Source organism: Sphingomonas kyungheensis (genome assembly GCF_037120395.1).
In the GTDB taxonomy this organism is placed as follows: domain Bacteria; phylum Pseudomonadota; class Alphaproteobacteria; order Sphingomonadales; family Sphingomonadaceae; genus Sphingomonas; species Sphingomonas kyungheensis.
In genome coordinates this window covers 455,056-510,676 of sequence record NZ_JBBBDM010000003.1, presented here as the reverse complement: position 1 = coordinate 510,676, position 55,621 = coordinate 455,056, and the positions used below count along the sequence as shown (strand labels likewise).

The 55,621-nt window shown below is 68.7% G+C and carries 57 protein-coding genes and 2 tRNA genes (2 of these 59 running past the window's edge); 35 read left to right on the top strand and 24 right to left on the bottom strand.

Annotation, left to right across the window (positions count from 1 at the left end; genetic code table 11):
- The 7 genes from V8201_RS10185 to V8201_RS10155 form a co-directional block, all read left to right on the top strand.
- Positions 1-523: the 3' portion of a methyl-accepting chemotaxis protein gene (locus V8201_RS10185; RefSeq protein ID WP_336545201.1), read on the top strand. Its footprint begins 1,298 nt before the window's first position; 523 of the gene's 1,821 nt are visible here — the last part of the coding sequence; its start codon lies off the left edge, out of view; the stop codon is at positions 521-523.
- Positions 524-770: 247 nt separating this feature from the next.
- Positions 771-1,157 (top strand): MerC domain-containing protein, encoded by a 387-nt coding sequence (locus V8201_RS10180; protein ID WP_037534345.1) that lies wholly within the window; start codon positions 771-773, stop codon positions 1,155-1,157.
- Between the two features lie 41 nt (positions 1,158-1,198).
- The gene (locus V8201_RS10175; protein ID WP_037534344.1) at positions 1,199-1,666 is read left to right on the top strand and encodes a Fur family transcriptional regulator; all 468 of its coding nucleotides are present in this window, start codon (positions 1,199-1,201) and stop codon (positions 1,664-1,666) included.
- Between the two features lie 54 nt (positions 1,667-1,720).
- Positions 1,721-3,646 carry a 1-deoxy-D-xylulose-5-phosphate synthase gene (gene dxs / locus V8201_RS10170; RefSeq protein ID WP_037534342.1) on the top strand — a complete coding sequence of 642 codons (1,926 nt, stop codon included), beginning with the start codon at positions 1,721-1,723 and terminating at the stop codon, positions 3,644-3,646.
- Positions 3,643-3,792, top strand: coding sequence for a hypothetical protein (locus tag V8201_RS10165; RefSeq protein WP_271298904.1), 150 nt, complete (start codon positions 3,643-3,645; stop codon positions 3,790-3,792). Before dxs ends, V8201_RS10165 begins: the two co-directional genes overlap by 4 nt.
- A 17-nt stretch (positions 3,793-3,809) precedes the next feature.
- Positions 3,810-4,037: a hypothetical protein gene (locus V8201_RS10160; RefSeq protein ID WP_336545200.1), complete on the top strand. Its 228-nt coding sequence runs from the start codon at positions 3,810-3,812 to the stop codon at positions 4,035-4,037.
- Entirely contained in the window at positions 4,037-4,438 is a 402-nt protein-coding gene (locus V8201_RS10155) for a PIN domain-containing protein (RefSeq protein ID WP_336545199.1), read from the top strand. The genes V8201_RS10160 and V8201_RS10155 overlap by 1 nt, the downstream gene beginning before the upstream one ends.
- Before the next feature lie 6 nt (positions 4,439-4,444).
- On the opposite strand, the gene V8201_RS10150 is transcribed toward V8201_RS10155, so the two are convergent.
- Positions 4,445-5,116, bottom strand: a complete 672-nt coding sequence (locus tag V8201_RS10150) for an RBBP9/YdeN family alpha/beta hydrolase (RefSeq protein WP_037534336.1) — start codon at positions 5,114-5,116, stop codon at positions 4,445-4,447.
- Positions 5,117-5,314: 198 nt separating this feature from the next.
- On the opposite strand from V8201_RS10150, the gene V8201_RS10145 reads away from it, so the two are divergent.
- From V8201_RS10145 to V8201_RS10125, 5 genes are all read left to right on the top strand, one after another.
- Entirely contained in the window at positions 5,315-6,049 is a 735-nt protein-coding gene (locus V8201_RS10145) for a TlyA family RNA methyltransferase (RefSeq protein ID WP_037534333.1), read from the top strand.
- 89 nt (positions 6,050-6,138) lie between these two features.
- Positions 6,139-6,690 (top strand): TspO/MBR family protein, encoded by a 552-nt coding sequence (locus V8201_RS10140; RefSeq protein ID WP_200870402.1) that lies wholly within the window; start codon positions 6,139-6,141, stop codon positions 6,688-6,690.
- A 28-nt stretch (positions 6,691-6,718) separates the two neighbouring features.
- Entirely contained in the window at positions 6,719-7,003 is a 285-nt protein-coding gene (locus V8201_RS10135; RefSeq protein ID WP_336545198.1) for an accessory factor UbiK family protein, read from the top strand.
- A 97-nt stretch (positions 7,004-7,100) separates the two neighbouring features.
- Positions 7,101-7,604, top strand: a complete 504-nt coding sequence (locus tag V8201_RS10130; RefSeq protein WP_037534330.1) for a type III secretion system chaperone family protein — start codon at positions 7,101-7,103, stop codon at positions 7,602-7,604.
- A gap of 11 nt (positions 7,605-7,615) precedes the next feature.
- The gene (locus tag V8201_RS10125) at positions 7,616-8,401 is read left to right on the top strand and encodes a pyrroline-5-carboxylate reductase family protein (protein WP_336545303.1); all 786 of its coding nucleotides are present in this window, start codon (positions 7,616-7,618) and stop codon (positions 8,399-8,401) included.
- On the opposite strand, the gene V8201_RS10120 is transcribed toward V8201_RS10125, so the two are convergent.
- The gene (locus tag V8201_RS10120) at positions 8,398-8,886 is read right to left on the bottom strand and encodes a MarR family transcriptional regulator (protein ID WP_037534329.1); all 489 of its coding nucleotides are present in this window, start codon (positions 8,884-8,886) and stop codon (positions 8,398-8,400) included. The genes V8201_RS10125 and V8201_RS10120 overlap by 4 nt on opposite strands.
- Positions 8,887-8,946: 60 nt before the next feature.
- Between V8201_RS10120 and V8201_RS10115 the strand changes: the two genes are divergently transcribed.
- Both V8201_RS10115 and V8201_RS10110 read left to right on the top strand, forming a co-directional pair.
- Positions 8,947-10,053 carry a branched-chain amino acid aminotransferase gene (locus V8201_RS10115; protein WP_037534327.1) on the top strand — a complete coding sequence of 369 codons (1,107 nt, stop codon included), beginning with the start codon at positions 8,947-8,949 and terminating at the stop codon, positions 10,051-10,053.
- 78 nt (positions 10,054-10,131) lie between these two features.
- Positions 10,132-10,206, top strand: a tRNA-Gln gene (locus tag V8201_RS10110).
- 51 nt (positions 10,207-10,257) lie between these two features.
- Here V8201_RS10110 and V8201_RS10105 read toward each other — a convergent pair.
- Positions 10,258-11,820, bottom strand: a complete 1,563-nt coding sequence (locus V8201_RS10105) for a family 43 glycosylhydrolase (RefSeq protein WP_336545197.1) — start codon at positions 11,818-11,820, stop codon at positions 10,258-10,260.
- A gap of 517 nt (positions 11,821-12,337) precedes the next feature.
- Positions 12,338-13,351, bottom strand: coding sequence for a zinc-dependent alcohol dehydrogenase family protein (locus V8201_RS10100; protein ID WP_336545196.1), 1,014 nt, complete (start codon positions 13,349-13,351; stop codon positions 12,338-12,340).
- A gap of 97 nt (positions 13,352-13,448) precedes the next feature.
- Here V8201_RS10100 and V8201_RS10095 point away from each other — a divergent pair, with 97 nt between their 5' ends.
- The 6 genes from V8201_RS10095 (at position 13,449) to V8201_RS10070 (ending at position 21,335) form a co-directional block, all read left to right on the top strand.
- Entirely contained in the window at positions 13,449-14,366 is a 918-nt protein-coding gene (locus tag V8201_RS10095) for a LysR family transcriptional regulator (protein ID WP_037534322.1), read from the top strand.
- 47 nt (positions 14,367-14,413) lie between these two features.
- Positions 14,414-15,091, top strand: coding sequence for a response regulator transcription factor (locus V8201_RS10090; protein WP_271298896.1), 678 nt, complete (start codon positions 14,414-14,416; stop codon positions 15,089-15,091).
- A complete protein-coding gene (locus V8201_RS10085; protein WP_271298895.1) occupies positions 15,081-16,433 on the top strand; it encodes a sensor histidine kinase in 1,353 nt (450 codons plus the stop codon). The genes V8201_RS10090 and V8201_RS10085 overlap by 11 nt, the downstream gene beginning before the upstream one ends.
- A gap of 94 nt (positions 16,434-16,527) precedes the next feature.
- Positions 16,528-17,175 carry a Dps family protein gene (locus V8201_RS10080; protein WP_037534317.1) on the top strand — a complete coding sequence of 216 codons (648 nt, stop codon included), beginning with the start codon at positions 16,528-16,530 and terminating at the stop codon, positions 17,173-17,175.
- Positions 17,176-17,229: 54 nt separating this feature from the next.
- Positions 17,230-17,928 (top strand): VIT1/CCC1 transporter family protein, encoded by a 699-nt coding sequence (locus V8201_RS10075; protein ID WP_336545195.1) that lies wholly within the window; start codon positions 17,230-17,232, stop codon positions 17,926-17,928.
- Between the two features lie 278 nt (positions 17,929-18,206).
- A complete protein-coding gene (locus V8201_RS10070; RefSeq protein WP_336545194.1) occupies positions 18,207-21,335 on the top strand; it encodes a TonB-dependent receptor domain-containing protein in 3,129 nt (1,042 codons plus the stop codon).
- Between the two features lie 33 nt (positions 21,336-21,368).
- Here the strand turns inward: V8201_RS10070 and V8201_RS10065 are convergent, their stop codons facing one another.
- Both V8201_RS10065 and V8201_RS10060 read right to left on the bottom strand, forming a co-directional pair.
- Positions 21,369-21,821, bottom strand: a complete 453-nt coding sequence (locus V8201_RS10065) for an SRPBCC domain-containing protein (RefSeq protein WP_336545193.1) — start codon at positions 21,819-21,821, stop codon at positions 21,369-21,371.
- A 53-nt stretch (positions 21,822-21,874) separates the two neighbouring features.
- A complete protein-coding gene (locus tag V8201_RS10060) occupies positions 21,875-22,468 on the bottom strand; it encodes an FKBP-type peptidyl-prolyl cis-trans isomerase (protein WP_336545192.1) in 594 nt (197 codons plus the stop codon).
- A gap of 77 nt (positions 22,469-22,545) precedes the next feature.
- Between V8201_RS10060 and V8201_RS10055 the strand changes: the two genes are divergently transcribed.
- Complete coding sequence (locus V8201_RS10055; protein WP_336545191.1) at positions 22,546-23,211, top strand: HAD-IA family hydrolase; 666 nt, start codon at positions 22,546-22,548, stop codon at positions 23,209-23,211.
- Here V8201_RS10055 and V8201_RS10050 read toward each other — a convergent pair.
- Positions 23,208-24,533, bottom strand: coding sequence for a PQQ-dependent sugar dehydrogenase (locus V8201_RS10050; protein ID WP_336545190.1), 1,326 nt, complete (start codon positions 24,531-24,533; stop codon positions 23,208-23,210). The two genes, V8201_RS10055 and V8201_RS10050, sit on opposite strands and share 4 nt — an antisense overlap.
- Positions 24,530-24,985, bottom strand: coding sequence for a DUF2231 domain-containing protein (locus V8201_RS10045; protein WP_037534307.1), 456 nt, complete (start codon positions 24,983-24,985; stop codon positions 24,530-24,532). The genes V8201_RS10050 and V8201_RS10045 overlap by 4 nt, the downstream gene beginning before the upstream one ends.
- 131 nt (positions 24,986-25,116) lie before the next feature.
- Here V8201_RS10045 and V8201_RS10040 point away from each other — a divergent pair, with 131 nt between their 5' ends.
- The 3 genes from V8201_RS10040 (at position 25,117) to V8201_RS10030 (ending at position 27,588) form a co-directional block, all read left to right on the top strand.
- Positions 25,117-25,989: a hypothetical protein gene (locus tag V8201_RS10040; RefSeq protein WP_336545189.1), complete on the top strand. Its 873-nt coding sequence runs from the start codon at positions 25,117-25,119 to the stop codon at positions 25,987-25,989.
- Between the two features lie 83 nt (positions 25,990-26,072).
- Positions 26,073-26,504, top strand: coding sequence for a MarR family winged helix-turn-helix transcriptional regulator (locus tag V8201_RS10035; RefSeq protein WP_336545188.1), 432 nt, complete (start codon positions 26,073-26,075; stop codon positions 26,502-26,504).
- 61 nt (positions 26,505-26,565) lie between these two features.
- On the top strand, positions 26,566-27,588 hold the full coding sequence (locus tag V8201_RS10030; protein WP_336545187.1) for an outer membrane protein assembly factor BamB family protein: 1,023 nt from the start codon (positions 26,566-26,568) through the stop codon (positions 27,586-27,588).
- A 155-nt stretch (positions 27,589-27,743) separates the two neighbouring features.
- Here the strand turns inward: V8201_RS10030 and V8201_RS10025 are convergent, their stop codons facing one another.
- From V8201_RS10025 to moaA, 4 genes are all read right to left on the bottom strand, one after another.
- Positions 27,744-27,941 carry a hypothetical protein gene (locus V8201_RS10025; RefSeq protein ID WP_037534301.1) on the bottom strand — a complete coding sequence of 66 codons (198 nt, stop codon included), beginning with the start codon at positions 27,939-27,941 and terminating at the stop codon, positions 27,744-27,746.
- A gap of 307 nt (positions 27,942-28,248) precedes the next feature.
- Positions 28,249-28,323, bottom strand: a tRNA-Asn gene (locus V8201_RS10020).
- 310 nt (positions 28,324-28,633) lie between these two features.
- On the bottom strand, positions 28,634-29,410 hold the full coding sequence (locus tag V8201_RS10015) for an NAD kinase (protein WP_271298885.1): 777 nt from the start codon (positions 29,408-29,410) through the stop codon (positions 28,634-28,636).
- Positions 29,407-30,417: a GTP 3',8-cyclase MoaA gene (gene moaA, locus V8201_RS10010; RefSeq protein ID WP_373276472.1), complete on the bottom strand. Its 1,011-nt coding sequence runs from the start codon at positions 30,415-30,417 to the stop codon at positions 29,407-29,409. The genes V8201_RS10015 and moaA overlap by 4 nt, the downstream gene beginning before the upstream one ends.
- A gap of 98 nt (positions 30,418-30,515) precedes the next feature.
- Between moaA and V8201_RS10005 the strand changes: the two genes are divergently transcribed.
- Both V8201_RS10005 and V8201_RS10000 read left to right on the top strand, forming a co-directional pair.
- A complete protein-coding gene (locus V8201_RS10005) occupies positions 30,516-32,150 on the top strand; it encodes an EAL domain-containing protein (RefSeq protein ID WP_336545185.1) in 1,635 nt (544 codons plus the stop codon).
- Positions 32,147-32,560, top strand: a complete 414-nt coding sequence (locus tag V8201_RS10000) for a YybH family protein (RefSeq protein ID WP_336545184.1) — start codon at positions 32,147-32,149, stop codon at positions 32,558-32,560. Before V8201_RS10005 ends, V8201_RS10000 begins: the two co-directional genes overlap by 4 nt.
- 120 nt (positions 32,561-32,680) lie before the next feature.
- Here the strand turns inward: V8201_RS10000 and mfd are convergent, their stop codons facing one another.
- On the bottom strand, positions 32,681-36,163 hold the full coding sequence (mfd, locus tag V8201_RS09995) for a transcription-repair coupling factor (protein WP_336545183.1): 3,483 nt from the start codon (positions 36,161-36,163) through the stop codon (positions 32,681-32,683).
- Between the two features lie 170 nt (positions 36,164-36,333).
- Complete coding sequence (locus V8201_RS09990) at positions 36,334-36,600, bottom strand: FAD assembly factor SdhE (RefSeq protein ID WP_336545182.1); 267 nt, start codon at positions 36,598-36,600, stop codon at positions 36,334-36,336.
- 72 nt (positions 36,601-36,672) lie between these two features.
- Here V8201_RS09990 and recG point away from each other — a divergent pair, with 72 nt between their 5' ends.
- On the top strand, positions 36,673-38,730 hold the full coding sequence (gene recG, locus V8201_RS09985; protein ID WP_336545181.1) for an ATP-dependent DNA helicase RecG: 2,058 nt from the start codon (positions 36,673-36,675) through the stop codon (positions 38,728-38,730).
- Between the two features lie 31 nt (positions 38,731-38,761).
- On the opposite strand, the gene V8201_RS09980 is transcribed toward recG, so the two are convergent.
- From V8201_RS09980 to serS, 4 genes are all read right to left on the bottom strand, one after another.
- Positions 38,762-39,073, bottom strand: a complete 312-nt coding sequence (locus V8201_RS09980; RefSeq protein ID WP_336545180.1) for a PilZ domain-containing protein — start codon at positions 39,071-39,073, stop codon at positions 38,762-38,764.
- 71 nt (positions 39,074-39,144) lie between these two features.
- Positions 39,145-40,374, bottom strand: a complete 1,230-nt coding sequence (tyrS, locus tag V8201_RS09975; RefSeq protein ID WP_336545179.1) for a tyrosine--tRNA ligase — start codon at positions 40,372-40,374, stop codon at positions 39,145-39,147.
- A gap of 20 nt (positions 40,375-40,394) precedes the next feature.
- Positions 40,395-41,519, bottom strand: coding sequence for a peptidoglycan DD-metalloendopeptidase family protein (locus tag V8201_RS09970; RefSeq protein ID WP_336545178.1), 1,125 nt, complete (start codon positions 41,517-41,519; stop codon positions 40,395-40,397).
- A 102-nt stretch (positions 41,520-41,621) separates the two neighbouring features.
- Complete coding sequence (serS, locus tag V8201_RS09965) at positions 41,622-42,902, bottom strand: serine--tRNA ligase (protein ID WP_336545177.1); 1,281 nt, start codon at positions 42,900-42,902, stop codon at positions 41,622-41,624.
- Between the two features lie 102 nt (positions 42,903-43,004).
- Here serS and V8201_RS09960 point away from each other — a divergent pair, with 102 nt between their 5' ends.
- On the top strand, positions 43,005-43,436 hold the full coding sequence (locus tag V8201_RS09960; protein WP_037536214.1) for a host attachment family protein: 432 nt from the start codon (positions 43,005-43,007) through the stop codon (positions 43,434-43,436).
- A gap of 72 nt (positions 43,437-43,508) precedes the next feature.
- Here V8201_RS09960 and V8201_RS09955 read toward each other — a convergent pair whose 3' ends face one another.
- A complete protein-coding gene (locus tag V8201_RS09955; RefSeq protein WP_336545176.1) occupies positions 43,509-44,438 on the bottom strand; it encodes a hypothetical protein in 930 nt (309 codons plus the stop codon).
- A gap of 489 nt (positions 44,439-44,927) precedes the next feature.
- Here V8201_RS09955 and dksA point away from each other — a divergent pair, with 489 nt between their 5' ends.
- Positions 44,928-45,356 (top strand): RNA polymerase-binding protein DksA, encoded by a 429-nt coding sequence (gene dksA, locus V8201_RS09950; protein ID WP_373276471.1) that lies wholly within the window; start codon positions 44,928-44,930, stop codon positions 45,354-45,356.
- Positions 45,357-45,435: 79 nt separating this feature from the next.
- Positions 45,436-45,774, top strand: a complete 339-nt coding sequence (locus V8201_RS09945; RefSeq protein WP_051583666.1) for a PilZ domain-containing protein — start codon at positions 45,436-45,438, stop codon at positions 45,772-45,774.
- 68 nt (positions 45,775-45,842) lie between these two features.
- On the opposite strand, the gene V8201_RS09940 is transcribed toward V8201_RS09945, so the two are convergent.
- Entirely contained in the window at positions 45,843-45,998 is a 156-nt protein-coding gene (locus V8201_RS09940) for a DUF465 domain-containing protein (protein WP_081793187.1), read from the bottom strand.
- 169 nt (positions 45,999-46,167) lie between these two features.
- On the opposite strand from V8201_RS09940, the gene V8201_RS09935 reads away from it, so the two are divergent.
- Together V8201_RS09935 and V8201_RS09930 are read left to right on the top strand one after the other, a co-directional pair.
- Positions 46,168-46,365 (top strand): DUF465 domain-containing protein, encoded by a 198-nt coding sequence (locus V8201_RS09935; protein WP_037536220.1) that lies wholly within the window; start codon positions 46,168-46,170, stop codon positions 46,363-46,365.
- A 90-nt stretch (positions 46,366-46,455) separates the two neighbouring features.
- Positions 46,456-46,914, top strand: coding sequence for a DUF1465 family protein (locus tag V8201_RS09930; protein ID WP_037536221.1), 459 nt, complete (start codon positions 46,456-46,458; stop codon positions 46,912-46,914).
- A gap of 156 nt (positions 46,915-47,070) precedes the next feature.
- Here the strand turns inward: V8201_RS09930 and V8201_RS09925 are convergent, their stop codons facing one another.
- Positions 47,071-48,027 carry an NAD(P)H-dependent flavin oxidoreductase gene (locus V8201_RS09925; protein ID WP_037536223.1) on the bottom strand — a complete coding sequence of 319 codons (957 nt, stop codon included), beginning with the start codon at positions 48,025-48,027 and terminating at the stop codon, positions 47,071-47,073.
- A gap of 123 nt (positions 48,028-48,150) precedes the next feature.
- On the opposite strand from V8201_RS09925, the gene V8201_RS09920 reads away from it, so the two are divergent.
- Entirely contained in the window at positions 48,151-50,736 is a 2,586-nt protein-coding gene (locus V8201_RS09920; RefSeq protein ID WP_336545175.1) for a M1 family metallopeptidase, read from the top strand.
- Positions 50,737-50,779: 43 nt separating this feature from the next.
- Here the strand turns inward: V8201_RS09920 and V8201_RS09915 are convergent, their stop codons facing one another.
- Complete coding sequence (locus tag V8201_RS09915; RefSeq protein WP_271298873.1) at positions 50,780-51,118, bottom strand: hypothetical protein; 339 nt, start codon at positions 51,116-51,118, stop codon at positions 50,780-50,782.
- Between the two features lie 68 nt (positions 51,119-51,186).
- Positions 51,187-51,762 (bottom strand): alpha/beta hydrolase, encoded by a 576-nt coding sequence (locus V8201_RS09910; protein ID WP_051583668.1) that lies wholly within the window; start codon positions 51,760-51,762, stop codon positions 51,187-51,189.
- A gap of 232 nt (positions 51,763-51,994) precedes the next feature.
- On the opposite strand from V8201_RS09910, the gene V8201_RS09905 reads away from it, so the two are divergent.
- Entirely contained in the window at positions 51,995-52,996 is a 1,002-nt protein-coding gene (locus V8201_RS09905; protein WP_271298872.1) for an NAD-dependent epimerase/dehydratase family protein, read from the top strand.
- Between the two features lie 118 nt (positions 52,997-53,114).
- A complete protein-coding gene (locus V8201_RS09900; RefSeq protein WP_037536228.1) occupies positions 53,115-53,813 on the top strand; it encodes a pirin family protein in 699 nt (232 codons plus the stop codon).
- 392 nt (positions 53,814-54,205) lie between these two features.
- Here V8201_RS09900 and V8201_RS09895 read toward each other — a convergent pair whose 3' ends face one another.
- On the bottom strand, positions 54,206-55,621 hold the 3' portion of the coding sequence (locus V8201_RS09895; protein WP_336545174.1) for a malate synthase G. The gene runs 657 nt beyond the window's last position; 1,416 of the gene's 2,073 nt are visible here — the last part of the coding sequence; its start codon lies beyond the right edge, outside the window — the gene reads right to left on this strand; its stop codon occupies positions 54,206-54,208.

Genomic DNA, 55,621 nt, shown 5'->3' with positions numbered 1-55,621 from the left:
GGCGGCGCGCGCCGGCGATGCGGGGCGTGGCTTTGCGGTGGTGGCGCAGGAGGTCCGCGCGCTGGCGCAACGTTCGGCGGAGGCGGCCAAGGACGTCAAGAGCCGGGTCACCGCGTCCGGAGCGCTGGTCCACGACGGCGTCGATCTCGTCACCGAGACCGGCGAGGCGCTGGAGACGATTTTCGCGCGCATCGGCGAGGTCAGCGGCCTCGTGTCGGGGATCGCCCAATCGGCGGACGAACAGGCGCGCGGCCTCAACCAGGTCAATGTCGCGGTCGGCGAGATGGATGGCGTCACCCAGCAGAATGCCGCGATGGTCGAGCAGGCGACCGCCGCCGCCCGTGCGCTCGCTGCGGAGGCGGACGCGCTGGCGCGCGACGCGGGCAGCTTCCGGCTGAGCCAGGCGGGCGCGTCCGCGATGCCGCCGCCGGTCCGCGAGCTGCGTCCGACGATGCCGCCCGCCGCGGTGGTGGCTGCGCTGGCGCGTCCCGGCAACGATAATCCGGCGCTGGCGGCGCGCTGATTCCTATGCGCGACGCGGCACCGGCGTCGCATGCGCCTGGCCGTGTCGGGCCGGCATGGACATGTCAGGTGCCGTAGCGACGGCTGGCGATCGGTTGGTGCGGATAGCCCGAAAACGGTCTCGCAAAACGCCGTCTTTCTTATGGTGAAGGGCGCCCGCGGGGGTCTCGACGTCGCGCAGGAAATCGGCCTCGGCGCGGACATGTGATATTGTAACCTGCCTGCGATCGGCCTAGATAGGCGCCGCAATGGTCGCTTCGACTCCTGTACGCCGCCTCGGCTGGGCCTGGCTCGATCGCGCCGCGATCGCACTGTCGGGACTGTGCGTCGTCCATTGCATCGCCAGTGCGGTGCTGCTCGCGATGCTGTCGGCGGCGGGCGGACTGTTGCTCAATCCGATCTTCCACGAGATCGGGTTGAGCATCGCGATCGTGCTGGGCGCGATCGCGCTCGGTCGCGGTATCCTCGATCACGGCTATGTCATGCCCGCGTCGATGGGCGCGTTCGGGCTCGGCATCATGGCCGGCGCGATGACCTTGCCGCACGACGGCGGCGGCGCCGAGACGCTGTGGACGGTGATCGGCGTCGGCCTGCTCGCCTTCGGTCACGATCTGAACCGGCGGGCGGCACATTGACCCGGCTTGTGATCGCCCCTGACGGCTCCTAAATCGCGGGAATGGCAGCTTCCGCGCATCACGATCATCACGAGCCGCAAGGCGCCGATCTCACCGCCGCGGCGCGGGCGACGCTCGAGAAATCCGGCGAACAATGGACGCAGATGCGCGCCAACGTCTTCGCCGCGCTCACCGGCTTCACCAAGCCCGCCAGTGCCTATGACATCGCCGAGGCGATGTCGAAGAGCGAGGGCCGGCGTGTCGCCGCCAACAGCATCTATCGCATCCTCGACGTCTTCGTCGCCACCAATCTGGCAAGAAAGGTCGAGAGTTCGAATGCTTACGTCGCCAACGCGCATCCCGATTGCCTGCACGACTGTATCTTTTTGGTGTGCGATTCCTGTGGGCAAACCGTGCATCTCGATGACGATTCGGTCACGCGCGGCGTCCGTAACGCAGCGCAAGCCGTTGGTTTTGCACCGATTCGTCCCGTGATCGAGGTGCGCGGCCGCTGCGCCGACTGCGCATGATCGTTACACCGGTCACCAATCGACACCTCTGATGCAAGCGCGTAGACGAAGGTGATGGCCGAACTTCCCGAAACGCCGCTGCTCGACACCGTCAACACCCCGGAAGAGCTACGAAAACTCGCACCGGAGCAATTGCGGCAGCTCGCCGACGAGCTGCGGCAGGAGACGATATCGGCGGTCGGCACCACCGGCGGCCATCTCGGCTCGGGGCTCGGCGTCGTCGAGCTGACGACGGCGATCCATTATGTCTTCGACACGCCGCGCGACCGGCTGGTGTGGGACGTCGGCCACCAATGCTATCCGCACAAGATCCTCACCGGGCGGCGGGATCGCATCCGCACCCTGCGCCAGGGCGGCGGGCTCAGCGGCTTCACCAAGCGCAGCGAGAGCGAATATGATCCGTTCGGCGCGGCGCACAGCTCGACCTCGATCTCGGCGGCGCTGGGCTTTGCCGTCGCCAACAAGCTGGCCGACACGCCGGGCCGCGGCATCGCGGTGATCGGCGACGGATCGATGTCGGCGGGCATGGCCTATGAGGCGATGAACAACGCCGAACAGGCCGGCAACCGGCTCGTCGTCATCCTCAACGACAATGACATGTCGATCGCGCCGCCGGTCGGTGGGTTGTCCGCCTATCTGTCGCGCATCGTGTCGAGCCGCGAGTTCCTCGGCATCCGCGACATCTTCAAGAAGTTCGCGCGCCGCCTGCCGCGGCCGATCCACGCCGCCGCGCGCAAGACCGACGAATTCGCCCGCGGCATGACGATGGGCGGCACCTTGTTCGAGGAGCTGGGCTTCTATTACGTCGGCCCGATCGACGGCCATAATCTCGACCACCTCATCCCGGTGCTGGAGAATGTCCGCGACGCCGAGGAGGGGCCGATCCTCGTCCATGTCGTGACCAAGAAGGGCAAGGGCTATGCCCCGGCCGAGGCGGCGGCGGACAAATATCACGGCGTGCAGAAGTTCGACGTGATCACCGGCGCGCAGGCCAAGGCGCCGCCGGGTCCGCCGCAATATCAGAACGTCTTCGGCGACGCCCTGGTCAGGGAAGGCGAGCGCGATCCGACGATCGTCGCGATCACCGCGGCGATGCCGTCGGGTACCGGCGTCGACCGTTTCGCCAAGGCCTTCCCGGACCGCGCCTTCGACGTCGGCATCGCCGAACAGCATGCGGTGACCTTTGCCGCGGGACTCGCCGCGCAGGGAATGCGGCCGTTCTGCGCGATCTACTCGACCTTTCTGCAACGCGCCTATGACCAGGTCGTCCATGACGTGGCGATCCAGAACCTGCCGGTGCGTTTCGCGATCGACCGCGCCGGGCTGGTCGGCGCAGACGGCGCGACGCATGCCGGCAGCTTCGACGTCACCTATCTGGCGACGCTGCCCAATTTCGTCGTGATGGCGGCGGCGGACGAGGCCGAGCTCGTCCATATGACGCATACCGCGGCGCTGCACGATAGCGGTCCGATCGCCTTGCGCTATCCGCGGGGCAATGGCGTCGGCATCGACCTGCCCGCCGTCCCCGAACGGCTCGAGATCGGCAAGGGCCGCGTCGTCCGCGAGGGCAAGACCGTCGCGATCCTGTCGCTCGGCACGCGGCTGGAGGAGGCGCTCAAGGCGGCCGAGGTGCTCGAGGCCAAGGGCCTGTCGACCACCGTCGCCGATCTGCGCTTCGCCAAGCCGCTCGACGAGGCGCTGATCCGTCGCCTGCTCACCACGCATGAGGTCGCGGTGACGATCGAGGAGAATGCGGTCGGCGGTTTCGGCGCGCATGTGCTGACGCTGGCGAGCGACGAAGGGCTGATCGACGGCGGGCTCAAGCTGCGCACGATGCGGCTGCCCGACGTCTTCCAGGATCAGGACAAGCCCGAGAAGCAATATGCCGAGGCGGGCCTCGACGCCGATCATATCGTCCAGACGGTCCTCAAGACGCTCCGCCACAACAGCGCCGAGGTGCCGGCGGGCGCGCGCGCGTGAAGGGCTGGACCGCGGTCGTCGTCATCACCGGCCTCGCGCTGGTGATGCTGATCGGGCTCAACGTCCGGTTGTGGCGGATGATGAAGGCGGCGACCGCGAAGGCGCGTGAGCAGCAGGCGCGCGGTGAGTCGCCGCCGCCGGTCTGAGCTGCTATCATGGCCTCATGAAGCTGACGAAGACATCGGACGGCTATGTCGTGAAGGTCCCCGACGAGGTGGTTGCCTCGCTCGGCCTGCATGACGGCGATGACGTGCAATTCGCGCGGTCTGGGGTGGTCGTCATCCCTGTGAGCGAGGAACAGCGGGAACTGGCTTTGGAAGACATGAAGCGGCTAGCGCGACCCTTCCCCGCGGATTACAAGTTCGACCGCGAGGAAGCCAACGCACGCTAATGCGGGCGTTCCTCGACTCCAATATTTTTGCCTATGCGTTCGGAGTTGATCCGCGGAGCGCCACGGCCTTCAGGCTTGTGAAAGACGGTGGCGTCATCAGCACACAATCGCTGAACGAATTGGCCAACGTTCTTCGCCGCAAGCATCGTTGGGCTTGGGACGATGTCAGACGAGCGGTTCGAGACGTCATCGTGCGTTGCCCGGCCATCATCACTCTCACCGTCGACCTCCACCACCTCGGCCTACGCCTCGCCGACCGCTACACGCTGTCCGTCTACGATGGCATGATCGCCGCCGCCGCGGTGATCGGCGGCTGCGACACGCTCTATTCGGAGGACATGCACCACGGCCTCGTCATCGACGGGCGGGTGCGGATCCTCGATCCGTTCGCGCCCGTCTGAGCCGCATCAGCGGTGCAGGTAATGCGCCTGTGCCGCGTCCGTTGCGTTGATCGCGAGGATCGAGCGCGCGTCGCCCGGCGGGCGGGCGTGGCCGCGGCCGTCGCTGCCCGCGGTGATAACGCGGTTGAGCAGTTCCTGCCCTTCCGCCCACCAGCCGATGCCGCTGGCGGCGTTGAGATGGCCCTGCGGCCCGGCATCGACGAAATGGCTGCCCCATTGTGCGGCAAGGCTGTGCGCCCGATCGATGCCGATCCACGGATCGTCGCTCGATGCGACGAGGATCGAGGGGAAGGGCAAGGGCGTCTTCGGCGTTGGCGCGAAGCCGCGCAATTCCTCCGGTGCGCCCGGTCGGTCGACGTCGGCGGGGGCGACGAGCAGCGCGCCGGCCACCGGCCAGCCATAAGGCTGCGGGCTGAGCTCCGCCCACCAGGCGACCGCCAGGCAGCCGAGGCTGTGCGCGGCAAGGATCACCGGCGCCTCGGCGCGCGCGATCGCCTGGTCGAGCTTGGTCACCCAGGCGTTGCGATGCGGCGTGTTCCACATGCCGAGCTCGACGCGCATCGTATCGGGGCGCGAATCCTCCCACAAGGTCTGCCAATGCGACGGGCCCGAGCCGCCGAGGCCGGGTACGGTCAGGATGGTCGGCTGCGCGCTGTCGAAACTGGAAAATCCGGTCATGGCTGCATCTCCCTCCGTTACGGGCGGGTGGCGGGCAGCGGCCGGAGCCGTCGCGCACTACCTCATCCCCAACGCCGAGCTTAATCCTACCGTTCCGATAGGCAATAAGCGATGCGCCCAGCCGATGGTGGCAGGCGGCGGGGCGAGGGTGCCGTCAAACGGGGTGACGATCGCGGCGCTTCGGCGCTAGGGGAGGGCATGGCAAAGACGCGTGCGGACCAGATGCTTGTCGATCGTGGCCTCGCCGAATCGAAGACGCGCGCGCAGGCGCTGATCATGGCCGGGCTGGTCTTCGCGGGGACGCGCAAGATCGACAAGCCGGGGCAGGCGCTCGCCGACGACGTGACGCTCGACGTGCGTGGGCGCGATCATCCCTGGGTGTCGCGCGGCGGCATCAAGCTCGCGCATGGCTTGGACCATTTTGGCTGGGACGTTACCGGCGCGGTGGCGATCGACGTCGGGTCGTCCACCGGCGGCTTTACCGACGTGCTGCTCCATCGCGGCGCGGCGCGCGTCTATGCGGTCGACAGCGGCACCAACCAGCTGGCGTGGAAGCTCAGGCAGGACCCGCGCGTCATCGTCCACGAACAGACCAGCGCGCGCATCCTCACCCCCGCGCATATCCCAGAGGCGATCGGCCTGATCGTCTGCGACGCGAGTTTCATCGGTCTTGCCAAAGTGTTGGAGCGGCCGATGACATTCGCGGCGCCCGCCGCGCGGCTGCTGGCGCTGATCAAGCCGCAGTTCGAGGCGGGGCGCGACGAAGTCGGCAAGGGCGGCGTCGTGCGCGATCCCGCGATACGCGCGCGTGTCTGCGCGGCGGTGGTCGACTGGCTTAGCGTTTCGGGCTGGTCGGTGGCCGGGGTCACCGAGAGTCCGATCACCGGCCCCGAAGGCAATGTGGAATATTTGGTCGCCGCAATACGTGATTGATCTACAATGGGAACGATCACCGATACGGGTGCTTTACGAAGGCTGCGCGCCGCGGCAAAGCAGGGGCGCAGATTGTTAGGGAGCATCGGGTGGGCGGTATCGCATCCAAAGGGCAGTTGCGGGTGTCGTTCCTGCGCTGGGCCGTCTTTACCGTTCCGTTGATCCTGTTGCTCGGTTTCGCCTCGGGCCGTGCGGTGCCCGCCGGTGCCGACAACAATTGGTATGTCGCCTTGCAAAAGCCGGCACTGACTCCGCCGGGCTGGGTCTTCCCGGTCGCCTGGAGCTCGCTTTACGTGCTGCTCGGACTGGCAGTGGCGATGATCCTCCACGCCCGGGGCGCACGCGGGCGCGGCGCGGCGCTCGCCGCCTTCGCGGTGCAGTTCGTGCTTAATCTCGCCTGGACGCCCCTGTTCTTCGGCATGCATCAGGTCGGAGCGGCGCTGTTCGTCATCATCGCCATCCTCGTCGTCGCGACGATCACCACCGTGCTGTTCGGGCGGATCCGGCCGGTCGCCGCCTGGCTGATGGTGCCCTATCTCGTCTGGATCAGCTTCGCCGGTGTGCTCACCTGGCGCATCGGCCAGCTCAACCCCGATGCCGAAACCCTTGTGCCGGCGGCGCATACGTCCCAGATGCTGTGACACGTTACGCTGACCGGGACCCAATCCAATGCAATCCGACAATCGCCTGTTCGATGATCTCGTTAAGCTGATGAACGGTGCCGCCGGCACGCTCGCCGGCGTCGGCCGCGAGGCCGAATCGGGGGCGCGGGCGCGGGCGCGCGAGTGGATCGGCGGGCTCGACTTCGTCAGCCGCGACGAATTCGAGGTGGTCAAGGCGATGGCGGTCGCCGCCCGCGACGAGAATGACGCGCTGCGCGCGCGGCTCGACGCGCTCGAGGCGAAGCTCGGTTCCGCCGCTACCCCCTCGGCGGACCCGCTTCCCACGGCCTGAGCGACGTTTTCCACAGCTTTATCGACAGTGTTGTCCACTATGGGGTTGCCTGGGCGTTTTTGCCTCGGCAGCCTTGTCGTGCGATAGAGGCGTAACGATGCTCGACCACGCTGAACACGAATCCGAACCCGATGCCCCGATCGACATGCTCGAGGCCTATTATGCCGCGCATGGCTGGGACCATGAGCGTCACGATGATGAGATCGTCGCCACGGTCAAGGGCAGCTGGACCAGCTACGAATTGCGCGCGCTCTGGCGCGAGGATGACAGCGTGCTGCAATTCCTCGCCTTTCCGGACATCAAAGTCACCGATGACCGGCGCGGCGCGGTGTATGAAGCGATCGGCCTCGTCAACGAACAGCTGTGGATCGGCCATTTCGAACTGTGGTCGTCGTCGGGCGTGCTGCTCTACCGCCATGCCGCGATGATCGACGGCGAGGAGGAGGGGACGATGTCGCTCGGCGCCACCGAATTGCTCGTCGAATCGGCGATCGAGGAGTGCGAGCGCTTCTACCCCGTGTTCCAGTTCGTGCTGTGGGGCGGCAAGACGCCCAAGGAGGCGCTCGCCGCCGCGCTGATCGAGACGCAGGGCGAGGCGTGACACGCCTGCTGATGGTCGGCGCCGGCCATATGGGCGGCGCGATGCTGCGCCGCTGGCTCGCCGCCGGCCTGTCGCCCGCGGAGGTCACCGTCGTCAGTCCGAGCGGCCGTCCGATGCCGGACGGCGTGCGCGTGCTGCGGGCGATCCCGGACGTGTGCGAGGGGGATTATGACCTGATCCTGCTCGCGCTGAAGCCGCAGCAGCTTGCATCCTTGCGCGACGGGCCGCTCGCCGGGCACAGGTCACGTCTGCTCGTCTCGATTCTGGCGGGGGTCGAGGTGGCGACGCTGGCGCCGCTCTGCCCGGCGGCGACAGTGGTGCGGGCGATGCCCAATCTGCCCGTCGCGATCGGCGCGGGGGTGGTCGCGCTCCATGCCGCCGATGCCGGGACCGCTGCGCGTGACGAGGTCGCCGCGCTGATGGCGCCGCTCGGTCTGGTCGAATGGATCGCCGACGAGGCGCAGTTCGACGATGTCACCGCGCTCGCCGGCTGCGGCCCCGCCTTCCTGTTCCGCTTCGCCGACGCGCTTGCCGCCGCCGGTGCGTCGCTCGGGCTGCCGCAGGATCAGGCGGCGCGGCTGGCGCTGGCGACGATCCGCGGCGCGGCGGAGATGGCGGCGCAGGCGGATGTCGGCCCCGCGGTGCTCGCCGACCGTGTCGCCAGTCCCGGCGGATCGACGCGGCAGGGGCTGGACGTGCTCGATCGCGCCGATGGCCTTGCGCCGCTGCTGCGCGAGACGCTCGCCGCGGCGGCGGCGCGCAATCGCGAGATGGCGGCGGCGGCGCGGCGCGCCTAGCTGCGCAGCGCTTCGATCAACGGCCGGTCGCCGTCGGGGATCATGCCCTCCAGCACCGCCCAATAGCCCGACACCGCATCCTGTCCGGCGATCTGATAGGCCTGCGACATCTTGACGCGCACCGCCTCGAACAGCTCGCTTTCCATCCGCGTGCCCTCTTCGGTCAGCCGCAGCAGCCGCTGGCGCCGGTCGCGCTCGCCCGGTCGGGTTTCGACCAACTTGCGATCGGTCAATTCGTTGAGTACGCGACCCAGCGACTGTTTGGTGATCGCGAGCAGCCCGAGCAATTCGCTGACCGTCAGGTCCGGTTTGCGCGCGATGAAATACAGTGCACGATGATGCGCGCGGCCCAGACCCTGGGCGGCGAGCCCCTGATCGACGGAGCGGGTGAGATGGCTATGGCCAAAATACAGCAATTCCATGCCGCGACGCAGTTCGGGCTCGCGGAGAAATTGGGCGGAAGCGGTGGGAGCTGTGGCAGCCATGTTGACCGGTCTAGCCCCCGCCCGTAGGCCTTCGCAACCCCTGATGCCTGAGAGAAATCGATGACCCTCGTTTCGCCGGCCGCCGCGCCGACCTTCCGCTTCGATCGCAGCGCGACCCCGGTCGCCGCCAACGAGCGCGCCGCGCGCCTCGTCGATCCCGGCTTCGGGCGCGTCTTCACCGATCATATGGCGGTGATCCGCTATGCGGAAGGCGAAGGCTGGCACGATGCGACGATCACCGCGCGCGCGCCGGTCACCGTCGATCCGTCGACCGCGGTGCTCCATTATGCGCAGGAGATTTTCGAAGGCCTCAAGGCCTATCGGCTCGACGATGGCGGCATGGCGCTGTTCCGGCCGGAGGCGAATGCGCGCCGCTTCAACAACAGCGCCCGCCGCCTCGCCATGCCCGAACTGCCCGAGGCGCTGTTCCTGCAATCCTGCCGCCAGCTGGTGCAGACCGAGCGCGACTGGTTCCCGCAGATCGAGGGCGGGGCGCTGTATCTGCGCCCGTTCATGTTCGCGAGCGAGGCGTTCCTCGGCGTCAAGCCGTCGTCCGAATATCTTTATATGGTGATCGCCTCCTCGGTCGGCGCCTATTGGAAGGGCGGCGCGCGCGCGGTGTCGATCTGGGTCAGCCAGGATTACACCCGCGCCGCGCCCGGCGGCACCGGCGAGGCCAAATGCGGCGGCAATTACGCCGCGAGCCTGCTCGCCCAGTCAGAGGCGATCCGCCAGGGCTGCGATCAGGTCGTCTTCCTCGATGCGGTCGAGCGCCGATGGGTCGAGGAACTGGGCGGCATGAACGTCTTCTTCGTCTTCGACGACGGCACGATGGTGACCCCGCCGCTGACCGGCACGATCCTGCCCGGCATCACGCGCGATTCGATCATCCGCATCGCGCGCGATCAGGGGATCACGGTGCGCGAGGAGAAATACGGCATCGACCAGTGGCGCGCCGATGCGGCGAGCGGCCGGCTGACCGAGGCCTTCGCCTGCGGCACCGCGGCGGTGGTGACGCCGATCGGCGAGGTGGCCGAACCCGCCGGCCGCTTCACCATCGGCAGCGGCGGCACCGGCCAGCTGACCCAGCGGATGCTCGACGCCCTGTCGGCGATCCAGCGCGGCCGCGCCGCCGACCCGCACGGCTGGCTCGACCGGCTCGGCTGATTGTCGCCGCGGCGGCGAAATAGCCGGCCGGCGGGGCTTCCCAACCGCGCCGGCCCCGCTATAAGGCCGCCTCCTCGTTGGGGCGTCGCCAAGTGGTAAGGCAGCGGCTTTTGGTGCCGCCATCCGCAGGTTCGAATCCTGCCGCCCCAGCCAGACTTCCTGTCCGGACCGTGGCAGAAACTCTCAGACCGTTTGATCCTGCGATCACCCGTCGGATCGCGTGCAACCCGGGACAATTAGCGGCTTCGTGCGCGACGGCACGGCGGCGCTCGGGGCGAGCGCTTCCCATTCCTGCACCGCGACCCCGGCGTATCGGCCGGATCGACCCGAGGCGTCGAAGAGGGCGCGCAGACAGCGTGTCGTGATCGGTGGAAAGCGGACCGCCTGCCAGGCGTCCGGATCGGTGCCATAGCCGCTGGCGCCGGACACCGGCTTCCAGCCATCGTGCCAATATTCGAGATGCCACCCGCGTGGCGGCGCGACGCCTTCATCGGCACCGGCGGGATGATCCGCCCAGAACCGGATACGGCTGCCGTCCAAGGTCACCGGCTGCGGCCAGCGGTACTCGATCCACTGCCGGGGCGGATTGTTCGGCGACCAGCTGCCCCACAGATCGGGCGGCAGCGGTGCGTCCCTGACCACGCCGTCGTTGAGCGACTTGATCCAATATTGCACCGGCACCGGCTCGTTGGAGGCGGTGGCATAGGCAGCGCTGGCGATGTTGCGCGTCGGCGCGGCGGGCGGCTGCCGGCGGCGGGTCGGGATGACGGGCCGGATCGCGGCCGGGGTGACGCTGTCGTCCCACGCCATCCGGTCGATCGCGACGCTGCGGCGGAAATGGCCGCCGCCCACCGCATCGGCGGTGTGATAGGCGAGATACCAGTGGCCCTTGAACGCGACCGCCCCCGAATGGCTGGTCGTCGAGCTGACCGGGCGCAGCACCGTGCCGCGATAGGTCCATGGCCCCAGCGGCGACGGCGCCGATCCGTAAGCGATGCAGGCGTGATAGATGGCGGGCGTGCAGGGCGAGTCCGGCCCGGCAGTGTTGGCGGCGTAGAGCATGTAATAGGTGCCGCGCCGCTTCATCAGCCACGGCGCTTCGAAGAAGCCGGTGAGAGAGGGGACGGCGATCGGTGCGCCCTTCGGCGTCAGCATGTCGCGCGCCAGCTCCATGCCGCGCAGCTGCCCGAACGTCCCCCAATAGAGATAGACCCGCCCGTCGTCGTCGATCAGCACGGTCGGATCGATATTCTGGATGGCGTTGCGCACCGGCACGCGCTGCGACACGATGGGGCCGGCGGGATGCGCGTCCCGCCACGGCCCGGTGATCCGGTCGGCGACCGCGACCCCGATCGCGAACCGGTCGCGCGCATCGCTGTTCCGCTCAAGCACCGGAGCGTACATATAATATCGCCCGTCGAAGCCTTTGACGATCTGTCCGGCATAGGCACGGCCCGGCTCCGCCCAGGCGAATACCGTCTCCGGTCGCGCGATCGCCGGATAGTGCCGCCAGCGCCCGGAGGCCGGATCACTGGTCGACAGCAATTGCCACTCGTTCATAATGAAGTCGTTGACGTTGGGCGGCGCCTCGTCACGGCCGGCAAGGATCCACAAGGTGTCGCCATCGACGAACGGCGCGGGGTCGGTCGAATAATAACGTCCGTCGGCGAGGATCGGGTTGCCGGGCGCGACGACCGGGCGTCCCTCGTCGGCGAGCAGCGCGGCAGGCAGCACCGCGAGCGAAGCGGCGGCGAGACACCGGCTCACGCCACCGCGAGCGCCGGCGGCCAGCGTCGGTTCGCCTCGACCACCGTGGGGAGATCCAACGGCACCGGTGGCGCATCGGCCGGCGGTGATGCCGTGATCCGGGCGGGAAAGCGCTTGTGCGGCATGGCGCATCTGGTGCGGCAACCAGCCGGCGGAGGCCGCAGCCGTGCTTTCTCTGATCAACGCGCAGCGCCTCATGCCCGACATCGCCTCCCGTTGCGGTTACGTCGTTCCAAACTGGTTTGATACCGTATACGATAAGGCGCAATCCTAATTCTACCTGCGATGCCCCCGGGCGAAGCTGGTCATGCCTGACACGATGCCATCCGGTTCACGCGGCTTTTCGCAGCGGTGCTTGGCTGCGCCGCGGCCGCGTGGTCTGGGCAGGCGGCACCGCCAAAGTCTTGAGGGGAGGGCGGCCGCGAACGGGACCGGCGCTCCGCAGTCGCCACACCGGCGTGGCAGCCGGGCGAGCGACCAGCCTGCGCCGCGTCCAACGATGCGGCCGCCGGTCCGGTCAGTCTAGCGTCACCACGATCTTCCCGAACGCGCCGCGATCGAGATGGTCGAGCGCAGCCGGCAGCGCGTCGAAGGCATAGCGGCGGTCGATCACCGGCTGGATGGCATTGGCGTCGATCGCGCGTACCAGATCGTCGAGCGCGCGCCGGTGGCCGACGCGGATGCCCTGCACGACCGCGTTCTTGAGCATCAGATGCCGCGCTGCGCCGGCCAGCTCGACGCCGTCGATCACCCCGATCAGCGCAATCCGTCCCTGCACCGCCACCGCCTCGAGCGACCGCGCCAGATGCGCGCCGCCGACGATGTCGAGGATATGATCGACGCCGCGATCCGCGGTGAGGCGATGCACCGTCTCGACCCAGCCGTCGCGGGCGATCGCATGATCCGCGCCGAGCGCCGCGGCCCGTTCGCGCTTCGCCGCATCGCCCGACGTGACGAAGACGGTCGCGCCATGCGCCTTGGCGATCTGCAGGCCGAACAGCGCGACGCCGCCGGTCCCCTGGACCAAGACGCTCGCCCCCGCCTTGAGGCGACCCTGTTCGACCAGGGCGAACCATGCGGTCAGTCCGGCGCAGGTCAGCGTACTCGCCGCGACGGGATCGAGGCTGTGCGGCGCGGCGACGAACCAGTCCTCGGGCATGGCGACATATTCGGCGAGCACACCGGGGTAATTGCCGCCGAGCGCAGCGCCCGGCGGGTTCGCGGCGCTGCCCGCATAGCTGCCGTCGATCCAGCCGGGGAAGAAGACCGATATCACCCGCTCGCCGACAGCGAAGCGCGTCGCCCCCGCGCCGGTCGCGACCACCGTGCCGGCAAGATCGGACCCCGGCGTGAACGGGAACGGCAAGTGCGTCCCCAATCCGTTGTCGATCACCAATTTGTCGCGATAGTTGAGCGCCACCGCCGCGACCTTGACCAGTACCTCACCCGCGCGCGGCTCGGGCCGCGGCACGCACGCCAGCCGCAGATTGGCGCGGCCATAGTCGGTCATCTCCCAACGCGTCATCGTCATCATGCGTCTCCTTTCGTCCAGACCGGGCCGATCTAGCGTTGATCGTCACGCCCCGGTGGCGATAGTCGGGACCGGCTTTGGTGCATGGGACGCGACAATGAAGCGGGCAGATGTGTTGGCGGAGGTGCCGGTGTTCGTCGCCGCGGTCGAAGCGGGCGGGTTCAGCGCCGCCGCGGCGACGCTCAACCTCACCCGGTCGGCGATCGGCCGGTCGGTCGCCCGGCTCGAACGGCGGCTCGGCGTGCGGCTGTTCCACCGGACCACGCGGCGGCTGACGCTGACCGAGGACGGGCAGGCGTTCTTCGATCATTGCCGCCGCGCGCTCGACGAGCTCAAGGCGGCGACCGCGGCATTGCAGTCGGAGCGCTGCGAGGTGGCGGGGCGGCTGCGCGTATCGATGCCGGTCTTGTTCGGGCGGCAATGCGTCGCCCCGATCCTGATCCGGCTGGTGGAGGCGCACCCGCGGCTGGAGATCGACTGCAATTTCAACGACCGGCTCGTCGACGTGATCGAGGACGGCTTCGACCTCGTCCTCCGCAACGGCCCGTTGCGCGACTGGCCGGGGCTCGCCGGGCGGCGCGTGGCGACGCAGCATATGCGCGTCTGTGCCGCTCCCGGCTATCTCGCGGAGGCGGGCAGGCCGGCGACGCTCGACGACCTCGCCCGGCACCGCGCAATGCTCTACGGCCGGCCGGGGCGGATCCGGTCGTGGCTGTTCCCGCAGCCGGGCGCCGCGCCGCGCGAGATCGTGCCGCCGAGCCGGATGCGCTTCGACGATCTCGGCACGATCCGCGACGCCGCGGTCGCCGGCCACGGCCTCGCCTGGCTGCCCTGCTGGCTGATCCGCGACGATGTCGCCGCGGGGCGACTGGCGACGGTGCTGGACGCGCTGCCGGCGCACAGTTTCACCAGCCATGCCTTATGGCCGCAGGCGCCGCGCCTGCCCCTGCGGCTGCGGCTGGCGATCGACGCGCTCGCCGCCGAACTGCCCGCCGCCACCGCGCTCAAACTCTGAATTGCATTTCATTTGACGCAGATGCGGCGCGCGGGCGATCAGGAGCGGTGGCGCATATCCTGCTCATCGAGGACGACGCGGGCACCGCCAACGAGATCGCCCTCGAACTCGTCGCGGCAGGGCATCGGCTGACCCATCACCTGACGATCGCGGCGGCGCTGGCCTGCGCGCAGGCACCGGGCGTCGACCTGCTGATCGTCGACCGGCAATTGCCCGACGGCGAGGGACTCGACCTGATCGCGCGGCTGCGCGGCGACGGCTGCCGCACCCCGGCGCTGGTGCTGAGCGCGCTCGGCAGCCTCGACGATCGCGTCCGCGGGCTGCGCGCCGGCGGCGACGATTATCTCCCCAAGCCGTTCGCGCTGGTCGAGCTGGTCGCACGCGTCGAGGCGCTGCTGCGCCGCCCCAACGAGACGCGCGACACACGGCTGATCGTCGGGCCGCTCGATCTTGATCTGCTCGCCGGCACCGCGACGCGGGCCGGCCGCCCGCTCGAACTGCTGCCGCGCGAGATGAAGCTGCTCGACTATCTCGTCCGCCGGCCGGGGCGGATCGTCACGCGATCGATGCTGTTGCAGGACGTCTGGGGTTATACGTTCGAACCCAACAGCAACGTCGTCGACGTCCATATCGGCCGGTTGCGCCGCAAGGTCGATGTCGCCGGCGAACCGCAGCTGATCCGCAACGTGCGCGGCCGCGGCTATGTCTTCGATCATGCGGGCTGATCCGCGCACCCGTGCGACGCTGCGCTGGGGCGGGGCGATCGCCGCGCTGCTCGTCGTCCAGTCGCTGGTCACCGCGGCGATCGTCTGGGCGCTGGTCAACGCCAGTCACGCGCATGCGATCGACCAGGCGCTCGCCGGCGACTGCCGCTTCTTCGCAAAGACCCCCGCCGCCGAACGCCGCGAGGAGGTGCGCGAGATGCTCACCCGCGACATCCATCGCGAACGCTTCCTCGGCCTGTTCGACGCGTCCGGCCGGTTGATCGACGGCAATGTCGCGCGTTTGCCCGATCTGCCGCCCGGCCGGGCGCGCATCGTCACCACCGCGGTGGCGCCGACCGAGCTGCCCGGCAAAACCAGCGACGTCGCCCGACTTTCGGTCTGTCCGCTGCCGGGTGGCGAGCGGCTGCTCACCGGCTTCGACCTCGACGATGCCGAGGAGGCGCTGCACCTTGCCGGGCGGGCGATGCTGCTCGGTCTGCTGCCGGCGCTCGTGCTGGCGCTCGGCTTCGGGCTCGTCGCCGGACGCCGCGCCGCGCGGCAGGTCGATACCGTACGCGCGCTGACCGCGCGGATCGTCGCGGGCGGCCTCCACGAGCGTTTGCCGGTGGAGCGCCGCCCCGACAGCTTCGGCCTGCTCGCCGAGCATATCAATGCGATGCTCGATCGCTTGCAGGTGCTGGTCGCCGACGTGCGCGGCGTCGGCGACGATATCGCGCATCAATTGCGCACGCCGCTCACCCGGCTGCGGGCGCGCGTCGAACGCGGCATGCGCGAGGCGCGCGCGCCGGCGGATTTCCAGACGGTCGCCGAGGCGGCGCTGACCGAGATCGACCAGCTGCTCGGCATCGTCGCCGCGCTGCTGCGCATCCGCGAGCTGGAGGATCATGCCCGCCGCAGCCGCTTCGCGCCGGTCGATCTCGCCCGCGTCGCCGCCGATGCCTGTGACCTCTATCGGCCGACCGCGGAGGATCGCGGCATCGACCTCGTCTGCCGGATCGACACGGCCGCGCCGATCGAGGGCGATGCCAGCCTGTTGATCGAGGCGCTGTCCAACCTGCTCGACAATGCGATCAAATTCGGTCCCGCCGGCGGCCGCGTCACGCTGACGGTCGAGCGCAGCGCCGCCGCGATCACCGTCAGCGTCGCCGACGAGGGGGCGGGGATTCCCGCCGCGGAGCGCGATCTGGTGACCCAGCGCTTCTACCGGGGCCGGCACGATTGCCAGGGCGCGGGGCTGGGGCTCAGCCTGGTCAAGGCGATCGCCGACATGCACGGGCTGAGCCTGCGTTTCGCCGAACAGGGCAGCGCCGTACTGCTGGTCATGCCGCTGCGTCGAGACTGAACACGAATTTAGACAACCGCGCCGCGCGACGTCCGTTTGATCCGCATCAACCCCGCTGCGCCCGGCGACCCGGGCGGACAACGAAAGGACGACGATGCGCTATACCCTCCTCGCCGCGACACTGTTCGCCACCGCGATCGCCAGCCCTGCCATCGCCCAGCAGGGTGCGACAGGCGGCTTTCCGACCAACAGCCTCAGCGACCGGCCGCACGGCGGCCCGCAGGGCGCCGACCAGCGCGCCTCGATCCAGGCGCTGCAACAGACGCTGACCGAGCTTCAGCAGCTTCAGCTCCAGACCAAGCAAGCGCATTGGAACGTCTCGGGCACGCTCTACTATCCGCTGCACGAACTGCTTCAGGATCATTATGAGGGCGTCGGCAAATATGCCGACGAGGTCGCCGAACGGCTGCTCGCGATCGGCGCTTCGTCGGACGGGCGCGCCAATACCATCGTCCGCACCAGCCGCATTCCCGAATATCCCGGCGGCTTCACCGACGACGCCCAGGTGATCGGCTGGTTCGCGCGCTATTACCTCACCACCAGCACCGAGATCGGCCAGGGCATCAAGGCGACCGAGGACAAGGACCCCACCACCTCCAATCTGTTGCAGGAGGTGCAGCATGCCATCGACAAATATCAGTGGCAGATGCGCGCGATGATCCAGCCGACCCCGACCGATCCCAACACGGGCGCCGACCTCAACGCGGGCCGCCCGATCATGATGCCCGGCGCCGGCGGCTGAGCGGGCTCGACAAAGGCGCTGGCACGGGCGACTAACGCCTTGAAGGGGAATGCGATGTCCGAGCCGGTCGCCGAACATCATCTGGTCCATCGCACCGGCTGGCTGCGCGCCGCGGTGCTGGGGGCCAATGACGGCATCATCTCGGTATCGAGCCTGCTGGTCGGCGTCGCCGCCGCGCCGGGTGCGACGCATGGCGGCGTGCTGCTCGCCGGCACCGCCGCTCTGGTCGGCGGCGCGCTGTCGATGGCGGCGGGCGAATATGTCTCGGTCAGCTCGCAGGCCGATACCGAACAGGCCGATCTCGCCCGCGAGCGGCTCGAACTCGCCCGCGCGCCCGAGCAGGAGCGTGCCGAACTCGCCGCGATTTACGAAGAGCGCGGCGTCACCCCCGATGTCGCGTTCGAGGTGGCGACACAGATGATGGCGCATGATGCGCTCGGCGCGCACCGGCGCGACGAACTCGGCATCTCCGACGAACTCGCCGCCCGTCCGATCCAGGCGGCGCTGTCCTCGGCGGCGGCGTTTTTTGCGGGCGCGATCCTGCCAATGCTCGTCGCCACGTTCGTGCCGCGTGCCGTCACGGGTATCGCGGTGTCGTCCTGCGCGCTGGTGATGCTGGCGATCCTCGGCGCGATCGGCGCGCGGGTCGGCGGCGCCCCGATCGGCCCGGCGATGCTCCGCGTCGTCTTCTGGGGGCTGATCGCGATGGGCGTCACCGGCGCGATCGGCCGGGCGCTGGGTACGGCGGTCTAGGCGGGGCGGGCGAAGCGGGGCGGCAGCCCTGTCGGTCCGCTTTCGATCCACGATTGCGGACCATAGGCCCAGGCCGGCCGCCTCTGTCATCGACATGTCACACGCTCGCGTCATGGTGACCTCACCGACATCTGCGCGGGGTCGATGGCCTCTGTTGCCCGGTTACAACACCGACATAATGTAACCTGTTTATGTCGGGTTTGTCATCGTCCTGTTACGATCCTGACAGGCCCACACTTTCAAATTCTTCCCCAACAAGATAGCAAACAGGGGAAAATATGCGCCATCTGCTTAGCGCCACGGCCTTGCTCGGCACGCTTGCGATGCTGCCGACCATGGCGGCTGCTCAGACCACGCCGGTTCCGTCGCAGGACAGCACCGACACCGCCGTCACCCAGGACGACACCGCCAATGCCGCCGCCGGCCGGCCCGCCGCCGACGCGGGCGGTGACATCATCGTCACCGGTTCACGCATCGCCAGCCCGAACCTGACCTCGCCCAATCCGATCACCACCGTCCAAGGCGGGGACTTCTTCAAACAGGGACAGGTGTCGATCGGCGATCAGCTCAACCAGCTGCCGCAGCTTGCCCCGACGTTCAGCCAGTCGAACTCGACGCGTTTCCTCGGTACCGCCGGGCTCAACCTGCTCGATCTGCGTAATCTCGGTACGCAGCGGACGCTGGTGCTGGTCAATGGCCGCCGCCACGTTGCCGGCGACATCCTCAATTCGGGTACGTCGGTCGATACCAATACCATCCCGACCGATCTAATCCAGAGCGTCGACATCGTCACCGGCGGTGAGTCGGCGATCTATGGCTCGGACGCGATCGCGGGTGTGGTCAATTTCGTGCTCAAGGATCATTATCAGGGCCTCGAAATGCGCGGCCAGAGCGGCGTCAGCACCTATGGTGACGGCGGCGCGAGCTTCGCCAGCCTGCTCGCTGGTCGCAACTTCAGCGACGGACGCGGCAACGTCGCGGTCAATGTCGAATATGCGCACCAGGATCAGTATTTCGCGACGACCCGGCCGTACCTCGATCAGCAGACGTCGTTCGTCCAGGTCAATCCGACCGGCAGCGCCGGCAATCCCGAGAACATCCTCTACAACGACGTGCGCAATGCGGCGTACAGTGAGACCGGCGTGATCCGCTTCGGCGGCAATTCGCTGTTCAATGCCGGCACCGGCCCGAACGGCGTCGCTTATTATGTGCCGTACCAGTTCACTCCCGACGGTAATCTCGTGCCGCTGACCGGGCAGCGGGTCGGCTATGGCCCCAATGGCTCGTTCATCGGCGGCAACGGCAGCAACTTCCGCAGCGGCACCGAATTCCAGATCCAGCCGCAGCTCAACCGCTATAACGTCAGCCTGGTCGGCCATTATACCGTTGCCGACGCCTTCGAGCCGTTCGTCGAGGCGACCTATTCGCATACCTCGGTGTTCGGCTCCGGATCGAGCGGCCCGGCGTTCATCAACGGCGGCGTGTTCAGCGACAGCCGCGAAGCGATCCGGCTCGACAACCCTTATCTGACCTCGCAGTCGCTGGCGACGATCACCACCAATCTGCTCGCCGCAAATCCGACGCGGGTGATCACCGGAGCGACCACCGTCAACGTTCGCGAGATCATGGCGGGGCTCGGCAACCGGTCCGAACAGTCGGACCGCGATACCTTCCGCGTCGTCGGCGGTATTCGTGGCGAGTTCAACGACAATTGGCATTACGAGATCGCCGGAAACTACGGTTCGTTCCGCGAGAAGACCGAGGTGCTCGGCAATCTCAACGTTCAGCGCTTCCTCCTTGCCAACGATGCGACGCGTAACGCCAACGGTCAGATCGTCTGCCGTTCGCAAATCAATCCTGCCGCGGCCGTCGGCTATGCAGGGGTGACCGATCCCAACCAGGCGGCGGTGCTCGCGCAGGACGTGGCCGCCTGCGTGCCGATCAATGTCCTCGGCGGCCAGTTCACCGACGCACAGCGCGCCTATCTGCTGCCCAACACCACTTCGACCGGCAAGATCACGCAATTCGACGTCAGCGCCTTCATCTCGGGCGACCTGCGGCAGTTGTTCTCCCTGCCCGGTGGTCCGATCGGTTTCTCGATCGGCGGCGAATATCGGCGTGAGACGAACCTGTACGCCCAGGACCCGCTCGTCTCGAACGGCTACACCTTCTACAATGCAATACCGGCGTTCAACGCGCCGGCGCTGAAGGTCAAGGAAGCCTATAGCGAGATCCGTATCCCGCTGCTCAAGGACATTCCGCTGATCAAGGAGCTGACCGTGTCGGGTGCGGCGCGCGTGTCGGACTATAACACGTCGGCGGGGACGGTCTGGTCTTATAACGGGTCGGCGATCTGGCGGCCGGTCAGTGACCTGACATTGCGTGCAAGCTATGCACGCGCCGTTCGGGCGCCCAATCTCGGCGAGTTGTTTACGCCGAACGGCACGAACTACCAGTTCATAACCGATCCCTGCTCGGCGGACAACATCACCAAGGGGTCAAATCCCGCCAACCGCCAGGCAAATTGCGCCGCCGCCGGCCGACCAACCGGCTACAACTTCCAATATTCGAACTCGCTGCTGTATCGCAGCGGCGGCAACCCGAACCTCAGTGCGGAAACGTCCGACTCCTATACCTATGGCGGCGTGTTGCAGCCGCACTGGATTCCGGGGCTGGCGATCACCGTCGATTATTACAACATCAAGGTGCGGCAGGCGATCGCCTCGGTCGATGCGCAGACCATCATCAACCAATGCTATGATCTGCCGAGCCTCAGCAACCAGTTCTGCGCCTTGTTCCAGCGAGCGGGTGCAAGCGGCGGGCCGAGCGGAGAGATCCCGTTCCAGGTATTGGAAGGATCGCTGCTGTCGTCGGGCGTCAACTTCGGCGCCTTGCGTGCCCGCGGCATCGATACGTCGGTGACCTACAATCGCCGGATCGCTGATTATGGTGAGGTATCGCTGCGGGGCAATTACACCCACGTCTTTCAGCGGGACGATTTCACCGATCCGACCCGCCCGGATTACGTCACCCGCGATCTCGACAATCTCGGTACGCCGCGCGACCGCTTTACGATCAACGCCGACTTCAAGTCCGGGCCGTTCACGCTCGGCTATCGCCTTCGTTGGTTCGGCCGCCAGTATGTCGGCGATTACAGCTATTATAACTCGCTCAACGGCAATGCACCGACCGACCCTTATTATGCGAATTACAAATATTATCCGGTCATCGCCTACCATGATCTGCGTCTCGGCATCGATGCAACGGACAAGTTCAATTTCTACCTGGGCGTGACCAACCTCGGCAACAAGCATCCGCCGCTCGACCTGACCGGCCTCGGCCAGGGCAGCGGGCAATATGATACGCTCGGCCGCTTCGTCTATGCGGGCGTGCAGGCGAAGTTCTGATGGTTGGGACGCGGGTGCCGGTCGGCACCCGCCTCAGCCGGTGACGAGCGTGTCGAGCTGGCGCAATTGCTCCGGCCAGCCGCTCGTGCTGCCCTCCGCGACCGCGGCGTCGCGTGCGGCGGCGGTCGGATAGACTTCGGTGACGGTGACGCGGGTGGCGCCGTCCTGCTCGGCGAAGGTGACGGTGGTGACCGCGCCGTCCGCCTCTTCCTCGTTGGTCCAGACGATGCGCCGGGTGTCGATCACCTCGACATAGCGGCCGTGGAAGACCAGCGGCTCGCGGCGCCCCGGCGGCACGATCGCCAGCCGGTAGTGGCCGCCGGTCTCGACCCACATTTCAAGGTCGGCCAGCATCAGCCCGGACGTTTCGGGCAGCCACCAGCGCCGGAACAGCTCGGGCCGCGCCCAGGCCGCGAACACCTGCGCGGGCGGCGCGGCGACCCGTTGCTCGACGACGAAGCTGCGGTCCGTGGGCGCCTGCGTCATCGCTTTCTCTCCTCGCTTATCCGGAAGAGATCAAAGCACAAGCACGTGGCGCGTCAAGGCTTGGGCGGCGTCGCCGGCTGCGGGGCGGGGGCGGGGGCGGGGGCGGGGGCCGGCGGTTCGGCGCGCATCTGCTCGACTTCGGCGGCGGTCTTATAGTCGAGCAACTCGACCTGGAAGACGAGGTCGCTGTTCGCCGGGATCGGCCCGGAGGCCTGCGCGCCATAGCCGAGCGTCGCGGGGATGCAGAAGCGGACGACGGCATTGCGCGCCATCATCTGCAACCCCTGCGAGAAACCGGGGATGACGCCGTCGACCGGCAGCGGCGCGCGCATGTTCTGGTCGAACACCGCGCCGGTCGCCTTGAGGTAGCCGACGTAATTGATCAGCACGACGTCGCTCTTGGCGGGCATCGTGCCGCTGCCGGCGCGCAGGACCGTATAGCCGAGGCCGGTCGGCGTCGTCGCGCTGCACAGCCGCTGGCCGGCGGGGACGATCGGGTTGAGCGGCAGCGGGATGATCGCAGTGTTGGGCGCGGCGGGCGCGGGGGCGCGCTTGCGCACGGTCGCGCCGCTGGCGGGAAGGGCGATCGCCAGCATCGGCAGGATCGCGGCGGAAAGGAGCGGCCGGAGGCGGGTGTGGCTGGACATCGCGCGCCTATACGCAGGCGATCGCCGCCGCGCTACATAGGTTGCACGGCCGGCGCTTATCCTTACGGGTGCGGCGCATGACCGATCCCGCCCCGACGCCTTATCCCGGCCGCCGCTTCGCCGCCTTCCTGTTCGACATGGACGGCACGCTGATCACCAGCATCGAATCGGCCAATCGCGCCTGGAGCGAATGGGCGCAGGGTCATGGCATCGATCCGCATCACGTGCTGTCGATCCTGCACGGCGTGCGGACGATCGAGACGATGCGGCGGCTCGGCGTCGCCGATCCCGAGAAGGAGGCGGCGGCGATCACCGCGCGCGAGATCGAGGACACCAGCGGCGTCACGGCGATCCCCGGCGCGGCGGCGTTCCTCGCCGCACTGCCGACGGAGCGCTGGGCGATCGTCACCTCCGCGTCGCGGCCGCTCGCCGAGGCGCGACTCGCCGCCGCCGGCATCCCGGTCCCGCCGGTGCTCGTCACCTCGGAAGACGTCGTCCACGGCAAGCCCGATCCCGCCTGCTTCCGGCTCGGCGCCGAGCGGCTCGGGGTCGACGTGGCGCATTGCCTGGTGTTCGAGGATACGATCGCCGGCCTCACCGCCGCCGATGCCGCCGGTGCCGCGGCGATCGCGATCACCGCGACGCACACGCACCCGATCGGCACGGCGCATCCCGCTATCCCCGATTACCGCGGCCTGACCGTCGCCACCGAGGCAGACGGTCTGACCATCGTCGCCGGTTAGCCGGCCGACACCCGCCACAGCACGTTGCCGGCATCGTCGGCGACGAGCACCGCGCCGGTGCGATCGATACCGACGCCGACCGGCCGGCCGCGCACCTGCTTGCCGTCGGGCGACAGGAAGCCCGACAGGAAATCCTGCGTCTTGCCGCTCGGCCGGGCATTGGTGAAGGGGACGAAGACGACCTTATAGCCGTTGAGCTCGTCGCGATCCCAGCTGCCGTGTTCGCCGATCAGCGCCCCGCCGCGATAGCGCGCCGGCAGGCTGGTGCCCGTGTAGAAGGTCAGCCCCAACGCAGCGACATGGCTGCTCAGCGCGTAATCGGGCGGGATCGCCCGCGCGACGAGATCCGGCCGCTGCGGCATCACGCGCGGATCGATATGCTGGCCGTAATAGCTGTAGGGCCAGCCGTAGAAGCCGCCGTCGCGCACCGAGGTCAGATAATCGGGCACGAGGTTCGGGCCGAGTTCGTCGCGCTCGTTGGCGACGACCCACAAGGTGTTGGTGCCGGGGTAGAAATTGGGGCTGTTGGGATTGCGCAAGCCGCCCGCGAAGACGCGCGCCCGGCCGGAGGCCCGGTCGATCTCCCATACCGCGGCGCGATTCTTTTCCGCCTCCATGCCGTTCTCGGTGATGTTGCTGTTCGATCCGACCGTCGCATAGAGCAGGCGGCCGTCGGGGCTCAGCGTCAGGCTCTTGGTCCAGTGATGATCGATCGGCCCGCCGGGCAGTTCGGTCAGCCGCGTCGGCGGGGCGGTGATCCGCGTCTGGCCGAGCGTGAAGGGGTAGCGCAACACCGCGTCGGTCGCGGCGACGTAGAGATGATTGTCGGCAAAGACCACGCCGAACGGCGAGTTGAGCTTGGCGAGCAGCACGGTGCGCAACTCGGGCACGCCATCGCCATTGGCGTCGCGCAATAGCGTGATCTGATTGGTCGGCCCGCTCGGCTTGGCGCCGCTCTGCCCCGTGGCGCGCTTCTGCACCCAGGAGACGATCGGGTTCTTGGGTCGGGTGATCGGATCGAGATTGGGGCCCTGCGATTCGACGACGAGCACGTCGCCATTGGGCAAGGCCAGCATGTTGCGCGGATGGTTGAGGTTCCGCGCCATCGCCTGCACGCGCAGGCCGGGCGCGGCGGTCGGCATCTCGCTGCCGTGCCAGCCGACGACTTCGGCGACGTGGATCGGCGGCACGAGATATTGCTTCGGCGCGGGCAGCACCGGATTCGGCCCGATCTGGCTGTTGCGATCGAATTTGTGCCCGCCGTCGTTGCATCCGGCGAGCGCGACGACCAATGCGCCGGCCAGCGCGACCCGCGCGCTCATGAACGCACCCCGACGCGATGCTTGTAGACCAGCGAGCCGCCGAGCCATGCGCTGACCGCGAGCAAGGCGACCGCGATCGCCGACAGCGTCAGCCCGGTCGGCACCACCGCGGTCCAGCCGTCGCGGCTGTGGACGAAGGCGTTGACGATCTCGATCACGAAGACCGAGATGTTGATGATCATATGCGCGGTCGCCGGCCGCGCCGCGCGCACCCGCTTGTCGCCGGCATAATCGATGATTCCGGTCAACGCCGCGAACCCGCCCATCACCAGCCCGCCGGTGATCAGCCAGATCGAGAAGTTGCTCCACTGCACGTTGGCCGAATTGAGATAGGCGAGATCGGTGATCAGCGCGCCGACGAACCCGACGATGGGAAAGGGCACCAGCATCGGATGCAGCGGATGGCCGAACAGCGATGCGGTCGATCGCGGATTGCCGGAAGGATGGTTCATCCTCGCATAGCGTCACCGCCGTTGTAATGTTCCAGACGGGCCGGAACGGAGGTAAGTAAAGCCCCGGCATAACATCGATCAGTGATTTTCGCTATATTGCTTTGCCGAAGTTGTTGCCATGGCCGGAGTTGATGATCGACGACAGGATATCTTGGACCCGGCGCACCGGCGCGACCATGGCGGCGGTGTTCGCCGCCGCCGCGGCCGGCGCGCAGGTGCCGACCGTCGATACCGAAGATGCGACGATCGGCAGCGACACAGCCGGCGCGGGGCGCTTTCATCTCAGCGCGGGGCTCGATGCGCGCAACGGCGATTTCGCCCGCGGCAGCTATGACGACGACCGCGCCGATCTCGACAGGCTGCCCGTCCATCTACAGCTCGGCGCGGCGCTCGACCTATGGCGGCGGGACGGTGGCGATCCGGGCGGCTGGTTCCTCCTGCGCACCAGCAACGGCTTCCACACCCCCCGCCTCGCGGAGCGAACGGCGCCACGCGGCTGGTATGAGAGCAACACGCTCGCCGCTTTGGTGCTCGCGCCGAGCAAGGCGCTGCGCACCGCCGTCATCTATACGGTCAAGGCCAGTCCCAACGGCATCGCCGGGACGACGCACGAGGCGAGCCTGTCGCTCGCGCACGATGACGCGCTGTCGCCGACCTTCGTCGTGACGATGCGGCCGAAGGGCGACGGTGGCGTCTATACGCAGGCGGGGGCGGAACCGGCGGTCTCGCTCGGTGAGGGCGATGGGGCGGCGAAGCTCAGCCTGCCGCTCGCGCTCGGCATCGGCTGGCACGGCTTCTATGGCGCGGGCAGCGGCGACCGGGTGTTCGCCAGCGCCGGCGCCGCGCTGGTCAAGCCGTTCCGGCTTGGTGCGACGCCGGGGACGATCCGCTGGGAGGCGCTCGCCTTGCATCGTGACCGCCGCCTCGCCCAGCTGAGCGGTCCGGATGGCGAGACGGCGCGGATCGTCCCGCTCGTCACCTGGTCCGTGTCGCTCGCCTATTGACGGCGCGGCGCGGCGGGTCACCCGAGCGCGCGCGTTGCCCGGCATGCGCCTGCTGCGCTATCGCCCGCCGGTGAGGAGATCCGATGGCCGATCCGCTACCGCTCGACGAACAATTGTGTTTCTCGCTCTATGCGGCGACCATTGCGATCAACCGCGCCTATAAGCCGGTGCTCGACCGGCTCGGCATCACCTATCCGCAATTCCTCGTCCTGCAGGTGCTGCACGGCGCCGCGGAAGGCCGCGCGATCGGCGAGATCGCCGAGCGGTTGGCGCTCGAGCCGAGCACGATTACCCCGCTCGCCAAGCGGCTCGAGGCGGCGGGACTGGTGACGCGGCTGCGCAACCCCGCCGACGAGCGGCAGGTGCGCGTGCGCCTGACCGACGCGGGCGAGGCCTGCTGGGCGGAGACCGGCTGCCTCGCCCCGCTGATCGTCGCGCGCAGCGGCATGGCGCCGGAACGGCTCGCCGCACTCAACCGCGAAGTCGCCGCCTTGCGCCGCGCGCTCGCCGAATAGACTGCGCCGCCGACGGGAACTCCGGCGGTGGTTCGATCCTTCACCCCATGATGAAGGAGCTATGGCATTGATCGATCGACGGCAGGGATTGTGGATGCTGGCCAGCGGCGGTGTCGCGGCGATGGCGCTCGGCGTCCGCGCCGCCGCGCAACCCGCGACCTCCGAAGCCAGCCGTCAGACGCTCGCCCTGATCGAGAAGGGGGCGGGTGGCATCGGCTTCTACGAGGTGCCGGGCGGATCGCCGGTTGCGACGCTGCACCTCGGCACGCAGCCACATGAGATCGCCGCCGATGCCGCCGGCCGCTTCGCCTATGTCGGCCATTATGGCGTCGAGAGCTGGAAGGCGCCGGGGGCGGGGGGCAGCACGATCTGGGTGATCGACCTCCACCGCCGGGCGCTGGCGCGGACGATCGACCTGTCGCCGCTCGGTCGGCTCCACGCGGTGCGACTCGACCGGCAGGGGCGTCTCTACGTGCTCGCCGAGGCGGACAGCGTCCTCGCGCGCTTCGACCACCCGGCGACCGATGACGCGCCCTCGCGGCTGATCCCGGTCGGCGGCGCGCGCAGCCACTATCTCGTGCTCCGGCGCGACGGATCGCGCGCCTATGTCGCCGATACGTTGAGCGGCGGCGTCATCGCCGTCGATCCCGAGGACATCGGCACCGCGCCGCTGCGTCGCGCTATCGGCACCGCGCCGGAGGGGATGACGCTCAGCCTCGACGAGCGCACGCTCTATGTCATCGATCGCCCCGCCGGCACGCTCCACGCGCTCGATGCGGAGACGCTGGCCGAGCGCAACCGCCGGACGATGCGCGGCGAGGCGGTGCGGATCGTCACGGCGGCGGACGGCCGGCTGATCGTCGCCAATACCGCCGACCGGAGCCTGACGCGGCTCGATCCGGTGACGCTCGCCGAGCAGGACCGGCTGCCGCTCGACGCCGCCGCCAACGGGCTCAACCTGTTCGGCGATACGCTGTTCGCCTCGCTCGACAGCGACCGGGTGGCGATCATCGACCTGCGGCGCTGGGCGATCACCGGCGGCTTCGCCACCGGTAAGTCGCCCGATGCGGCGGTGCTCGCCTGACTTCCGACAGACAAGGATCGACGATGACCGACAGCGACGAACGACCCCAGCGCGACGCACTGCCCCGCATGATGATGTTCGTCGGCGTGATCACGCTGATCGCGCTGGCGATCCTCGCGTGGTTCGCGCTCGGCAACTAGCCGCGCGCCGGGGTCTCAGGCGAGCTTGGCGATCTCCACCGCATTGAGCGTGCGGCGCAGGTTCGGCTCCGGCCCTTCGAGGACCAGATAGGCCGATGCGCGCGCTGCCGCGTCGAGCCGCTGCCAGCGGTCAAGGCATTCGCGCACCGACGCCCGCCACGGCTGATGGATCGAGGCGACGAGTTGCGCGGTGATGGGGGCCGGCGATTCCACGATGAAATCCTGTTCCAGAGAGACGGTGACGCCGCCGCTCTAGACGCAATTCGTGTCGCGTGCACTAACGCTGGCTGGTCCCGCGCGCGGGACGGCGCTTATTCCGGTCTGGTGAGCTTGCGCCGGTCGACCAGCGCGATCACCACGGGGATGCTGAGCAGGGCCACGGCGGTCGCACCGATTGCCACTTCCAGGAAGACCATCATCATCGCTCTCCAGCGGGAGCGTCTACGCCCCTCGTCTGCGGGGATGATGTCGGGGGTGGGGAACGAACGCAAGCCGGTTTTCACACGCGATCGGTGGAAAATGGCTCCCTGAGTAGGATTCGAACCTACGGCCGCTCGATTAACAGTCGAGAGCTCTACCGCTGAGCTATCAGGGAACGCTGCGTCGTGGAGGGGGTCTATAGCCGCCAAAAATTGCAGTGCAACCCCGTTGTCACGTTTTTCCACAGCTTCGTGCGCTGCCGGGGTGGGCGATCGAGAATTCGGGCGGAGACGCGGAGAAGAGGGCGCGCGTGTCGAGGTACGGAGGCTTTCGGATCAGGCAGGACCCGTCTCGCTTCGGCGGATCAGCAGAGAGGGGCGCTGCCGCGTTCGATCTTCGCGCCTTTGCAGGTGTCTGACACGGCATTGGCCGGGAGCGGGATCACTTGACGGGTTGGAGCGCCGGTGGGCCTGCACGCGCGCCGGTCAGGCGACGAATTGCTCCATCGTGATCCGGTCGTCGAGCGCGTGTTCGGGATCGAACAGCAAGGTCAGCTCGCGCGCGCGGTCCATACAGATCGAAACTTCGGCGACGTCGCGGAATTCGCGCTGGTCGGCGACGGCGGAGACCGGGCGCTTGGCGGGGTCGAGGACACGCAGCGTGATGCGCGCCTTGTCGGGCAGGATCGCGCCGCGCCAGCGCCTGGGGCGGAACGGGCTGATCGGGGTCAGCGCGAGCATGTTGGAGCCGAGCGGCAGGATCGGCCCCTGCGCCGACAGATTATAGGCCGTCGACCCGGCCGGCGTCGCCACCAGGATGCCGTCGCAGGCGAGTTCGGGCATGACGATCCGGTCGTTGACCGTCACCTCCAGCTTGGCGGTCTGCCGCGTCTCGCGGAGCAGCGACACCTCGTTGATCGCGGGTGCCTGATGGACGCGGCCGTCGATGCCGGTGATCGTCGCGGCGAGCGGCGTCACCTTGAACGACTTGGCGCGGTTCAGCCGTTCGGCGATGCCGTGCCGCCGCCATTCGTTCATCAGAAAGCCGACCGTGCCGAGGTTCATGCCGAACACCGGCACCGGCGGGCCGCGGCGATCGAGCAGGCCATGCAGCGTCTGCAACATGAAACCGTCTCCGCCGAGCGCGATCAGCACGTCGGCGTTGGCAGGATCGACCCAGTCGAGCGCGTCGGCGATCTCCGCCGCGGCGGCCTGGGCCGGCGCGGTCGGAGAGGCGACCAGCGCCCGCCGCTCGTAGCTCATCCGCCGGTGACGCTCATATGCCGCGCGACGGCCGGCGCCGCGCCGCTGGCGATGCGGAAATCATGCCGCGCCGGCTTGCGCGAGAGGCCGATGTCGATTGCGACGTCGAGTCCTTCGATCCCGCCGTCGCGCAACGCAGCCTTGAGGTCGACCTGATCGTCATGGCCGAGACAGAGATACAATTTGCCCTCGGTGGTCAACCGCACGCGGTTGCAGCCGTCGCAGAAATTGGCGGTGAGCGGCGAGATCAGCCCGAGCCGCGTCTTGCTGTCGCCGACGCGCCAATAGCGCGCCGGGCCGCCGGTGCGGTGCGAATCGCGGGCCAGCGCGAACTGCGTCTGAAGATCGGCGAGCACGCGGGTCAGCGGCACGAAACGGTCGGTGCGATCCTCGTCGATCGCGCCGAGCGGCATCGTCTCGATCAGCGACAGGTCGTGGCCCTCGTCGACACACCAGCGCAGCATCGCTGGTATCTCGTCCTCGTTGAGCCCCGCCAGCGCGACCATGTTGATCTTCACCGCCAGGCCCGCGGCGCGTGCCGCGGCGATGCCGCGCAGAACCTGGTCGAGATCGCCGTGGCGGGTGATGTAGCGGAAACGGTCGGCGTCGAGGCTGTCGAGGCTGACGTTGATCCGGCGGATGCCCGCGTCGACCATCGCGCCGGCATAGCTCTCCAGCCGCGTCGCATTGGTGGTCATCGTCAGCTCGTCGAGCCCGGTGCCGACATGGCGGCCGAGCCGGCGGACGAGATCGCCGACGTCACGGCGGACCAGCGGCTCGCCGCCCGACAGGCGGATCTTGGTGACGCCGCGCGCGATGAAGCGCTCGGCGATGATCGCGATCTCGTCGAGACTGAGCAGCGCGGCGCGCGGCAGGAAGGTCATCTGCTCGGCCATGCAATAACGGCAGCGCAGGTCGCACCGGTCGGTGACCGAGATGCGCAGATAGCGGATGGTGCGACCCTGCGGATCGACCAGCGGCTGAGCGGATTGGGGAAGGCTGGTCATCATCAGGAGCTAAGCGGTCAACCGTTAGCGGACAAGTCCGTTCCGTTTCGTACGCGGCGGCATTGCCGCTGCGCTGTCAGCAGCTTAGGCAGGCGGCAATGGTTACAGAGGCGGAGCGCGCGACGCTGTTCATCGTATCGGGCGCCCGCGGCGCGGCGGCAGCGGCCGATTGGCCGGGCTGGCGCGTCGTGCCCGACGAGGGTGGCGACGGCGTCGCGGCGCGCGCGCTCGCCAGCGCGACGGCGTTGCTCGTCGTCGACGGGCGCGACGATCCGGACGGCGGGCTCGTCGGCGTGCGCGCGCTCGGCGGCCTGGCCGCGGCGACCGGTGGTGCGCTGCTCGCCTGGGTCGACGATCTCGGGCCGCTCGAGGCACTGCACGCGGCCGGTGCAACGCATTTCCTGATCGACCGCGACGATGCGGACGAACGCTTGCAGGTCGCCCGGTTCGCCGCCCGCGCGCCGATCGACCGGCGCAATCACGGCATCGGCGAGCCGGCCGAGGCGCCCGATGCGGCGGTCTGGCTGTCCGCGCGGCGCGCGGCGGGGGATGCGGTCGGCGTGCTGCGGATCGCGCTGTCGCGGCTCGACATCCTCAACGCCGCGCGCGGGCGGGCGGTGGGCGATGCCTCGATCGCCGCGGCGCGCGCGCGCGTCACCGCGATCACCCGCGCGCTGCTCGGCCCCGCCGGCTTCGTCGCGGCGCCGGCGGGTGGCGAGATCGTCGTCGCCGCCGCCGCGTCGCCCGAGGTGATGACGACGCTCGCCGCCGCGCTCGACGCCGCGCTGGCGCAGCCGCTGCCGATCGGTCAGCGGCAGGCGGTGCTCGGCAGTCGCTGGGGCATGGCGGTGAGCGGCCCCGACGATGATGCCGTGCGCCTGCTCCGCCGCGCCGGCGAGGCGTTGCGCGACGCCAAGGCGAGCGACGGCGCGATGATCCGCATCGCCGGTCCGGAAGGCGCGGCGCCGCTCGATTCGCTGGCGATCGACCTGCACCTCGCGATCGAGCGCGGTGAGATCGACGTGCTGTTCCAGCCGCAGGCGCGGTTCGATTCGCCGCGGATCACCGGCGTCGAGGCGCTGGCGCGCTGGACGCACGGCCGGCTCGGCCCGCTCGGCGCCGACGCGCTGTTCGCCGCCGCCGACCGCGCCGATCTCGGCATCGCCTTGTCCGATCATATCCAGCGGCTGGTGCTCGCCCGCGTCGCCGCCTGGCCCGCCGCGCTCGACCATTTGCGCGTCTCGCTCAACCTCACCGCGGGCGATCTCGGCCGGCCGGGCTTCGCCGCCTTGTTCCTCGCCCGCGTGCAGGCGAGCGGCGTGCCCTTCGACCGGCTCACCGTCGAGATCACAGAGACCGGCGCGATCCGCAATCTCGAGGCGGCGGCGGCGGTCCTCGCGACGCTGCGCGACGCCGGCGTGCGCGTCGCGCTCGACGATTTCGGCACCGGCTATTCGAGCCTCGCCTATCTCACCGCGCTGCCGCTCGATTATCTCAAGCTCGACAAGGCGCTCGCCTGCGCGATCGACGGCAATGCGCGGCATCGCGGCGTGGTGCGCGCGGTGATGACGCTGGCGCGCTCATTGGACCTGCCGGTGATCGCCGAGGGCGTCGAGAGCGATGTGCAGCATGGCTTGCTGGCCGCCGAAGGCTGTACCTATCTGCAAGGCTATTGGCTCGCCGAACCGCTCGATGAGGCGGCGCTGGTCGCACGGGTGGAGGAAGGCGAATGATCGCGACGATGATGCTGGCGGCGGTGACCAGTCCGGCGGTGCCCGCCGATGCGGAGACGGCGATCGCTGCGGCCTTGACCGACAGCGCCGCCGGCTGGAGCGCGGGCGATATGCCACGCTTCCTCGCCATCTATGCAGAGGATGCGGTGTTCGTCACCAAGGCGGGGCTGGTCCGCGGCAAGGCGGCGATCGCCGCCCGCTACGACCGCAGCTATGGCAAGGATGCGGCGAAGCGCGGCCGGCTGTCGTTCCGCATCCTCGGCTCGCGCGGGATCGACGCGACGCACCGGATGTTGTGGGCGCAATGGCGGCTCGATTATCCCGGCGGGCGGCAGGATGCGGGCGTCACCTCCTTGCTGTTCGAACGGCAGCCGGCCGGTTGGCGTATCGTGTCCGACCATAGCAGCTGAGCGGCGGGGGCCCACACGCCCTTCGACAAGGTCAGACTGACGGCAACCGTGATGTCCTCCTGCCTCCATCTCCGCTGAGCTGGTCGACGCGCCGCGAAATCCCCCAACGGCGCCCCGACCTTAACCCGCCGCCTTCGCCAGCCCCTTCGACAATTGCAGCGCGCCGTGCAGCCGCGACTTGGCGTCGGGCCAGGCGCGTTGCAGCACCAGCTTGCTGTCGGGGCGCAGCTTGGCGACGCCGCCGAGCCGCTCGACATAGGCGAGCAACCCCGCGACATTGGGCGGGGTATCGTCGTGGAAGCCGACCAGCACGCCGCGCGGGCCGACGTCCATCTTGGCGATGCACGCCCGCCGCGCGTTCAACTTGATCTCGATCACCCGGATCAGATTGTCGGTCGGATCGGGGAGCGGCCCGAACCGGTCGATCATCTCCGCGGCGAAGGCCTCGATCTCGGCCTTGTCCTCCAGTTCGTTGAGGCGGCGGTAGAGGCCCATGCGCAGGTCGAGGTCGGGTACGTAATCGTCGGGGATGAGGATCGGCGCATCCACCGTGATCTGCGGCGAGAAGTCGCGCGGACGCGTCGCGAGCCCGCCCGCCTTGGCGTCCATGATCGCTTCTTCCAGCATCGACTGGTAAAGTTCGTAGCCGACCTCCTTGATATGCCCCGATTGCTCGTCGCCGAGCAGATTGCCCGCGCCGCGAATGTCGAGGTCGTGGCTGGCAAGCTGGAAGCCCGCGCCGAGCGAATCAAGATCGGACAGCACCTTGAGCCGCTTTTCCGCCGTCTCGGTCATCTGCCGCTCGGGCGGTGTCACCAGATAGGCATAGGCGCGGGTCTTCGACCGGCCGACGCGTCCGCGCAGCTGATAGAGCTGGGCGAGGCCAAAGCGGTCGGCACGGTTGACGATGATCGTATTGGCGGAGGCGATGTCGATACCGCTCTCGATGATCGTCGTCGAGACGAGCACCTCGAACTTCTTGTCGTAGAAGGCGCTCATCCGTTCCTCGACCTCGGTCGGTGTCATCTGGCCGTGCGCGATGACGTAGCGGATCTCGGGCACCTCGTTGCGGAGATAGTCCTCGATATCGGGCAGGTCGGCGACGCGCGGGGTGACGAGGAAGCTTTGCCCGCCGCGATAATGTTCGCGCAGCAACGCCTCGCGCAGTACCACCGGGTCCCAGGGGATGACATAGGTGCGCACCGCGAGCCGGTCGACCGGCGGCGTCTGGATCACCGACAATTCGCGGATACCGCTCATCGCCATCTGCAAGGTGCGCGGGATCGGCGTCGCGGTCAGCGTCAGCATATGGACGTCGGCGCGCAGGGCCTTCAGCCGCTCCTTGTGGGTGACGCCGAACCTTTGCTCCTCGTCGACGATGACGAGGCCAAGTCGCTTGAAATCGATGTTTTTGGCGAGCAGCGCGTGCGTGCCGATCACCACGTCGATCGTCCCGGCGGCGAGCCCTTCCTTGACCGCCTTCGCCTCGCCGGCGGGGACGAGCCGCGACAGCCGCCCCATGTTCATCGGGAAGCCTTCGAAGCGCGCGCTGAAATTGTTGTAATGCTGGCGCGCGAGCAGGGTGGTGGGGCAGACCACCGCGACCTGCTTGCCCGCCATCGCCGCGACGAAGGCGGCGCGCAGCGCGATCTCGGTCTTGCCGAAGCCGACGTCGCCGACGATCAGCCGGTCCATCGGCTTGCCCGCCGACAGGTCGCCGAGCACGTCGTCGATCGCGCGATCCTGATCGTCCGTCTCGGCATAAGGGAAGCGGTCGACGAAGCTCGGATAGCCGCTCGCGTCGGGTTCGAGCACATCGCCGGGATGGAGCGCGCGTTCGGCGGCGGTCTTGATCAGCTCGCCAGCGATCTCGCGGATCCGCTCCTTCATCCGCGACTTGCGCCGCTGCCACGCCTCGCCGCCGAGCCGGTCGAGGCTCGCGCCCTCCTCGTTCGAGCCGTAGCGCGACAGTACTTCGAGATTCTCGACCGGGACGAAGAGCTTGTCGCCGCCGGCATATTCGACCGCGACGCAATCGTGCGGGCTCTTGCCGACGGGGATCGAGGTCAGGCCGAGATATTTGCCGATGCCGTGATCGCTGTGGACGACGAGGTCGCCCGGCGTCAGCGCGGCGAGTTCGGCAAGGAAGGCGTCCGCCGACTTCTTGCGCTTGGCGCGCCGGACCAGCCGGTCGCCGAGCATGTCCTGCTCGGTCAGCACCGCCACGTCGGGCGCGGTAAAGCCGTGATCGAGCGGCAGCACGACGAGCGCGACGCCCGCCGACTTGCCGGTATCGGCGATGCCGAGCGCGTCCTGCCAGCTGTCGGCCACCTTGCCGCCAGCGAGGCCGTGATCTTTCAGCAGATGGCCGAGCCGTTCGCGCGCGCCCGCCGAATAGCTCGCCAGCACCGGCTTCTTGCCCGCCTTGCGCAGCGCCTTGAGGTGATCGACCACCGCTTCGTAGACGTTGGCGTTGGCGGCGCGCTCGGGCGCGAAATCGCGCGGGCCGTCGACGTTGAAGTCGAGCACGCGCGGGCTTTCCGGCTCGTGGAACGGCGAGGTCAGATGCGCGCGCGCCGCCTCCAGCCCCGTCGCCCATTCCTTGGCGTCGAGGTAGAGCGTCCTGGCGGCGAGCGGGCGATAGCTGCCCGGCTGCGCCGCTTCGGCACGGCGGCGGTTCTCGAAATAATCGGCGATCGCCTCCATCCGCGCCTCGGCGGCGCCGGTGACGCCGAAGTCGCGCACCACCACGTCGCCGGGGGCGAGGTGATCGAACAGCGTCGCCAGCTTGTCCTCGAACAGCGGCAGCCAATGTTCCATGCCGGCGAGCCGCCGCCCGTCGCTGATCGCCTGATAGAGCGGATCGCCGGTCGCGGTCGCGCCGAACTTTTCGCGATAGCGGGTGCGGAAGCGCTTGATCGACTCCTCGTCGAGCAGGGCTTCGGAGGCGGGCAGCAAGGTGAAACCGTCGATCCGCCCGGTGGTGCGCTGGTCCTCCGGGCTGAAGGTGCGCACCGTCTCGATCTCGTCGCCGAAGAAGTCGAGCCGCAGCGCCTGCTCCTCGCCGCTCGGAAACAGGTCGACGATGCCGCCGCGCACCGCATATTCGCCCTGGTCGTGCACCGTCTCGGTGCGGACATAGCCGTTCGCCTGCAACAGCGTCGCGAGATCGTCGCGGTCGATGCGCGCGTCCGGCTCCAGCGTCGCGACGAGCTGGCGGATGCGGAACGGGGTGAGCACGCGCTGCGTCGCCGCATTGGCGGTGGTGAGCACGAGTTGCGGCGTCCTGGCGGGCTGCTGCAGCCGCCACAGCGCCGCGATCCGCTCCGCCATGATGCGCAGCGTCGGGCTGGCGCGATCATAGGGCAGGCAGTCCCAGGCCGGAAAGCTGATCACCTCCAGCTCCGGCGCGAAGAAGGCGGCGGTCGCCGCGACCGCGCGCATCGCCGCATCGTCCGGCGCGACGAACACCGCGCGCCCGCCCTTGCCGTTATGCGCCGCGGCGCGCGCCAGATCGGCGAGCAGCGCCGGCTGGAAGCCGACCGGGACGCCGGCGAGCGTCAGGGGCGAGGTGGCGGAAAGGATCGTCTTCAGATCGGGCATCAGTGTTCCGGTCAGGGGGCGCGTACGAACGGGCGAGCTACGGTAACGTGTTGAGTGCTCTCGCGAACGCGGGAGCCTAGGGTTAGGATCACCACGCCGGTTGTTCTACGTGGCTCTGGATTCCCGCGTTCGCGGAAATACCAGCGCCGCGTGGTAGGGACTTTGCCGAGCTATTCCGCCACCGGAACGTAGCTCAGCGTCCGCATCCGCGCCATCATCGGCCCGTCCCAGGCGGGTGGGCAGGGCAGCGAGCCGATTGCCCAGCCCATGATGTCGACGTCCTGTTCCTCCAGCAGCGCCTCGAACCAGTCGAGCTCGGCCGGAGTCCAGTCCGCCGCGAAGCGGTCGAAGAAACCGCCGATCATCAGATCGGCCTCCTTGGTGCCGCGATGCCAGCTGCGGAACTTGAGGCGCTTCAGCCGAGTGGCGTGATCCATCGAATATCCCATACGAATTGCCCGGCAGGCGCTGGTAGCGCCGGTCGGGTGCGGTATAGCGGTCATGTAGTCATGCGCCCCGATATCCTCAATCCGCTGTTCGCCGAAGTCACCGCGCTCAAGGGGGTCGGACCCGGACTCGCCAAGCCGCTCGACCGGCTCGGCCTCGCCCGCGTCGTCGATGTCGCCTTCCACCTGCCGAGCGGCTGGATCGATCGCCTGCCGCGCGAGGAACTCGACGTCGCGGACGCCGGCCGCATCATCGCGATCACGCTGACGCCGCGCGATTATCGCACCAGCACCGGCCGCGGACCGACGCGCGTGCAGGCGAGCGACGCGGCGGGCAATATCGTCAGCCTCGTCTATTTCGGCGGATCGTCGGGCTGGGTGAAGAAGCTGCTGCCGATCGGCGAGCCGCGCCGCGTCTCGGGCAAGCTCGAAAGCTATGGCGAGACGCTGCAGATCATCCACCCGGAGATCGTCGGCGGCGAGGGGGACGAGGCGTTCCGCGAACGCGAGGCGATCTATCCTTTGTCGGAAGGCCTCACCTCGCGCCGCCTCGCCGGCTTCGCGGCGCAGGCGATCGCGCGCGCGCCCGATCTCGGCGAATGGATCGAACCGGGACTCAAGGCGAAGCGCGGCTGGCCCGACTGGCGCGAGGCGTTGCAGCGCATCCACGCCGATCCGGCCGACAAGCCCGCGCGCGAACGGCTCGCCTATGACGAGATCTTCGCCAACCAGCTCGCGCTGACGCTGGTGCGCGCCGATACGCGCAAGCGCAAGGGCAGGGCGCTGGTCGGTGACGGCCGGCTGCGCGATCTGCTGCGCCTCCCGTATACGCCGACCGGGGCGCAGAGCCGCGCGGTGGCGGAGATCGAGGGCGATCTGGCGCAGACCGCGCCGATGCTGCGGCTGCTGCAAGGCGATGTCGGCTCGGGCAAGACGCTGGTCGCGGCGATGGCGTTGCTGATCGCGGTCGAGGCGGGGGCGCAGGGGGCGATGCTCGCGCCGACCGAGATTCTCGCGCGCCAGCATTATGAGAGCCTTCGCAAATTGCTCGCCGGCCTGCCGATCGAAATCGCGGTACTTACCGGGCGCGACAAGGGCCGCGCGCGCGAGGCGACGCTGATGGCGCTCGCCAGCGGCGAGATCGACATCCTCGTCGGCACGCATGCAATCTTCCAGGATGCGGTCGGCTACAAGGACCTCGGCCTCGTCGTCGTCGACGAACAGCACCGCTTCGGCGTCGCGCAGCGGATGCTGTTGCAGGCCAAGGGCAAGGCGCCGCCGCATCTGCTCGCGATGACCGCGACGCCGATCCCGCGCACGCTGACGCTGGCGCAATATGGCGAGATGGACGTCAGCCGGCTCGACGAGATGCCGCCGGGGCGCGAACCGATCGAGACACGCGTCGTCTCCGAAGACCGGCTCGACGAGGTGATCAACGCGATCGGCCGCCATATGGCGGACGGCGGCCAGGCCTATTGGGTCTGCCCGCTGGTCGAGGAAAGTGAGAAGAGCGACCTTGCCGCCGCCGAGATGCGCGCCGAAACGCTGCGCCAGCGGTTCGGCGAGCGGATCGGCGTCGTCCACGGCCGGATGAAACCCGCCGAGAAGGACGCGGTGATGGAGGCCTTCGCCGGCAACCGGCTGAGCGTGCTGGTCGCGACGACGGTGATCGAGGTCGGCGTCGACGTGCCCAATGCGACGCTGATCGTCATCGAACACGCCGATCGCTTCGGCCTTGCCCAGCTGCACCAGCTGCGCGGTCGCGTCGGGCGCGGCGGCGGCCTGTCGCGCTGCCTGCTGCTGCGCGGATCGGCGCTGAGCGAGACGTCGCGCGCCCGGCTCGCCCTGATGCGGGAGAGCAACGACGGCTTCCGCATCGCCGAGGAGGATTTGCGGCTGCGCGGCGGCGGTGAATTGCTCGGCACGCGCCAGTCGGGCGAGGTGATGTTCCGGCTCGCGTTGGCCGAGATGCTGAGCGACCTGCTGCACTGCGCGCAGGACGATGCCCGCCTGCTGATCGACCGCGACGGCGGGCTCGAGGGCGTGCGCGGGCAGGCGGCGCGCGTTGCGCTCTATCTGTTTGATCGCGACGCGGGCGTCGCGCTGCTGCGGTCCGGGTAAGACGCCGCCGCGTTCCGGCGCCGCAGAACCGCTACCCTGCCATGGCCCCCAGCACGGCATGGTAGCGGTTCGCGGGGATCGGCCGTTCCATCAGGCAGCCGATCCGCCCGCCCAGCGCCCAGCGGACGGCGACGCGGACGTCACCGATCGCGGGCAGCCGGATCCAGATCCATTCGCCGGCGGCGACCGGCGCGTCGCAGCGGATCATCAGACCCGATGGCGACAGATTGACCACCAGCGCAGGCAGGCGGCGCTGGTCGGCCAGCACCACGCTGCTGCGGAAATGCACCTCGTCGCGCGGCTCGGCGCGGTCGTCGATCGGGTCGGTTCTGGCAATCGTCACTGTCGTCCCCGATACATCCGAAAACCAACCATTTCGGACATAACCTTAGCGGCGAAGGTGTTGACGATTGCTTACCGATCCGGGGTGAGCAATCCGTGCAGCTTCTTGCCGGACGAGATACGGACGTCGTCGGTGCCCAGCGCGATCGACGCCGCCTCGTCGGTGACCTTCTCGCCGTCGACGCGCGCACCGCCGCCGGCGATCAGGCGCCGCGCCTCGCCCTTCGACTTGGCGAAGCCGAGCGCGACCAGCGCGTCGACCAGGGCGATCGATCCGCCCGCCACCGCGACCCGCGGCAGCGCCGCGCCGCTCGTACCCTCTTCGAAGGTGCGGCGGGCGGTCTCCGCGGCTTCCTCGGCGGCGGCGCGGCCGCGGCACATCGCGGTGGCTTCGTTGGCGAGCACCTTCTTCGCCTCGTTGATCTCGGCGCCGGGCAGAGCCTCGAGCCGCGCGATCTCGTCGAGCGGCAGATCGGTGAACAGGCGCAGGAAGCGGCCAACGTCGCGATCGTCGGTGTTGCGCCAGAACTGCCAGTAATCGAAGTGCGGCAGCTGGTCCTCGTGCAGCCAGACCGCGCCCGCGACCGTCTTGCCCATCTTCTGCCCGTCGGCGGTGGTGAGCAGCGGCGTGGTGACGCCATAGACCTCGCTGCCGTCCATCCGCCGCGCCAGCTCGACGCCGTTGACGATATTGCCCCATTGATCGCTGCCGCCCATCTGCAGCCGCACGCCCTGCCGCCGCGCCAGTTCGCGGAAGTCATAGCCCTGCAGGATCATGTAGTTGAATTCGAGGAAGCTGAGCGACTGTTCGCGGTCGAGGCGCAGCTTGACCGAATCGAAGCTGAGCATGCGGTTGACGCTGAAATGCTGCCCGACCTCGCGCAGGAAGGGGATATATTCGAGCCGGTCGAGCCACTCGGCATTGTTGACCATCACCGCGTCGCTCGGCCCGTCGCCAAAGCTGAGGAAGCGTTCGAAGATGCGCTGGATGCCGGCGATATTGGCGGCGATCGTCTCGTCGCTCGACAATTTGCGCGCCTCGTCCTTGAAGCTCGGATCACCGATCTTGCCGGTGCCGCCGCCCATCAGCACGATCGGCTTGTGGCCGGCCTGCTGGAGACGACGGAGCAGCATGATCTGCACCAGGCTGCCGACGTGGAGCGACGGCGCGGTCGGATCGAAGCCGATATAGCCCGGCACCACCTGCCGCGTGGCGAGCGTATCGAGCGCGGTCGCGTCGGTGAGCTGGTGGAGATAGCCGCGGCTATCCAGCGTGCGGAGCAGATCGGACTGGTAGGTCATCCGCGCCGGTTACCGCCCCGTCAGCGCCGCGGCAACTGGCTGAGCGGATCGACCGGGGTGCGGCCCTTGCGCAGTTCGAAATGCAGCTCGGGCCGGTCGGCGAAGCCGGTGTCGCCGGACAGCGCGATCGTCTGGCCACGCTTGACGCTCTGCCCGCGCGCGACGAGCAATTTGGCGGCATGGCCGTAGACGCTGGTCCAGCCATTGCCGTGGCGGATGATGATCAGCCCGCCGAGCGCGGCGATGCCGTCACCCGCATAAGCGACGACGCCATCGGCGGTGGCATGGATCGGGGTGGAGACCGGTACGGCGATCTTGATGCCGTCGTTGCGCTCGCCGCTGCGGCCGGGGCCGAAGCGGCGGACGATCTGCCCGTCGACCGGCCAGGCAAAGCCGCCCTGCAAGCGCGCCGGCGCCGCGACCACCGCGGTCGGCGGCAGCTCGCGACCGGGCTTGGCGACCGGCCGCACCGGGGCCTGCCGCGGTGCGGTGGCGGGCTCGCCGCCGGTGAGGATATCGTCGATGTCGAGCCGGAACGCCGCGGCGCGCTCGGCGACGCTCGGCGGCCGGCCCGGATCGCCGGGGATCAGCACGCGCTGCCCGGCGCGCAGGATATAGGGTTCGGCGAGCTGGTTGGCGGTGACGATCCGTGACCAGGCGACGCCATAGGCGCGTGCGATCGCGATGCCCGTCTCGCCCGACTGGACGCGATGATAGCGGCCGCCCGGAATGACCAGCCGTTGGCCGGGACGCAGATCATAGGGGGCGACGAGCCCGTTTGCCTGCGCGATCGGCCCGACCGCGGCACCGGTAGTTTGTGCGATCTGGGCGAGGCCCTCGCCGGGCGCGACGATATGGACCTGCTCGGCGACGGCGGGGGCGTCGGCTATAACCGGCCGCGCCTCCCACGCCGGGCGCGTCGGTCGTGGCGTCGCGACGGGCAGGGGGCGAGGCAGCGGGCGAAGCAGGGGGCGCGGGGCGGGGCGGTCGTCGCGCGGCAGCGGCGCAGGCGCGGGTGCGTCCTGCTGTGCGACCGGCGGCGGCGGGTCGGCCGGGGCATAGCCTTCGACGCTGGGGATACAGCCGCCCAGCGCAAGGGCGGCAAGCGCCACGCCGCCGGTCCGTCGCGGCCATCGCCCGGTCATGGCCAGCCGACCCGCTGACGGGCGCCGCCGGCTCAGACCGCGATCGCCCCGCGCCCCGCGCCCCGTGCGATCGTCAGACGGTGCCTCGCCCCCCGGCATCGCTCAGCGCCGGGCGACGAGCCGGTCGAGCCCGCCGAGATACGGCTGCAACACCGTCGGCACCGCGACCGCGCCGTCGTCCCGCTGGTAATTCTCCAGCACCGCGACCAGCGTCCGCCCGACCGCGAGCCCCGATCCGTTGAGCGTATGCGCGAACCGCGGCGCCTTTTCGCCCTCGACGCGATAGCGTGCGTTCATGCGTCGCGCCTGGAAATCGCCGCAGGTCGAGCAGCTCGAAATCTCGCGATACGTATCCTGCCCCGGCAGCCACACTTCGAGATCGTAGGTCCGCCGCGCGGTGAAGCCCATGTCGCCCGCGCACAGCAGCATCCGCCGATAGGGCAGGCCGAGCGCGTCGAGGATATGTTCGGCGCAGGCGGTCATCCGCTCATGCTCCGCCTCCGATGCGTCGTCGGGGACGATCGACACCATCTCGACCTTGTCGAACTGATGCTGGCGGATATAGCCGCGCGTGTCGCGCCCCGCCGCGCCCGCTTCCGAACGGAAGCACGGGGTCAGCGCCGCGAAGCGCAGCGGCAGCTCGCCCGCCGGCAGGATGCTCTCGCGGACGATGTTGGTCAGCGACACCTCGGCGGTGGGGATCAGCCAGCGGCCGTCGGTGGTGCGGAACAGATCCTCGGCGAACTTGGGCAGCTGGCCGGTGCCGAACACCGCCTCGTCCTTGACGAGCAGCGGCGGCGCCACTTCCTCATAGCCGTGGTCGCGGGTCAGCGTATCGAGCATGAACTGGCCGAGCGCGCGTTGCAGCCGCGCCGCCTGACCGCGCACCAGGGTGAAGCGCGCGCCGGCGATCGCCACGCCGGTCTCGAAATCGAGGCCGAGCGCCGGGCCGATCGCGTCATGTTCGCGCGGCGGGAAGGCGAAGGCCGGCGGCTCGCCGCGCCGGTGGACGAGGACGTTGCCGCTCTCATCCTCGCCCTCGGGCACGTCGGCGGCGGGCAAATTGGGCAGGGCGGCGAGCGCGGTGGCAAGCGCGGCCTCCGCCTCCGCCTCCGCCGCTTCCTGCTGCGGCAGCGCGTCCTTGAGCGCGGCGACCTCCGCCATCAGCGCCTGTGCGCGCGCCTCGTCCTTCTGCGCCTTGGCGTGGCCGATCTGTTTCGACAGGTCGTTGCGGCGGGTCTGCGCCGCCTGCGCCGCGGCGATCGCCGCCCGCCGCGCATCGTCGAGCGACAGCAGCGCAGCGGCCTGCGGAGCGACGCCACGGCGGGCGAGGGCGGCGTCGAAGGCGGCGGGATCGTCGCGGATCAGGCGGATGTCGTGCATGGTGCGGCGGCTATGCCGAGACGCCCGCGCCCGCGCAAGTCGGCAACCCCGGCGCCCCCGGCGGCGTTGTCATGCCGATCGCCACGATACAGGAGATAGGTCATGCAGGTTCCCCACAATGCGTTCGTGCTCGTCGCCGACGGCCGCAAGGCGTTGTTCTTCCGCAACGAGGGCGATGCCGATTATCCCAACCTCCGCGTCGAGCACGCCGAGGAAAAGGTCAATCCGGCCGACCGCGACCAGAAGACGGACGCGGCCGGCAGCGCCAGCTCGACGCAGATGGGCACGATGGAAGAGGTCGATTTCCATCAGCAGGAGGAAGACCGCTTCGCCGCCGACACCGCCGACATGCTCAAGCGCCGTGCGCTCGCCAATGATTTCGAGGCGCTGATCATCGTCGCGCCGCCGAAGACGCTCGGCGAATTGCGCAAACATTATCACAAGGAGGTGAGCAGCCGCCTTGCCGGGGAGCTCGCCAAGGATCTGACGGGTCATCCGGTGCCGGAGATCGAAAAGGCGCTCGGCGCCGCCTGATCGTCGGGTCGAATTAGAAAAAGGGATGCCGGATCACCGTCCGGCACCCCTTTTTCGCGCTCGGGCGAATGCTCAGGCCGTTTGCGGTTTGGCGAAGCGCTTGCGGGCGACCAGCGCCAGTGCGGCGGCACCGAACAGCAGCACCATCGGCGGGGCGGGCACCGGCGCGGGCGGACCGCCCGACGATCCCGGCGGCCCCGGCGGCGGACCGCCGTGATGGCCGCTCGACGTCCAGCCGCCGTTCGACGACCAACCGCCGCTGCTGCTCCATCCCTTCGAGCTCGACCCATAGTTGACCTGACCCTGGCCCTGGCCCTGGCCCTGGTTTTGGCCCTGACCTTGGTTCTGGTTCTGGCCCTGGTTTTGACCCTGGTTCTGGCTCTGGTTGTTATTGTTGTTGTTGGTGTTCGTGTTGTTGCTCGAATTGTTGTTATTGTTCGTATTGTTGCTCGAGTTGTTGTTGGTGTTGTTGCTCGAATTGCTGTTGTCGATGTCGACGGTCGCACCGCCGGTCGACGAGGAGCTGGAAACATTGCCCGACGAGGAGGACGAGACGTTCCCTGAGGACGAGGACGAGGAGGACGACGACGAGGAGACGTTGCCCGACGACGAGGAACTGCCCGACGACGAGCTGCTCGTCGATCCGCCGCTCGACGTCGAGGAGATGACGACGCTGCCGCTCGATCCCGACGATCCGCCGCCGAAGAAGCCGCCGCCAAAGCCACCGCCGAACCCGCCGCCAAAACCGCCGCTGCCGCCGACCACGACCGGCACACCGCCGCCGCCCCCGCCGACGAAGCCCTGCGCGGCGGGCAGCGGCACCGGAACCGGCGCGGCCTGACTGGCGAGCGTCACCACCGTCGGCGCGCAGCTCGTCGTCGTCGTGGTGACGACGCGGCGGCGCACGCCGCGACGCTGCACCGATGCGACCTGCCGCTTGGCGACGACGCGCTTGACCTGCTTGACGTAGACGGGGCGGTTCGGCCGCTCGGCGACGTGCACGGCCCCGCCGCCGATCAACGCACCGCCGCATGCACAGGCGCATAATTTTGCCAGGGCCATCCTTACGGACATAACGTCTCTTTCTCGTTGCCGGCGCGACGGGCCGGACATTCGCTCGCAACAGGGCGGTGCTGCCATAGGATCAAGCGCCGAACAAAGGATTAAGTGCAAGCGCGTTCGGCACCGGCGGCGTCCCATATCGCGATTCCGCCATGCTCGCGCCGCGCCGATCGGCGTTAACGTGCCAGAGTGGAACACATGCCTGCCGTGCCGTTAACCGATCCGGGCGCGGTTCATCCTCGCGTCATCCTAAGTCCGTTATGGTGCAATAAAATAACGCTTCGACGTACGATTCGGCAACTCTGATCGCTTGTGGTTCGGGTTGGGCGCGATTATAGGCGCTTCAACCATTTGGGGGCGGCCCCGCGGTCTAGACCGGGCCGGAGGGAGAGTGGTATGGCAACGCTAGTGAGTCAGGTTGACGATGTAATGACGCCTCCGCCGGCCAATGATGCCGACGATGGCTATCGGCCGAGCGCCGACGAACCGTTCATGAGCCTGCGGCAACAGGCCTATTTCCGTAAGAAACTGCTCCGCTGGAAAGATGCGATCCTGCTCGACGCGGCCGGCACGCTCAACCAGCTCCAGCTCGATTCCTTGCGCGAGTCCGACCTCACCGACCGTGCCTCGAGCGAGACCGACTGGTCGATCGAGCTGCGCACCCGTGACCGTCAGCGCAAGCTCGTCTCGAAGATCGAGGCGGCGATCCGCCGCATCGACGAGGGCGAATATGGCTATTGCGAAGTGACCGGCGAGCCGATCAGCCTCGGCCGTCTCGAAGCACGACCGATCGCGACGATGACGCTGGAGGCGCAGGAGCGGCACGAACGCAACGAGAAGATCTCGCGCGAGGATTGACCCGGCCTGCGGTTCGGGCTTTGGTCTCCGCCGGACAGGCGCGCGCGCCTGACTGGTAGCGGCTATACAGGCTTGGTTTATGGACAGCTTTTCCCACGACCCGGCAGATCATGCGATGGGCGCCGGCGGATCGCAGCGCAGCGTGGCGCGGGACAGCCTGTTCCTGATGGCGCGGCTGCGCTTCGCCGAAGAGACGGGGGTCCGCGACGTCAGGGTCCGCAACCTGTCCGAAGGCGGGCTGATGGTCGATTGCGCGCGGGTCAAGGAGCCTGGCACCCCCGTGACGCTCGATCTGCGCGGCATCGGCGAAGTCACCGGCAAGGTCGCCTGGTGCACCGAGGGGCGGATCGGCATCGCGCTCGACTCGCCGATCGATCCGATGAAGGCGCGCAAGCCGGTCGGCGGCACCAAGGCCTGACCGCGACTGCGCTGTGCCGCGCGGCCGGATATGAAAAGCCCCTCCGCGACGGGAGGGGCTGGCTAAGCCTAGAGGCCGGAAAGCTCTTCCTTGAGCTTCAGCTTCTTGCGTTTCAGGTCGGAAAGGAGCGCGGCGTCGGGCAACGGGCGATGAATTTCGTCGGCGATGCGGCGGTCGAGCGCGGCATGCTTGGTCTCCAGAGCCTGTTGGTGCGTCGTCTGCATTTCGGTGTCCTCCTGATGCATGCGTTGTGGGGGACTGAGTAAACCACCGAAGCGCCCGAAAGTCCTCCCCAAAAATCACCGAACGCGACGTGCCGAGCGATTGCGCGCGACAACTTGGTGCCGCATGGCGGCTCGGGTAAAAGGCGGCGCACCGATGGGGATGTCAGGCATGGACGAAGCACAGATCAGCGCCCGCCTCGACGCGCTGCGCACCGAACATCGCGACCTCGACGCGGCAATCGCCGCGCTGGCCGGCGCCGGCAATCCCGACCAGCTCCAGCTCGCGCGGCTGAAGAAGCGCAAGCTGCGGCTGCGCGACGAGATCGCCACCTGCGAAGATCAGCTCATTCCCGATATCATCGCCTGATCCTGTTTCGGGACGGGTGAATCCAAACGGGACGACCCGGGCCGACACGGCATCTGTGCAAGGGGCAAGGCCTGTGTCACCCAGCCTTTCATGACCGCCGGCCGCCGCGAATCACGCCTCCACGATCGTCTGATCGACTCGCTCTATACCGAGGCGATGCTGCTCGCCGACGAGGCGCGCGCCTATTTCGACGCCGCCGGGCGCAGCGAGCGTGAGGCGCTCGATCCGCTGATCCGCGTCGGCTTTTCGTGCGAATCGCTCAAGGTGACGACGCGGCTGATGCACGTCATCGCCTGGCTGCTCACCCAGCGGGCGGTCGACGCGGGCGAGATGAAGCCGCGCGATGCGCTCGATCCGACCTACCGGCTCGGCAAGGCGCCGCAATTCGACGTCGACCTCGTCCATGCCTTGCCGGTGCGCGCGCAGCGGCTGGTGGTGGCCAGCGCCAATCTGCACCGCCGCGTCGGCCTGCTCGACGATGCGCAGGAAGAGGTGCGGACGATCAGCCCGGTCCACCATCTGCACGACCGGCTCGCGCTGGCGTTCTAGATCGTCCGGCGGCGTCTGCATCGACCGGACATCGATCACGCGGAGGATGCTGTGACTGGGAGGGGCGTAGCCCGAACGATCGATCGAGGGGTGAGGGGCGTTACCGCGGCAGGTGCGACATCTCCGCGCCTCCGCGCCTCCGCGTGAATGCGCGGATCAGCGCAGCAGCCGCGCCCGTGCCGCGGCATATTGCGAGGCGAAGCGCTCGACGCGATCGGCGACGCTCTCGACCGCATCGATCACCCCGATCCCCTGACCCGATCCCCAGATGTCGCGCCACGCCTTGGCCTTGCTGCCGTCGCCGCCCCCGAAGTTCATCGTCTTGAGATCGCCGTCCGGCAGCGCGTCGGGATCGAGCCCGGAGGCGACGATCGAGCTGCGCAGGTAATTGCCGTGCACGCCGGTGAACAGGTTGGAATAGACGATGTCCGACGCCCGGCTGGCGACGATCGAGTCCTTATAGTCCGGCGTCGCATTGGCTTCGCGCGTCGCGATGAACGGCGATCCGATATAGGCGAAGTCGGCGCCCATCGCCTGCGCGGCGAGGATCGCGCCGCCGGTGGCGATCGACCCCGACAGCGCCAGCGGCCCGTCGAACCATTGCCGGATCTCCTGCACGATGGCGAATGGCGACAGCGTGCCGGCATGGCCGCCGGCACCGGCGGCGACCGCGATCAGACCGTCGGCGCCCTTGTCGATCGCCTTGCGCGCGAACCGGTCGTCGATCACGTCGTGCAGCGTGATCCCGCCCCAGCCGTGCACCGCGGTGTTGAGATCCTCGCGCGCGCCGAGCGAGGTGATGACGATCGGCACCTTCCACTTGGCGCAGGTGGAAAGGTCCTGTTCGAGACGGTCGTTCGACTTGTGGACGATCTGATTGACCGCGAACGGCGCGGCAGGGGATTCCGGGTGGTCGCGATCGTGCGCGGCAAGCTCTTCGGTGATGCGGTGCAGCCACTCGTCGAGCAGCGCCTGCGGCCGCGCATTGAGCGCCGGAAACGAGCCGACGATCCCCGCCTTGCATTGCGCGATCACCAGCTCCGGCCCGGAGATGATGAACAGCGGCGAGCCGATGACGGGCAGGCGCAGGCGATCGAACAGCGGCGGGTTCATGCGGGGCTCCTCCATGAGATCGGTTGTTTAGCGCAACTGATTGACCTGTCCAGCGACGCGGCTTGCCCGCGCCCCGCAAAGGCGTATGGCCGGCGCATCCCGTGTTTCCGGAGTGTAACATTGATGAAGCTTGCCGCTGCCGCCGCTCTGGCGCTCACCGTCTCCACCCCCGCGCTCGCCGCCGGCAGCCTGCCCGCGACCGTGGTGCCCATCCTCTACGATATCGCGGTCACCCCCAATGCGCAGGAGATGACCTTCTCCGGCAGCGAGACGGTGCAGATCGACGTCAAGGCGACGACGCCGACGATCACGCTCAACGCCGCCGATCTCGCCATCGCCTCGGCCCGGTTCGACGGCAAGGCGGTGCCGTTCGCGCTCGACAAGGACAAGCAGCAGCTCGTGCTGACGCTCCCCGCCGCGGCGGCCGTCGGGCGGCATAGCGTCGCCTTCAGCTGGACTGGCAAGATCAACCAGTCGGCCGCCGGCCTGTTCGCGATCGACTATACCAATCAGGATGGGTCGAAGGCGCGGATGCTCGCGACGCAGTTCGAGGCGCCCGATGCCCGCCGCTTCGCGCCGATGTGGGACGAGCCCGCGTTCAAGGCGAAGTTCCGCCTGCGCGCGATCGCGCCGGGCGGCCAGCTCGCTTTCTCCAACATGCCCGCCGCATCGGTGGCCAAGCAGGCGGACGGCACGCAGCTCTATACCTTCGCGGAAACGCCGGTGATGTCGAGCTATCTGCTCTATCTCGGCATGGGTGATCTCGAGCGCAAGACGGTGCAGGCCGGCAACGTCGAGATCGGCGTCATCACCCGCCGCGGCGTCGTCGACCAGGGCGATTATGCGCTCGCCGAGGCGAAGCGGCTGCTGCCCTATTACAACAGCTATTTCGGTCAGCCCTATCCGCTGCCCAAGCTCGACATGGTCGCCGGCCCCGGCTCCAGCCAGTTCTTCGGCGCGATGGAGAATTGGGGCGCGATCTTCTATTTCGAACCCGAATTGCTGTTCGACCCCAAGCGCGCCACCGAAAGCGGGCGCCAGCGCATCTTCACCGTCGTCGCGCATGAGATGGCGCATCAATGGTTCGGCGATCTGGTGACGATGCGCTGGTGGGACGACCTCTGGCTCAACGAGGGCTTCGCCTCGTGGATGGAGAACAAATCGGCCGCCGATCTCAACCCGAGCTGGAAGGCGGAGGCCGCCGCGGTGTCAACCGACCGTGAGGCGGCGATGGGCATCGACGCGACCGCCGCCACCCACCCGATCATCCGCAAGATCGAGACCGTCGACCAGATCGGCGAGGCGTTCGACGGCATCACCTATTCGAAGGGGCAGGCGGTGATCGGCATGCTCGAATCGACGCTCGGCCCCGATGTCTTCCGCGACGGCATCCGCCGCTACATGGCCAAATACAAGTTCGGCAACACCGTCACCGATCAGCTCTGGGCCGAACTGTCGGCGGCGGCAGGCAAGCCGGTCGCCGAGATCGCACATGGCTATACGCTGCAGGGCGGTGTGCCGCTGGTGACGATGACCTCCGCGCGCTGCACCGGCGGCACTACCGTCGCGACGCTGGCGCAGGGACGGTTCGGGCTCGACGAGGCGTCGAAGGCGCCGCAGACGTGGCAGGTGCCGCTGGTCGTCGCCACCGTCGGTGGCGGCGAGACGCGCGCCGTCGTCACCGGCCCGTCGACCAACGTCACCGTCAAGGGCTGCGGCACGTTGCTGCTCAACAAGGGCAAGGGCAGCTATACGCGCGTGCTCTACGATCAGGCGGGGCATGACGGCATCGTCCGCGATTACACCCGCCTGCCGCTCGCCGACCGGCTCGGCACGCTCGCGGATGATTATGCGCTCGCCGCCGGTGGCTATCAGGACCTGTCGCGCTATTTCGCGGTGATGGGACAAGTCGGCGCCAACGCCGATCCGCTCGAATGGTCGCTCGTCTCGGCGCGGCTCAGCCGGCTCAACGGCCTGTTCGACGGCACGCCGCTCAGTGCGCCGCTGCGCGCGCGCACGCTGGCGACGCTGAGCCCGGTGCTGCAGCGCATCGGCGCTACCGCCCGTGCCGACGAATCGCCGCTGGTCGGCAATCTGCGCGAGGCCCTGGTCGGCGAACTCGGCGATCTCGGCGACCCCGAGGTGCTGCGCCTCGCGCGCGGTTATGTCGCCAAGCTCGCCAGCGATCCGACCGCGATCCCGCCGTCGATCCGCCAGCCGATCCTCGCGACCTTCGCGACCAATGCGACCGCCGCCGACTGGGAGACGCTGCTGCGCCTGACCCAGGCGGAGACCAATCCGGTCGCCAAGAACCGGTTCGTCTCGCTGCTCGGCTATGCCAAGGACGATGCGCTCGCGACGCGGGCGCTGGCGCTGCTCAAGACCGATACCTTCACCGCGCCGCAGCGGGCGGCGCTGCTCCGCGCCATATCGGGCGAGCATCCCGATATGGCGTTCGACTGGGCGGTGGCGAACCGCGCGCTGGTGGAGAGCTTCATCGAGGACAGCAGCAAGGCCGGCTTCATCGTCGGCCTCGGCGGCGGTTCGGTCGATCCCGGCATGCCGGCCAAGATCAACGCCTTCGCGGAGACGTTGCCGGAGACCTCGCGCGGCCCGGCGCGGCGTACCGTATCTGGGATCGCGGTCCGCACTGCGGCGGCGGAGCGGCTGCGTCCGGCGGTGCAGACCTGGCTCGGCACCGGTAAGTAAGGGGCAGGGCGGGGCGGCCGGATGCCGCCCCGTACCGCATCGATCAGCCGCCGGGCTGGGCCGGGATACCCGTCACCTCGGCCATGCCGTCGTCGCCCAGCGCGACCAGCCACGCGCTGCCCTCCAGGCATCGCACCGCCCAGACCGGCTTGCCGTTGCGCGGCTTCTGCCGCTCGACCCCGGCGATGCCCTGGCATTTCTGCTTGGCGTCATCGATCGCGCGATACAGAACGCCGTTGATCTGCCGCGGCGGCAGCGCCAGCACCTTGGCGATATAGCCGGTCTCGCGCGGGGCGGTGGCGGTCGGCGTCGGTTGCGGCGACGGCTGCGATCCGCATGCGGTCAGCGCCGCGGCCAGCACCAGCATCAGTCCATTACGCATAGCGGTCTCCCTCATATGACGGGGAGAGATAGGGGTGCCGCCCGGTCGGCGGCAAGTCGCAATGCGGATCAGCGCCAGCCGGTGATCGCACGACCGCGGTCGACCTCGTGATCGACCATCTGCCGGGTCAGGCGCAGAAACAGCCGCTGCGCCTGTCGCCAGGCGACGCCGCCCGCGTCGCGGTTGCGCAGCCGGTCGCCGACGACCAGCCGGCTGCCCCAATCCTCCACCGTCGCGGCGAGATCGTCGGCCATCTCACCCGGACGGATCACCAGCGACGGGAACGGCAGCCGTACCTTCGGCGAGGCATAGAGCGACTGCGCCGCGGCGGGCGGCGCGAACAGCAGGGCGCCGGCGATCTTGCGCACGTCGTGCGCCGGCGACAGCCGCGCCCACCAGGCGCTCGCCGCGCAGCCGATCCCCTCGGCAACGAGCAGCACGCGCGCATCGGCCTCGCGCACCGCGCGGTCGAGCTTCGCCGCCCAGATCGTCCGCGCCGCCGGCGAGCGCGCGTCGACCGGCACCGCACCCGCGCCATCGTCCGCCCAGCCGAACATCCGCTGCCACGCGGGGGTCGGCGCGCCATCGCCGATCGTGACGATCGACAGTCTCTGGTCGGCGAAGGGCAGCGGGATCGCGGTCATCCGTCTCTCCTCAGTGCAAAGCGCCCGTGGGCGACTCGCATCGTGGCGGGAAGTATGAACGACGGCTGATCGCTGACCAGTGCCTTTCGGCCATGGCGCGGCGAAGCGCGCCGGGAACGGGTCATGCCGACGTCCAAGGTCGAGACATCGTCAAGCATCGTCAATTGCTCCGCAGTCGGCTAGCGAGCCGGCAGGGCGGCCGTGACGGCGGCGATCAGGGAGCGATGCGGCGATGCCGAAGACGTTGGTGACCGGGGTGGCGGGCTTTATCGGCATGTATTGCGCGCAGGCGCTGCTCGCCCGCGGCGGCGAGGTGGTCGGGATCGACTCGCTCAACGATTATTACGACCCGGCGCTGAAGCATGCGCGCCTCGCCGAACTGACCCGCGACCATGGCGACCGCTTCACCTTCCATGCGGTCGATTTCGCCGATGCCGCCGCGCTGCGCGAGGCGCTGGCGGGGCATGACGTCGATCGCATCGTTCACCTCGGCGCGCAGGCCGGGGTGCGCTATTCGATCGATCATCCCGAAGTCTATGGCCAGTCCAACCTGATCGGCCACCTCAACATGCTCGAGCTGGCGCGGTCGCGCGGCGTCGCGCATCTCGTCTATGCCTCCTCCTCGTCGGTCTATGGCGGCAACACGTCGGTGCCGTTCCGGGTCGAGGATCGCGTCGACCGGCCGGTGTCGCTCTACGCCGCGACCAAGCGCGCCAATGAGGTGATGAGCGAAAGCTACGCGCATCTCTATCGCCTGCCGCAGACCGGGCTGCGCTTCTTCACCGTCTATGGTCCGTGGGGCCGGCCCGACATGATGCTGTGGATCTTCACCCGTGCGATGTTCGCCGGCGAGCCGATCCCGGTGTTCAACAACGGCCTGATGGAGCGCGACTTCACCTATATCGACGATATCATCGCCGGGGTAATCGCCGCGCACGACCAGCCGCCGCCCGACGACGGCGCGGTCAAGGCGGGCGGCAGCGTCGCGCCGCACCGGCTCTACAATATCGGCAACAACCGCTCCGAACCGCTCGGCCGGGTCATCGGCATCCTGGAACAGGCGACCGGGCGCCAGGCGATCCGCCGCGACCTGCCGATCCAGCCCGGCGACGTCGTCCGCACCGCCGCGGACATCAGCGCGATCGCCGGCGACCTCGGCTACCAGCCGACGACGACGATCGATGTCGGCGTGCCGCGCTTCGTCGACTGGTATCGCCGCTATCACGGGGTGTGAGCGCGGGCGGGTGAAATCCGGCAACGCAGCGGTGCCGATCCTGCTGTTTCGCCGCGCGTCGTCGCCCCCCATTTGAGGCGCAATGAGGAAGCCAGCGCTTCCGGTCGGAGTGACTTACATGATCGAACGTCGTCCCTTCAGCAGCCTCGGCGGTGCCAACCACGGCTGGCTCGACGCCAAGCACCATTTCTCCTTCGCCAGTTACTATGATCCCAAGCGGATGGGCTGGGGCCCGATCCGCGTCTGGAACGACGATGCGATCGCTGCCGGCACCGGCTTTCCGCCGCACCCGCATGCCGACATGGAGATCATCACCTATGTCCGCGACGGCGCGATCACGCATCAGGACAGCCTCGGCAACACCGGCCGCACCGAAGCGGGCGACGTCCAGGTGATGAGCGCCGGCTCCGGCGTCCGCCATTCGGAATATAATCGCGAAGCCGGCACGACGACGATCTTCCAGATCTGGATCGAGCCGCGCGCGCGTGGTGGAGCACCGGCCTGGGGCGCCAAGCCCTTTCCGCGCGGCGAGCGGTCCGGCCGGTTCGTCACGCTGGCGAGCGGCATCGACGGCGACGCCGACGCGCTGCCGATCCGCACCGACGCGCGCGTCGTCGGCGCGACGATCCGCGCCGGCGAGAGCGCGGACTATGCGCTCGGCGCGGGCCATCATGCCTATCTCGTCCCCGCCACCGGCCGCATCGAGGTCAACGGCGTCGCACTCGACGCGCGCGACGGCGCGGCGATCCGCGACGAGGCGGTGATCCGCGTCACCGCGCTGGAGGATGCCGAGATCGTGCTGGTCGACGCGGCCTGAGCTTCGGCGCCGCGCCGGTGGGGCGCTTCTGGCGTAGCCACCGGCGCGAGAGGCGGTGGTGCTCTATTCCCGTCATAAGCCAATCAGGTCGCCGCGGAGATGCAGCAGGCATCGTCTCTCGCACCTGTTGCGAGGTGCATCACCCTACCTGCCAGACACCCACTCCCGCGAAGGCCGGGGGCTAGGTGGGCGATGGGTTACGATCACCAGCAACGTTCGCCCAACTAGGCCCCGGCCTCCGCCGGGGCGGTCAGTGGGCCTGTGTTGAACTTCCGGCTTCAGCGACAACGCTGATTGGCGGCCTTACGAGCGCCATCAATCCCGTTACTCGCCTGTATCAGGCCGGCCCGGCGCCGCTTGGTGCGCTGATCGTCCGGCCGTCGCCAAACCGCTCACCCCCGATCCGCCGCCTTCCGCTCCGCGCGGAAGCGGTGGAGCAGCGGCTCGGTATAGCCGTTCGGCTGGGTCACGCCTTCGAACACCAGCGCGCGGGCGGCACGCAGCGCGAGGCTGTCGCCGCTTAAAGGCCGGTAGAGGGGATCGCCGGCATTCTGCGCATCGACCTTCGCCGCCATGCGCGTGAACGCCGCCTCGACCGCCTCGCGCGTTGCGATGCCGTGGAGCAGCCAGTTGGCGATATGCTGCGAGGCGATGCGCAGGGTGGCGCGATCCTCCATCAGGCCGATGTCGTGGATGTCGGGCACCTTCGAACAGCCGATCCCCTGATCGATCCAGCGCACGACATAGCCGAGGATCCCCTGCGCGTTGTTGTCGAGCTCCGCCGCGACCGCCGCGGGCGGCCAGTCGCGCTCGGGATCGGCGAGCGGCAGGGTGAGCAGCGCGTCGAGCGGCGCCGGTGTCTCGCCCGACCGCTCGCGTTGGCGCGCCGCGACGTCGACGCGATGATAGTGCGTCGCGTGTAGCGTCGCCGCGGTGGGGGAGGGGACCCAGGCGGTGGTCGCGCCGGTCTGCGGATGGGCGATCTTCTGGGCGAGCATATCGGCCATCCGGTCGGGCGCCGCCCACATTCCCTTGCCGATCTGCGCCTTGCCGGCGAGGCCGCAGGCAAGGCCGATCTGGACGTTGCGATCCTCATAGGCGGCGATCCAGCGCGCGCTCTTCATCTCCGCCTTGGGGATCATCGCGCCGGCGTGCATCGCGGTATGGATCTCGTCTCCGGTGCGGTCGAGGAAGCCGGTGTTGATGAACATCAGCCGGTGGCGCACCGCGGCGATACAGGCGGCGAGATTGGCGCTGGTCCGCCGCTCCTCGTCCATCAGGCCGAGCTTGATCGTATGCCGCGGCACGCCGATCAGATCCTCGACCGCGTCGAACAGCCGGTCGGCGAAGGCCGCCTCGGCGGGGCCGTGCATCTTGGGTTTGACGATATAGATCGCGCCGGTGCGGCTGTTGCGGCCGCGATCATGCCGCGCGATCAGGGCGGTGACGATCGCATCGACCATGCCTTCGGGCGCCTCGCTGCCGTCGGGCAGCCGCACCGCCGGCGTCGTCATCAGATGGCCGACGTTGCGCACGAACACCAGGCTGCGCCCGGGCAAGGTCAGCCTGTCGCCGTCCGTGGTGACGTAGGTGCGATCCTTCGCGAGCCGCCGCTCGACCGTCCGCCCGTCCTTGGTGAAGCTGGCGGTGAGGTCGCCGCGGATCAGCCCGAGCCAATTGGCATAGGCCGCGACCTTGTCCTCGGCATCGATCGCGGCGACCGAATCCTCGAGGTCGCAGATCGTCGTCAGCGCCGATTCGAGGATGATGTCGGCGATGCCGGCGGGATCGGTCGCGCCGATCGGATG

Bases quoted from the DNA above. Each gene is read 5' to 3' on its own strand.
- V8201_RS10180 (WP_037534345.1), top strand. From the start codon at position 771: ATGGTCGCTTCGACTCCTGTACGCCGCCTCGGCTGGGCCTGGCTCGAT.
- V8201_RS10175 (WP_037534344.1), top strand. From the start codon at position 1,199: ATGGCAGCTTCCGCGCATCACGATCATCACGAGCCGCAAGGCGCCGAT.
- dxs (WP_037534342.1), top strand. From the start codon at position 1,721: ATGGCCGAACTTCCCGAAACGCCGCTGCTCGACACCGTCAACACCCCG.
- V8201_RS10160 (WP_336545200.1), top strand. From the start codon at position 3,810: ATGAAGCTGACGAAGACATCGGACGGCTATGTCGTGAAGGTCCCCGAC.
- V8201_RS10155 (WP_336545199.1), top strand. From the start codon at position 4,037: ATGCGGGCGTTCCTCGACTCCAATATTTTTGCCTATGCGTTCGGAGTT.
- V8201_RS10150 (WP_037534336.1), bottom strand. From the start codon at position 5,116: ATGACCGGATTTTCCAGTTTCGACAGCGCGCAGCCGACCATCCTGACC.
- V8201_RS10145 (WP_037534333.1), top strand. From the start codon at position 5,315: ATGGCAAAGACGCGTGCGGACCAGATGCTTGTCGATCGTGGCCTCGCC.
- V8201_RS10135 (WP_336545198.1), top strand. From the start codon at position 6,719: ATGCAATCCGACAATCGCCTGTTCGATGATCTCGTTAAGCTGATGAAC.
- V8201_RS10130 (WP_037534330.1), top strand. From the start codon at position 7,101: ATGCTCGACCACGCTGAACACGAATCCGAACCCGATGCCCCGATCGAC.
- V8201_RS10125 (WP_336545303.1), top strand. From the start codon at position 7,616: ATGGTCGGCGCCGGCCATATGGGCGGCGCGATGCTGCGCCGCTGGCTC.
- V8201_RS10120 (WP_037534329.1), bottom strand. From the start codon at position 8,886: ATGGCTGCCACAGCTCCCACCGCTTCCGCCCAATTTCTCCGCGAGCCC.
- V8201_RS10115 (WP_037534327.1), top strand. From the start codon at position 8,947: ATGACCCTCGTTTCGCCGGCCGCCGCGCCGACCTTCCGCTTCGATCGC.
- V8201_RS10100 (WP_336545196.1), bottom strand. From the start codon at position 13,351: ATGACGATGACGCGTTGGGAGATGACCGACTATGGCCGCGCCAATCTG.
- V8201_RS10095 (WP_037534322.1), top strand. From the start codon at position 13,449: ATGAAGCGGGCAGATGTGTTGGCGGAGGTGCCGGTGTTCGTCGCCGCG.
- V8201_RS10085 (WP_271298895.1), top strand. From the start codon at position 15,081: ATGCGGGCTGATCCGCGCACCCGTGCGACGCTGCGCTGGGGCGGGGCG.
- V8201_RS10080 (WP_037534317.1), top strand. From the start codon at position 16,528: ATGCGCTATACCCTCCTCGCCGCGACACTGTTCGCCACCGCGATCGCC.
- V8201_RS10075 (WP_336545195.1), top strand. From the start codon at position 17,230: ATGTCCGAGCCGGTCGCCGAACATCATCTGGTCCATCGCACCGGCTGG.
- V8201_RS10070 (WP_336545194.1), top strand. From the start codon at position 18,207: ATGCGCCATCTGCTTAGCGCCACGGCCTTGCTCGGCACGCTTGCGATG.
- V8201_RS10065 (WP_336545193.1), bottom strand. From the start codon at position 21,821: ATGACGCAGGCGCCCACGGACCGCAGCTTCGTCGTCGAGCAACGGGTC.
- V8201_RS10060 (WP_336545192.1), bottom strand. From the start codon at position 22,468: ATGTCCAGCCACACCCGCCTCCGGCCGCTCCTTTCCGCCGCGATCCTG.
- V8201_RS10055 (WP_336545191.1), top strand. From the start codon at position 22,546: ATGACCGATCCCGCCCCGACGCCTTATCCCGGCCGCCGCTTCGCCGCC.
- V8201_RS10050 (WP_336545190.1), bottom strand. From the start codon at position 24,533: ATGAGCGCGCGGGTCGCGCTGGCCGGCGCATTGGTCGTCGCGCTCGCC.
- V8201_RS10045 (WP_037534307.1), bottom strand. From the start codon at position 24,985: ATGAACCATCCTTCCGGCAATCCGCGATCGACCGCATCGCTGTTCGGC.
- V8201_RS10040 (WP_336545189.1), top strand. From the start codon at position 25,117: ATGATCGACGACAGGATATCTTGGACCCGGCGCACCGGCGCGACCATG.
- V8201_RS10035 (WP_336545188.1), top strand. From the start codon at position 26,073: ATGGCCGATCCGCTACCGCTCGACGAACAATTGTGTTTCTCGCTCTAT.
- V8201_RS10030 (WP_336545187.1), top strand. From the start codon at position 26,566: ATGGCATTGATCGATCGACGGCAGGGATTGTGGATGCTGGCCAGCGGC.
- V8201_RS10015 (WP_271298885.1), bottom strand. From the start codon at position 29,410: ATGAGCTACGAGCGGCGGGCGCTGGTCGCCTCTCCGACCGCGCCGGCC.
- moaA (WP_373276472.1), bottom strand. From the start codon at position 30,417: ATGACCAGCCTTCCCCAATCCGCTCAGCCGCTGGTCGATCCGCAGGGT.
- V8201_RS10005 (WP_336545185.1), top strand. From the start codon at position 30,516: ATGGTTACAGAGGCGGAGCGCGCGACGCTGTTCATCGTATCGGGCGCC.
- V8201_RS10000 (WP_336545184.1), top strand. From the start codon at position 32,147: ATGATCGCGACGATGATGCTGGCGGCGGTGACCAGTCCGGCGGTGCCC.
- mfd (WP_336545183.1), bottom strand. From the start codon at position 36,163: ATGCCCGATCTGAAGACGATCCTTTCCGCCACCTCGCCCCTGACGCTC.
- V8201_RS09990 (WP_336545182.1), bottom strand. From the start codon at position 36,600: ATGGATCACGCCACTCGGCTGAAGCGCCTCAAGTTCCGCAGCTGGCAT.
- recG (WP_336545181.1), top strand. From the start codon at position 36,673: ATGCGCCCCGATATCCTCAATCCGCTGTTCGCCGAAGTCACCGCGCTC.
- tyrS (WP_336545179.1), bottom strand. From the start codon at position 40,374: ATGACCTACCAGTCCGATCTGCTCCGCACGCTGGATAGCCGCGGCTAT.
- V8201_RS09970 (WP_336545178.1), bottom strand. From the start codon at position 41,519: ATGACCGGGCGATGGCCGCGACGGACCGGCGGCGTGGCGCTTGCCGCC.
- serS (WP_336545177.1), bottom strand. From the start codon at position 42,902: ATGCACGACATCCGCCTGATCCGCGACGATCCCGCCGCCTTCGACGCC.
- V8201_RS09960 (WP_037536214.1), top strand. From the start codon at position 43,005: ATGCAGGTTCCCCACAATGCGTTCGTGCTCGTCGCCGACGGCCGCAAG.
- dksA (WP_373276471.1), top strand. From the start codon at position 44,928: ATGACGCCTCCGCCGGCCAATGATGCCGACGATGGCTATCGGCCGAGC.
- V8201_RS09945 (WP_051583666.1), top strand. From the start codon at position 45,436: ATGGACAGCTTTTCCCACGACCCGGCAGATCATGCGATGGGCGCCGGC.
- V8201_RS09940 (WP_081793187.1), bottom strand. From the start codon at position 45,998: ATGCAGACGACGCACCAACAGGCTCTGGAGACCAAGCATGCCGCGCTC.
- V8201_RS09935 (WP_037536220.1), top strand. From the start codon at position 46,168: ATGGACGAAGCACAGATCAGCGCCCGCCTCGACGCGCTGCGCACCGAA.
- V8201_RS09930 (WP_037536221.1), top strand. From the start codon at position 46,456: ATGACCGCCGGCCGCCGCGAATCACGCCTCCACGATCGTCTGATCGAC.
- V8201_RS09925 (WP_037536223.1), bottom strand. From the start codon at position 48,027: ATGAACCCGCCGCTGTTCGATCGCCTGCGCCTGCCCGTCATCGGCTCG.
- V8201_RS09920 (WP_336545175.1), top strand. From the start codon at position 48,151: ATGAAGCTTGCCGCTGCCGCCGCTCTGGCGCTCACCGTCTCCACCCCC.
- V8201_RS09915 (WP_271298873.1), bottom strand. From the start codon at position 51,118: ATGCGTAATGGACTGATGCTGGTGCTGGCCGCGGCGCTGACCGCATGC.
- V8201_RS09910 (WP_051583668.1), bottom strand. From the start codon at position 51,762: ATGACCGCGATCCCGCTGCCCTTCGCCGACCAGAGACTGTCGATCGTC.
- V8201_RS09905 (WP_271298872.1), top strand. From the start codon at position 51,995: ATGCCGAAGACGTTGGTGACCGGGGTGGCGGGCTTTATCGGCATGTAT.
- V8201_RS09900 (WP_037536228.1), top strand. From the start codon at position 53,115: ATGATCGAACGTCGTCCCTTCAGCAGCCTCGGCGGTGCCAACCACGGC.